A 55,615-nucleotide genomic window follows, 5' to 3' on the forward strand; every position below is an offset into this window, starting at 1 on the left:
CGACCACCCCGCACACCGACTTCGACGCCAACGTCTACGTGCTGACCAAGGAGGAGGGTGGCCGTCACAAGCCGTTCTTCTCCAACTACAGCCCGCAGTTCTACTTCCGCACCACCGACGTGACCGGTGTGGTCGAGCTGCCCGAGGGCACCGACATGGTGATGCCCGGTGACAACACCGACATGACCGTGCACCTGAACAAGCCGATCGCCATGGAGGACGGACTGAAGTTCGCCATCCGCGAGGGCGGCCGCACCGTCGGCGCCGGCCGCGTCACCAAGATCCTCAAGTGATCTGACGCTGTAACGCTGTCGCAGGCCCCCCGCCCCTCCGGGCGGGGGGTTTGCGCATGTTCGGACCTCGTGTGCGGGGCGCGGGGGAAGTTCTTCCTGTGTTGAGGTGACGGCTGCGGAAATAGCTACTACACTATGTCGTAGATGATCAGTCAATGATCGTGGTGGTGGCGAAGACCTCGCTGACCACAGCTCGCAGGGCAAGACCTCAGAACAGGAGAACCCACATGACCAAAGCGTCCGGCCCAGCCCGTCTGGTGGCCGTTCTGTGCATCATCTTCGGCCTCGTCGCCATCGGCGGCGGCGTCACAACTTGGGCGATGGTGACCACTCAGCTCTCCGCTGAGAACATCACCGTGCCCAAGGATTCCCCGCTGGTTCCGGGCGCCAAGGTACAGGATCCGATCAGCGCCTACGCGCAGGCCGAGATCATCAATCACCACGCGCTGACTGCGAGCGGTGGCAAGACCTACGCCGAGCTCGGCACCATGATCACCGAGGCCAAGAACGCCGGCGACACCGCGAAGGTCGACGAACTGACCGCGGCCCGCAACACGATGATGAACGCGTCCTTCCTGCGAGCCTCGCTGTTCACCTCGGTACTCGCCTACGGCGTCTCGCTGCTGGTGATCGGGTTGGGCGTGATGTTCCTGTTCCTGGGATGGGCGTTCGGCTCGCTGGCGAAGCCGAAGGTCGTATCGGCGGCATAAGCTGCGGTCGGGCCTGAGCTGGACCGTCGCTCAGTACCGCACCGCTCCTAAGGTGACCGGGGAATTCTCCCCGGTCACCTTTGGGTTTCTCCGCCGTCCGACGGCCAGGCTGGCGGACGCGAAGAGGACGGCGGAGGCAGCCGAGATGAGCCCGGTGCCAGGAGGGGTGTCCCAGTCCGCGCCGGTAAGCCCGCCCATCACGGCGGAGTCGAGCAGATAGCTGAAGGTTCCGGCGCTGTTGATGGCGAGCGCCAACAGGGCGACGCGCCACAGGTAGCGCCGGTAGGTCGTCGTCGGCGCGAGGTGGGTCGGCGAGAAGCGGCCGGCGCGTAGCCCGGGGAGTGGGTCCTCGATCGCGTAGCCGAAGGCCAGCGGACAGGCGAGGCTGAGCAGCACCATGGGCAGGTCGGCCCAATCACCGACCAACGGCTCGCCGATGGCCAGCAACTCCGCCGTGGCCAGGGCCAGAGTGAGTGCGGTTGGTACGAGGGCGATGATCCGGGTGGAGATCCGCCACGGCTGGGAAAGCGCGAAGATCGCCCAGCCGAGCCCGAGCAGCGACTGACCGATCAGGGCAGCGAGGTGCACCGCGAGGAGTCGGATCTGATCCTGCGGTATCGCCGGCAGGGCGACGCCGGCGTCCATCAGTGGATAGCAGCGCAGGCCGTCCTGGCCGGCGAGGAACTCCCCGCAGGGCAGCCAGAAGAGGTAGGCGGAGGTGGCCAGGGCCAGACCGCCGACGATGAGCATGATCTCGGCCACAAGGAAAGGCCAGCCGGCCAGCACGATCGGGTCGCCGGAACGCCACCTGCCGCGTTGGGTGCGGACGGCGCGTCCGACCTGGGCGGGAGTGCCGAGCCGCATGACGGCGGCTTCGCTGGCCGCGACCGGGTCGAGGCCGCGACGGGCCTCCTCCGCGGCGGCCTGGCCCAGATGATCGTCGATCTCGGCGACGATGTCGTCGGCGTCCGGAATGGTGCCGAGTTCGCGGCGCAGCGACTTCAGGTAGTCGTCGATCGGGTCGCTCATCGCTGGGCTCCGGTGATCGCGGCGACCGCGGTGGTGAAGCTGGACCAGGCCCGGCGCTCGTCGGCCAGCTGGCCGGTGCCGTCCGGGGTGAGCCGGTAGGACTTGCGCCGGCGTCCGTTGACCTCGCTCCAGGTGGCGGTGATCAGGCCGGCCTTCTCCAGCCGGTGCAGCGCCGGGTACAGGGTGCCCTCGGGGACGTCGATGACCTCGTCGCTGCGTCGGCGCAGCTCCTCGATGATCGCGTAGCCGTGCAGCGGGTTGTCGGCGAGGATTGACAGGATCAGGAGATCAAGGTGCCCTTTGAGTGCGTCGCCTCTCATGCCTAGGAAATCTAGGCATAGAGAGCCTAGGTGTCAACGGGCGAGTGACAGAGGGCGCGGCGAAGCCAGAATCAGTCGCGGGGGAAGCGGACGCCGACCAGCTCCTCGGTGGCCTCCCAGAGGGCGGTGAGGGCCTTGGCGGAGCGGGCCTGGCGGGGGAGGTGGGCCTTGCCGACCGGTCCGGAGGTGCCGAACATTCCGATCGGGCCGTAGTAGGCGCCGGCGGCGGCCTGCCGGCTGGCGGCGCAGAAGACCACCGGCTGGGCACCATCGGCGGCCGACTGCATCAGCCCGCTGATGCCGCCGAAGAAGGCGCCGACGCGATGCAGCGGATTGCCCGGGAGCAGCCGGGTGGCGGCCCAGCCGGGGTGTGCGGCGTGGGCGTTGAGCCCCCACTCGCCGGTGGTGCTGTGTCGCTGCAGCTCGCGGGCGAACATCACCATGGCCAGTTTGCTGTCGGTGTAGGCACGGCGCGATGACCAGTGCCGTTCCAGGTCGAGATCGTCGGGCCTGATCCGGCCGTTCTTCGCCACCAGCGAGCCGAGGGTGACCACCCGCGCGCGGCTTGCCCGGCGCAAGGACTCCAGCAGCCTGGCGGTGAGCGCGAAGTGGCCGAAGTAGTTGGTCGCCATCGTGAGTTCGTGCCCGTCCACGCTCAGCTCGCGCTTGCGGGTGCCGCCGATGCCGGCGTTGAGCACCAGGATGTCGACCCGACGGTCGGCGTACTCGGACGCGAAACGCTCCACCGAAGCGAGATCGGAGGTGTCCAGCTCGGCGACGGTGTGGCTGCCTTCGGGGTGTTCGGCGTGCAGTTCCTCGGCCACGGCCGTGCCCTTGGCGAGATCGCGGACGGCCAGCACCACGTCCGCACCGGCCAGGCCGAGCGCCCGCGCCGTCGCCTTGCCGATGCCGCTGTTGGCGCCGGTAACGATGGCCAGCCGCCCCTTCCGGGACGGAATGGTGAGTGGCGTCAACCGGTCTCTCATCGTGTCCCCTGACGCTTCTGGATCGCCGCCCACTCGTCACGCAGCCCGACGGCGCGATGGAACAGCAACGGCTGCCGGTCGTCGTGGGCGAAATAGCCGAGCCGCTCGAACTGCACCACGGCGCCCGGCTCGGTCTCGGCCAGGGCGGCTTCCAGTCGGCAGTCGGTGAGCAGTTCCCGAGAGTGGGGGTTCAGGTCGTCCAGCGGCTCGCCGGTCCGCTCGCCGGGTGCGGACGCCGTGAACAGCCGGTCGTAGAGGGCCACGGTGCCGTTCACCGCGTGCGCGGCCGAGACCCAGTGCATGGTCGACTTCACCTTGCGGCCGTCCGGCGCATTGCCGCCGCGGGAGGCCGGGTCGTAGGTGGCGTTCACCTGCACCACAGTGCCGTCGGCGTCCTTCACCACATCGGTGGCGGTGATCAGGTAGGCACCGCGCAGCCGCACCTCGCGTCCGGGGGAGAGCCGGAAGAACTTCGGTGGCGGCACCTCGGCGAAGTCGTCGGCTTCGATCCACAGTTCGCCGCTGAACGCGACCTCACGGACGCCGTCTGCGGGGTTCTCGGGGTTGTTGGCCACCTCGAAGTGATCCACCTGGCCCTCGGGCCAGTTGGTCAGCACCAGCTTGAGCGGCTTTAGTACCGCCATCCGGCGCTGCGCCGTGGCGTTCAGGTCGCGCCGCACGTACGACTCCAGCGCCTCGATGGACTGCCGGCTGTTGGTCCGGGTGGTGCCGATCTCGCGGCAGAACGCCCGGATAGCCGCCGCCGGGTAACCGCGCCGCCGCAGGGCGCGCAGCGTGGGCATCCGCGGGTCGTCCCAGCCGTCGACGACGCCGTCGTCGACCAGCTTCTTCAGCCGCCGCTTGCTGGTCACCGTGTGGGTGAACTCGAGCCGCGCGAACTCGATCTGCTTCGGCTGGTCGGACGGCAGCGGCAGCTGCTCCAGGTACCAGTCGTAGAGCGCCCGGTGGGTGTCGAACTCCAGGGTGCAGATGGAGTGCGTGACGCCCTCGATCGCGTCGGACTGGCCGTGCGCCCAGTCGTAGGTGGGGTAGATGTCCCAGGTATCGCCGGTGCGGTGATGGTCGGCGTGCCGGATCCGGTACATCACCGGGTCGCGCAGCTGCATGTTCTCGTGCTGCATGTCGATCTTGGCGCGCAGCACGCGGGAGCCGTCCGGGAACTCGCCGGCCCGCATCCGGCGCAGCAGATCGAGGTTCTCCTCGACGCTGCGGTTGCGGTACTCGCTCTCGATACCGGGCTTGCCGAAGCCGCCGCGCTGCGCCGAGATGGTCTCGATGTCGGAGTCGTCGACATAGGCCTTGCCCTGTTCGACCAGGTACTCGGCCCAGGCGTAGAGCTGGTCGAAGTAGTCCGAGGCATGCAGCACGTTCGCCGGCGTGTAGCCGAGCCATTCGATGTCGTCGATGATCGAGTCGACGTACTCGGTCTCTTCGGTGTCGGGGTTGGTGTCGTCGAGCCGCAGGTTGCAGATGCCGTCGAAGTCCTCGGCGAGGCCGAAGTCGACCACGATCGCCTTGGCGTGACCGATGTGCAGGTAGCCGTTCGGCTCGGGCGGGAAGCGGGTCTGGACGCGTCCGCCGAACCTGCCCTGCTCGTTGTCGCGCCGGACGATGTCGTGGATGAAGTCGTTGGCGGCGGGGTCGGCGGTCATGGGCGTAAACCTATCAACGCCGTCGGAGGTCCACTCGCCGGTGTCACCACCGATTTGAGTTTAATAGTAGAGATGACTAATATGGGTCATGCCCCGTTACGAGGGGCGCACATCTACACAGGAAGAAGAAACAGACCCCAATGTCTGCCCAGCAGATCATCACCCGCCCGTCCGATGCCGCCAACGAGTCGCGTAACTACACCTTCGCTGACCTGCGCGCCGCCGTGCTTGCCGATCGTGGCACCACCGTGGCCGTCCGTGCGGCCCTGGGCATCCTGGTCGCGGTCGCCGCGGTCATCGTGGCCGCCGGTGTCGCCACCCAGTCCGTGTTCGCGATGGTCGGGGGCGGCGTCAGCGTGGTCCTTCTCGCCGGCGTGCTGGTGTGGCTCGCGGCGGCTCCCGCGGAGCCGGCCAGCCGGTGACGGCCGCGGAGTTGGGGTAGCGATCCCCGCCACCACTGACTCCGCAACCTCCTTCGTCAGAAGGGGCGACACTTCCGAGTGTCGCCCCTTTCTGCGTCTCTTCTTCCGTACGTTCCTGAGCGCTGCTCGATGGCGCTCGGCGCGGACGACTTCACAGCGGGCGCCGACCGTCAGGCACAACTCACGCACAGGACGAGCCGGTTACCTGGTCACATGACCAGCTACCAGAACTACCCGGCGACCGACAGCGACGCCGTCCAGCGCTACCGCTATCTGTTGCGGACGGCGTCCCCGGACCAGATCGAGCAGGCACATGCCGAGGCGTTCGCGAATCTCTCGGCCGAGGAGCGCCGCGAAGTGCTGCGTGCCCTGGCGACCACCGACGAGGCGCCGTCCGACGATTCACCGGCGGCGCTGGCCCGGTCGGCGACCCGATTGGAGGTGCGGCAGCCAGGGGCGTTGGACCGGCTGCTCGGCGGCCAGGGCGCCGGGCGCACCGTGCTGACCTCCCTGGCCGCCGGCTTCGCCGGCTCGGCGGTGTTCAACCTGCTGTTCGGCCGTCCGGGCGGTCTGTTCGGCCTCGGGCACGGCTTGTTCGGCGGCGGTTGGGGTATGGGCGGTCCGCACGGCCTTGGCGGGCACGGGTTCGGTGGGCCCGGCTTCGGTGGTGGACCGGGTTTCGGCGGCGGACCCGGCGGCCCCGGCGGGCCGTGACGAGGCCCTTCCTAGACTGGACGCCGTGACCAGCCCAACGCCTTGGCCGACATGACCCTGCTGGAGCGGTTCTGGGAGGGGCTCACCGGCGTCCAGCAGTCACCGTCGGCGGCAGCGATCTGGTGGACGGCGCTGGCCGCGATCGCCGTAGTGGTGTTCCGGCCGGCGTGGCGGATCGCCCGGCACCTGGTCACCATCGTCCACGAGGGCGGTCACGCGATCGGAGCGGTGCTGACCGGACGCCGACTGCGCGGCATCCGACTGCATTCGGATTCCTCCGGCGTCACGTTGAGCCACGGACGGCCGCGCGGCTTCGGCATGTTCCTCACCCTGATCGCCGGCTATCTGGCGCCCGGGCTGTTCGGTCTGCTCGCCGCCGTCCTGCTGTGGCAACAGCATGCCCTGGCGGTGCTGTGGGTGGCGCTGCTGCTGCTCTGCCTGATGCTGGTCCAGATCCGCAACTTCCACGGCCTGTACTCGATGCTGGTGGCCGGACTGGCGGTGTTCGCGGTGTCCTGGTGGGGCAGTGAGCAGGTCCAGTCGCTGGTCGCCTACGGGTTCACCTGGTTCCTGCTGCTCGCCGGCCCGAGGAGTGTGATCGACCTGCAGCGGGCGCGGCGCAGCGGACAGGGGCGGGGCAGCGACGCCGACCAGCTCGCCGGGTTGACCCGGGTGCCGGCCGTGGTGTGGGTCGGAGTGCTGTTCCTGCTCGACTTGGCCGCGCTGCTGGTCGGGAGCTGGCTGATCTGGCCCGGTTCGCCCGGCTGAGCCGTCGCGGGAGAGCCGGGCATTTGGCAGCATGGCGCGGGTGAACCAACTCGCCCGCGTGCTCGGCTTCGGGTTACTCAGTGCGCTCGCCGAACGGCTGCCGGCGCGAGCCGCGATGGCCGTCCAGATCGTGTTGATCCTGGTGGGCTCACTGCTGCCGCTGTGGCCGCTGTCGCGCGGCACGATCGGGCTGCAGGACCTGCTGGCCTACAGCGCCTTGTGGCTGGCGATGTCGGTGGGCACCACGCTGATCCGGCTGTTGACCATGACGAGAGCCGGCAGCGCGGCTCAGTTCTGGGCGTTGCACTACGCGATCATGATCGGCGTGCTGAGCCTGGTCACCGGCATCTGGGCGGTGATCCTGATCAGCCTGACCGGCGGCGGGAGTTGGTCGACGCTGCTGCTCACCGGTCTGGCGATGCTGCTGGCCAACGCCTGGGCGCTGGCCGACGGCTGGTTCTCTCGTGGCGGCCGCACGGTGGCGAAGCTGTGGCAGGTGTTGCTGCCCGGTTATCTGCGGTTCGTTCCGGTGCTGCTGGCCACCGTTCTCGGCGCGGTGGTCATTCTCGGCGAGTATGACGACTACCGGTTCCTGGTCGGTGCCTGCCTGGTCGTTGCGCTGACCGTGATCGATCTGACGCTGGCGGTGCTCTCGTACCGGCGGGTGCTCCAGCCCAGCTGATCCCGGCGCGTCCGTGCGGTCGCGATAGGCTGAAGCGGCCATGACCCAGACTCCTGCACGCCTGCGTGTCGCGCCCTCGCCCACCGGGGACCCACACGTCGGCACCGCTTACATGTCCCTGTTCAACAAGGCCTACGCGCAGGCCACCGGCGGCCAGTTCGTGCTGCGGATCGAAGACACCGACCGCGCCCGCTACGTCGCAGATTCCGAGCAGCAGATCTTCGACACGCTGCGCTGGCTCGGCCTGCCCTGGGACGAGGGCCCGGACGTCGGCGGGCCGTACGCCCCCTACCGGCAGTCGGAGCGGCTCGACACCTACCGGCCGTTCGTCGAGCAGCTGATCGAGTCCGGCCACGCCTACTACTGCTGGTGCTCGACCGAGCGGCTGGCCCAGTTGCGCGCCGAGCAGCAGGCCGCCAAGGCGTCGGTGACCGGGTACGACCGGCTCTGCCTGGGTAAGACCCGCGACGAGCGGGCCGCGCTGCCCGGCTTCACCGAGACCCCGGTGGTGCGGATGCTGATCCCCGACGACGCGCCATTGTCGTTCACCGATGTGATCCGCGGAGAGGTGAACGCGCCGCGTCCGGACGATCAGGTGATCCTCAAGGCCGACGGCTTCCCGACCTACCACCTGGCGGTGGTGGTCGACGACCATCTGATGGGCATCACCCATGTGGTGCGCGGCGAGGAGTGGATCAGCTCCACGCCGAAGCACATTCTGCTGTACCAGTTCCTCGGGCTGACCCCGCCGGCGTTCGCGCACATGCCGCTGCTGCGCAACACCGACAAGTCGAAGATCTCCAAGCGGAAGAACCCGGCCGCCCGGCTGGTCTGGTTCCGTGAGCAGGGCTACCTGCCCGAGGCGCTGCGCAACTTCCTGCAGCTGCTCGCCTACCCGCCGGTCGGCGAGTCCGAGGTGGCCACCTTCGACGAGTTCGTGGCCGGCTTCGACTGGGCCAAGGTAAGCACCGTCGGGCCGATCTTCGACCTGACCAAGCTGAACTGGCTGAACGGCGAGTACATCCGTGCCCTGGCGCCGGACGAGTTGGCCGCCCGGATCGTCGAGCACCTGGAGTTCACCGGTGAGTGGGCGGACGTCGACCCGGCGAAGGCGGAGCTGCTGCGGCGCGCGACGCCGCTGATCCAGGAGCGGCTCGGGGTGCTCTCCGAGGCGTTGCCGAAGCTGGAGTTCCTGTTCACCGCGGACGCCGACCTGGTGGTCGCCGACGATGCCCGGGCGCAGCTCGGTGAGAATGCAGGCGAGGTGCTGGACGCCTCTCTCGCGGCACTGGAGGCTTTGGAGCCTTTTGCCGCGGACGGGATCCAGGCGGCGTTGCGGGCGGCGCTGGTGGACGGGCTCGGGCTGAAGCCGCGGTTCGCGTTCGGCCCGGTGCGGGTCGGGATCACCGGGTCGCGGGTGTCGCCGCCGCTGTTCGAGTCGATGGAGCTGCTCGGCCGTGAGTCGAGCCTGGCCCGCCTGCGGGCGCTGCGGGCGACGCTATGAGCGTCGTCGCGATCTTCGGTGGGCGCTCCGAGATCGGTTTGGAGATCGCCAACCGGCTGGCTGCCGGGAATCTGGTGGTGCTGGCGTCGCGCCCCGGTGGTGAGCGGCCGGAGGTGCCCGGTGCCGAGCGGGTGCTGCATGTCGATTTCGACGCCGACGACGTCGCCAGCCATGCCGCGGTGGTCGAACGGATTGAGGCCGAGGTGGGCACGATCGACATCGCGGTGCTCACCTTCGGCGTCCTCGGCAACCAGAAGCTGGCCGAGGCCGACGCCGCCGAGGTGGTCCGGATCGTCCACACCGATTTCACGGCGCAGGCGTCTCTGCTGACGGTGCTCGCCGACCGGATGCGGGCCCGGGCCTCAGGCACCCTGGTGGCCTTCTCGTCGGTCGCCGGGCAGCGGGTCCGGCGTCCCAACTACGTCTACGGCTCGGCCAAGGCCGGGCTGGACGGTTTCGCGTCCGGCATGGCGGACGCCCTGCACGGTTCCGGCGTCGACCTGGTGATCGCCCGGCCCGGCTTCGTGATCGGCCGGATGACCGAAGGCATGTCGCCGGCACCGTTCTCGTCCACGCCCGATCAGGTCGCCGAGGCGGTTGTGAAGCGGATCCGCGAGGGTGGTCCGGTCGAGGTCTGGATTCCCTGGCAGCTGCGGGTGTTGTGTTTCGTGGCCCGTTTCGTGCCCCGGGCCATCTGGCGCCGGATGCCGCGATGACCTGTTCGGTCACCTGGGACGAAGCCGGCCTGCCGGCGTGGGGAACCGCGCCGCGGGCGGCGTTCTGGGTGACCGTCGAGCAGAACGGACCCTGGGGTGCGCGGGCGTTCACCCAGTCCCGGCTCGACCCGGCCGTCGGCGCGGCGATCGAGGCCGAGGTGCTGGCCACTGGCGGACGGCCGCTGCTGATCCGGCGTCCGGCCAGTCACGTCGACCGGGGCGATCATCGCCGGCGCCAGGTCTATGTCGCGGGCGGGCTGGCCGGCACACCCTGGCTGCTGGGCGGCACGGTGACCGAACCCGACGAGGTCATGACGTTGCCGTTCGACCGGCTCGCCGACATCGACCCGGACGAGTTGGCCGCCGAGGTCGACTGGCTGGAACGACTGGACGGCGGCGTGCTGCTGGTCTGTGCCAACGCCAAACGTGACCTGTGCTGCGCCTTGCGCGGCCGTCCGATCGCGCTCGACCTGGAGCGACAGAACTCCGGCCGGGTGTGGGAGTGCACCCACACCGGTGGCCACCGCTTCGCACCCACCGGACTGGTGCTGCCGTCCGGCCAGTCGCTGGCCCGGCTGACCCCCGAGGTCGCGCACGCCGCACTGCAGGCCGCCGACGCCGGACGGCTGGCGTCCGAAACCTTCGGGCCCTGGCACGACCGCGGCCGCGGCCACCTCGAACCGGTGCGTGCAGTGGCCGAGGCGTACATTCGCGAACTGACCGGGGAGTGCTCACCCGAGGCCCTGACGACCGCCCCGGCATCGGCCTCGTCCGATGGAGAAGCGGCTCATCGAGAGCCCGCCTCTGCTGGCAGAGACTGCGACCTCGGCGAACTCATCGAGGTCGCCCATCGTGACGGACGCCGTTGGCTGCTGCGGCTGAGCCAGGAGGCGTACGGCGATCTGCCCGAGTCATGCGGCAAGGCGGCGGTTGCGGCCAGGTCGTGGCTGGTCGTGGAGACCCAGGCTCCCTGAGTGCAGGGCCCGGACGGCCGTGGCCACGGTCCTGGAACGGGTGGCAACACCCGACCCCCGGCCTGGAACTGCGGGATCTCGCTACTGCTGGTAGCTCTTGTCGTTGACGCTGAGCACCGTCCATTTGCCGTTCGTGTACTGCAACTTGCTCACCCCGACATTCGAGATACCGGTGGTCGGGGTGTTCAGCGAGTCGGTGAGGTAGCACGAGATCGACAGGCCGCTGGAGACCACCAGAACCCGCTTGTGGTGGTTCCGGGAGGCATCGCGGGCGATCCGGTTCAAGGACGCCGACAGTCGGGCGTTGGCGTCGGAGCAGTCCTCGGCGGGGAGGGCGATCCCGCTCTCGGTCGGCCGCCCGGCGACCGTCTTCAGCGCCGCCATCGTGCCATCCACGCCGTGCTGCGCCATGGCGATGCCCTCCATGGTCTGCCAGCCGCCATTCTGGCCGTCAGCGTCGGCCGGTGCGTTCGGTGCGGCGTCCTCGTCGACGGAGTAGCCCAACTGGTGCAGGATGGCTAGCCACGAGGCGCGTGCCGGACCCCCCTCAAACGTGCCGAAGGCGAGTTCGCGCAAGCCCGCGTCCTGGTGCACCGTCTTTCCCCGGCTGCCCATGCCCTTGAGGATCAATTGGGCGGTCTCCAGGTGCCGTTTCATGTCCGCCGCATAGGCGCTGTCGAGCTTTCCTTCACGCGCGGCGATGTTCTTGCCAACGGTCCTCGGGACGGCCCTGGCGGCATCGTTCACCAGCGGGGAATCGGTCCAGCCCTGGGCCCGCTCCAGCACGTTCAGGATCGTCTGGCCGTGGCGGGTGAGATAGATCGTCACACCGCGGCTGTGGCTCCGGCCGCCATGGGCCAGCGCGGGGAGCGACGCCGGTGCTGGGGCGGCGACGGGAGCAGCGCTCGAAGCCGAGGCCACCGGGCTGCCGGGGATGGTCGCCGCCCCAGTGATGACGACAGCGGCCGCGGCCGAGACGCGGGAAAGGACACTCTTCATGACTTCCTCCTTGCCGTGGGCCGGCGCCGGTGCCGGCCGAACCCGAGACATCCTGCCGAGCCGCTTTTTGTCCTTCAAGGCGCAAAAATCGGCGATGTCGCCGCCCGGCAAGAGGGCTGGCGCGACTGCCGCCGGACTGGCGACGGCAGGTGATCGGGGCAGTGGTTCAACGAGCTCGTCGGCGACGACGGCGGTCAGCCTTGGCTCATCCCCGCCCAGCGACGAGCGAGCAGCTGATCGAAACCGGATGCCATCACCAGACCAGTCGCTCCCAGTGCTGAAGCGAAGCGACCCAAGACCGCCGTCCGGAGCGGGATCCCGTTGTGCATGGGCAGAGCCGAGGCGCGCAGCCCGGTCGTGATCGCGGAGAACAGCGGTTCGCCAGCCTGGGTGAGAGCGCCACCCACGATGATCGCCCGTGGATCGAGCACGTTGCACAGGGTGCCCAGCGCCCTGCCCGCCTCGTAGCCCGCCGTACGGATCAGATCGCCGCAGGCGCGATCGCCGTCTCGCAACAGCTCGAGCGCCTCCGGGAACGAGATCGCCCGGCCATGCGCCTCGGACAGGTGCTCTAGCAGCCGTGGAATACCGATCGATGCTTCGAGGCAACCGCGTCGACCGCAGCGACAGCGCTCCCCGCGGGGGTTGCGGCTGATATGGCCGAACTCGCCGGCGGCGCCGCGCTGGCCGCGCACCACCTGACCGTGCATCACTATGGCGCCGCCGACTCCGGAGTGCAGTTTGAGGAAGATGATCGTGTCCAGATCGGTGGCGGCCCCCCAGAGCTTCTCGGCGTGGGCGGCTAGGTTCGACTCGTTGTCGGCCACCACGGGATAGGGCAGATGGCCCCTAATCAGGTCGAGAAACTGCACTCCCGCCCAGTGCGGCAGGATGCTGGAGTAGGTCAAGGTCATCTCCGTGCGATCCATCGGCCCGGGCAGCGCCAGCCCGACGCCTACGATCGGCCCGGTCTGTTGTTGCTCCAGCTCGGCGATCAACCGAAGCGACGTCTGAATCGCGTCCTCCACCGTGTAGTCCAGCCCGAGGAATGCCTCAGCGGTCCCGAGGATTCGGTGGGCGGGGTCGACGATGGCTGCCAGAACGTGCCGCAGCCCGTAGTAGAGGCCGATCGCGGAGGCGACCTGCGGATTCACCGCGAGTAGTGTCTGTGGGCGTCCGCGCCCGCGGGGCGGGGTGTCCAGTTCGATGGCGATCCGGGCATCCAAGAGCTGACCGATGGCGCGCGAGACGGTCGACCTGCCGACGCCGATCTCCTCGGTCAGCCGTCGTCGATCGATCGGGCCGAGGCGAGCGAGCAGGTCGACGATGTTCTTTGTCATTCGCGAGTCGACGCTGACCAGCTCCAGATCGCGTGGCCCGAGATACACCGGATGATCCATTGGCCCTCGCATTCTGTCGTTGTTCGGACAATATTGCGGACGCCTTCGGCCGCGCAAGGGTGGCTCGTCGGAGGCCTGGCCCGCGCCGCCGCTGACAGACGAACAGGTCGCCGGGTGCCTCGAAAGCCCTGCATTTATGTTGCTTGACGGACAATATTTGCCTTGGGATGTTGCTCTGGATGCGCCAGTCGGCGGTCCGTCCAGCGAGGCGGACCCCGGGCATCGATCAACAGACATTCACCCAATGGAGGGAGACGGCTCATGGCGGATGAGCACGGAAAACTGTCCGGGAAGATTCTCGGCATCTCGGCGGCGGCCGCAGTCGGAGGCTTCCTGTTCGGCTTCGACACCGCTGTCATCAACGGCGCGGTCGACGCGCTGAGCGGCACCAAGGCGGGCTTCGACCTCACCCCGACACTGACCGGCATCGCGGTCTCGTCCGCATTGCTCGGCTGCACCCTTGGTGCCATGTTCGCCGGGCGGGCGGCGGACAAGTTCGGCCGGATCAAGGTCATGGTGGTCGCCGCCATTCTGTTCGCGCTGTCCTCGGTCCTCTCGGGGTTCGCTTTTGGTGTCTGGGACCTGATCCTGTGGCGTGTGGTCGCGGGTCTCGGTGTGGGCATCGCCTCAGTGGTCGTCCCGGCCTACATCGCGGAGGTGTCGCCGTCCTCGGCGCGCGGTCGCCTTGGATCGCTGCAGCAGCTGGCGATCGCTTTCGGCATCTTCGGCGCCTTCCTGTCCAATCTCGCCCTGGCCTCGGCTGCCGGGACGCCGGAGGATCCGCTCTGGTTCGGAGCGGCGGCCTGGCGGTGGATGCTGGTGGCCGGCGTGGTGCCCTCCATCGCCTACGGCGTGATGGCGCTCCGACTGCCTGAATCGCCGCGCTATCTGGTGACCGTCGGACGAGTGGATGAGGCCCAGCGGATCCTGGCCGAGAATGTGGGCGACCCGGAACCGGCGGAAACGGTGCGCGAGATCCGGGCGTCGCTCAATCACGACCATCAGCCGCGATTCGCCGACCTGCGCAGTGCGACCGGAGGACTGAAGCCGGTGGTGTGGGTGGGCATCCTCATCGCGCTGTTCCAGCAGACGACGGGCATCAACATCATCCTGTACTACGGCTCGACGCTGTGGAGCCTGGTCGGTTTCAGCGGCGGTCTGTCGTTGGCGATTCCGGTCGGCACGTCGATTCTCGGCATCGTCATGACGCTGGTCGCCATCGCGGTCGTCGACAAGGCGGGGCGCCGTCCGCTGCTGCTGATCGGTTCCGCCGGCATGGCCATCAGCCTGGCCCTGGTGGCGGTCGCTTTCGCCAACGGCACGCCGGCCGCGGACGGCAGCAGTCATCTGCCGTTCGGTTGGGCGATGACCGGCCTGATCGCGGCACACACGTTCTACATCTTCTTCTGCGCCACCTGGGGACCGGTGATGTGGGTGATGCTGGGCGAGATCTTCCCGAACCAGATCCGGGGCGCCGGCATGGCGCTGGCGACCGGGGTCAATTGGATCGCGAACTTCCTGGTCGCCTTCACGTTTCCGATCTTCATCGCCGGGATCGGCCTGAGCACCACCTACGCGCTGTACGCGATTCTGACCGCGCTGTCGTTCTTCTTCGTCCTCAGGCGGGTACCCGAGACCAAGGGCCGCAAGCTCGAGGACATGACCGAAGATGCCAGCCCGCGGTGAAGGTGGCACCACGATGAACGAGCGTCAGACGGCCGTTCGGACGACGCACGGTGACGTGCGGGGTCTCGCCAGGGAGGGCTCCATCGCCTTCTACGGGATCCCGTACGCCACGGCGCCAGTCGGGGGTCGTGCCTTCTCGCAGCCTGAGCCGCCCCAGAATTGGACTGGGGTTCGCGATGCCACCGCACCTGGGCCGACCGCCCAGGTCACTGGTTTCGATGGGGGGACCATTCCCGAGCCGTCGGTCCCCGGGGACGACATCCTCACCGTGAACGTGTTCACCCCGGAGCCGTCCCGGGCCGCCGCTCTGCCGGTGCTGGTGTGGTTCCACGGCGGCGCCTTCATAGCGGGCTCTCCGGTCAGCCCCTGGTACGACGGGGCGGCGTTCAACCGCGAGGGAATCGTGGTGGTCTCGGTCGGATACCGTCTGGGGATCACCGGCTTCGCGGCTGTCGAGGGTGCGTCGCCCAACCGTGGCGTCTCGGACTGGCTGGCGGCACTGCGCTGGGTGCACGACAACATCGCCGATTTCGGTGGAGATCCGGGACGGGTCACGATCGCGGGACAGTCCGCCGGCGGCAGCGCCGTCCTGACCATGCTCGCGATCGAGGACGCCCGATCCCTGGTGAGCCAGGCGATCGCCTGCTCACCGGTGTTCACCCAGATGACTCCGGCGGGCGCCGATCGGGCGATGGTCGAGATCGGCCGGTTGCTCGACCTGCCCGGTACCGCGAGCTCCCTGTCCGAGGTGCCCCGGACGCGCCTGGACGAGGTGGTCTGGGAGATGCACAACACCTTCGGAAAGGCGCCGGAGGCGGCCAGGCCGCACACCGACCCGCTGTCCTTGGTGCTTCAGATTCTGACGTCGCTGGAGTTGTCACCGACGTTGGACGGCTCCCTGGTGCAGCGGTCGGTAGCAGAAGGGGTGCTGCAGGGCGCGGCCGGCGATGTGCCCTTGCTGATCGGCTCCACCGCCGCGGAGTTCAACGCGCTGGTCCCGGAAGGAGTGGGCTTTCCAGTCGGCCGCGAAGTGCTCGCGCTCGAGACGTTCGGCATCGGCTGGGGCACGGCCACTCGCTACCTCAAGGAGCGATCAGACCTGACCGGATCGGAGTTGGTCGGCCAGTTGCTGACCGATCTGATGATCCGAGGTCCGGTCGCCTTCCTGGCGGAGCGGCGTGAGGCCACCTGGGTCTACGACTTCCAGTGGAAGGGGCGAGGTGAGCTCGACCCCGGCCGGGCATTCCACTGCCTCGACTTGCCGTTCGCCTGGAACACGATCGCGACCGCGGGTGCCGTCCGGGCGGCCGGGGATGCCCCGGAGGCGCTGGCCTCCGAGGTCCATGGCGCTTGGGTGCGGTTCATCAAGACCGGTGACCCGGGATGGGCCGCACATAGCGAGAGACGGGTGGTCCGCTGCTTTGACGAGCCGAGTCGGGATGTGGCGAACGGCTACGCCGCCGAGCGACTGGTGGGCCGTGCCGCCGTCGATCTGGGGCTGGTGGGGGAGCGAGGCGACGACCTCGCACCCGCGTGACTCGACGGATCCCCGCACGACCGGTGGCGGTGGAGGAAGCCTGCCGGCTCCTCCGCCGCCACCGGCGCTTCCGGATCAGGTGGGTGCCAAGAAGGCGCGGACCGCAGCCATGAAGGCGGCCGGTGTGTCCTTACGGATGTTGTGTCCTGCGGACGGGTGGTGGCTATGAGTGAGGCGGTCGGCTAGTGCCCTCCGCGCCTGGTGCACCATCGCGATGGTGACGATCGCGTCGGCGTCCGGGTTGCCGGTGAGTAGGAGCACCGGGCCGCTGTACCTGTCCCAGGCCGCCGGGCCGGTGTCCGCCACCCAGTCCTGGTTCATGCGCAGGATCGTGGTGTCGACGTCGATCTTGGCCTCGAGCCAGCCGCACAGATCGCGTTCATCCCAGGCCGGGTGCTGTGCCCGACCCTCGCTGAGGATCTTCCGGGCCGGCCATGCTTCGAGTTGGGCGGCACGGTCGCACAGGAATCCGGGAGGCGCGTCCGGTTGATCGTCGCTCACCCCCCAGGCGGGATCCTCCAGAGTGAGGGAGTGCACCAGTTCGGGGCGGGATTGCGCGATCTGGTGGGCGACCAGCCCGCCCAGGGAATGCCCGATCAGGTCGAAGGTTCGCACGCCGAGGCGGCCGAGGGTCTCGACGACCGCGCTCGCGAGTCTGGTGAGACCGAAGTCCCTATCGATTAGCGGCGATGTGCCGTGCCCGGGAAGATCGACGGCGATCACCTGGCGGTCGTCCTCGGTGAGTTCTTCCATCACCCGGATCCAGCAGGCCGCCGAGTCGAAGATGCCGTGGATGAGCACCACCGGACGGCGTTCGCTGCGTCCGGCCCGGAGTGCGGCCAGCGGGCCGGCCGGGAGGCGGGTGATGTCGATCATCGAGCGACTCCTTGCGATGTCAGCGCTGCCCTGCGGCAGCTGAATCCTGAACTTACATCATATGAATCGACGGCTCCTAGTGCACGCGACAGCGCGTGCATGGTCACGCACGCCCACCGAGGGCCTTTTTAAGCCGTCCGTGGTTGACAAACATCGTATGTAAAATCATCATAAACCCTACGAATGCGAGTTCATCTAAGGAGCCCTCGGCATGCACGCACTGCAACTCCTTCCCCTGGCTGGCGAGGTCGGGTCGACCCAACTGGTCATCGCGGCGCTGGTCGGCGTCGCGTCGATCATCCTGCTGATCACCGTGGCCAAGCTGAACCCGTTCCTGTCGCTGATGGCGGGGTCGGCCATCGTGGCCGCGATCGCGGGCGTGGGCGTGAATGAGCTCTTCAAGAGCTTCGTCACGGGCTTCGGCTCGACTCTGGGCGGGGTGGGCATCCTGATCGGTCTCGGCGCACTGGTCGGCAAGCTGTTGGTGGACAGCGAGGGTGCGAACGCTGTGGTCGACAAGATCCTCGGCTCCGCCCCGCTCGCGCTGGTGCCCTGGGCCGTCACGCTGATCGCCTTCATCGTCGGCATCCCGATGTTCTTCGAGATCGGGCTGGTGCTGCTGATGCCGATCATCGTGTTGACGGCACGAAGGGGAAAGCTTCCGATCATGCTGATCGGCATCCCGGTCCTGGCCGCGCTCGGGCAGATGCACGCCCTGATGCCGCCGCACCCCGGACCGCTGGCGGTGATCGACGCCCTGCACGCCGACCTGGGTTTGACCATGCTGATCGGCTTCGCCCTCGCGATTCCGGTGATCATCGTGGCCGGACCGCTCTTCGCGCCGATCGCGGCCCGATGGGTGCCGGCGATGGCGCCCGAGCAGGGTGCGGTGGCGACGACGCAGAACACTACCTATCGGCGTCCGTCGTTCGGCGTGACCCTGGCCACCATCCTCCTGCCGGTCGTACTGATGCTGGCCCGGACGGTTAGCGAACTGACGCTGCCCGCGGGGTCTCCCGTGCGGACCGCGTTGGAGTTCGTGGGCACGCCGGTCGTCGCCCTCTTCATCACCGCGCTGATGTCGCTGATCACCCTGGGTGTGCGGACCGGGCGGAGCATGTCCGAGGTGGGCGTGAGCGTGTCGGCGTCGTTCGGTCCGGTGGCCGGCATCCTGCTCATCGTCGGTGCCGGAGGCGGCTTCAAGCAGACCCTGGTCGATCTGGGCGTGGGGAAGGTCGTCGCCGAAGCGACCTCTGCACTGTCGCTCAGCCCGCTGCTGGTGGCCTTCGTTCTGGCGGCGCTGGTGCGGATCGCCACCGGCTCAGCGACGGTGGCCGCGCTCACGGCCGCAGGGCTCGCACTGCCACTCGCCGAGGGATTGTCGCCGGTCCAGGTGGCGATGCTCGTCCTGGCCGTCGGTCTCGGATCCGGAGTGCTGTCGCATGTCAACGATGCGGGCTTCTGGTTGATCAAGGAGTTCTTCGGTCTGACCGTCGTCGAGACGTTCAAGACCTGGACCGTGTTGACGATCATCGCGCCGCTGGTGGGCATGGTGCTGCTGTTCGGCGTGTGGTCGTTCGTCTCTTGACGAGGCGCTGACCAAGATTGGGATGGGCCGCCGAGCCCGCGTACGGCTGGCTAGCCGCTCACCGGGCCGGTGCCGTACCGGCGCGGATTCTGCCTGGCGATCTCGCCGACCACATCGGTCAGAATCTCGCGCATCACCGACTGGGCGCACACCGGGTCGCGACGCATGATCGACTCGGCAACGGCTTGATGGAGCTCGAAGGAATGCACGACCGGGTGGGGAAGCACGCCGTGTTTGGCGCGTCCGCGCAGTGCGGCCGACACCGAGTCGGCGTGGGCGGAGAAGAGTTCGTTGTCGGCGGCGTGAAGGATCAACGTGTGGAACTCGACGTCGATCGAGACGAACCGGTCCATGTCGTCGCGCACGCCGGCCTCATAGAGCTCGTTGGCCAGATCGACGAGTTTCTCCGCCTGGGTGGCGCTTCGTCGCTGCGCAGCCAGCGCCGCGGCAACGGGTTCCAGGGCGAGCCGTAGCTCGGTCAGCGCTGTCAGCTGGCCGCGCATGGAGCCGGAGTCGATGCGCCAGCCGATCACCTTGGGATGGAAGACCGACCAGCGGGCCAAAGGCAACACCTCGCTGCCGACCCGGCGCCGGCTGTCGACCATGCCGAGTGACTGCAACTCGCGGACAGCCTCGCGGATCACCGTTCGCGACACCCCGTACTGGGTGGCCAACTCATCAAGCGTCATCGTTGAACCTGTGGCCAAGTCGCCGCGCGCGATACGGGCGCCGAGATCGTCCACGACGGACGCGTGGAGGGACGTCTTCGGCGCCGAATCGGCGTCACCCATTGGTCCCTCCTCATGGCCGGCTCTGACAAGGGCCATCATTCCACGTCGCCCGAGGCGGACCGTTGCCGACGCAGGTTGATCGATTCCGGCTCTTCGGAACCCGGATCTACGGCGGCTGACGCTTAGGGATGCGCTGACTCATTGTTGGTGGAGCTTGTCGAGACCTTGTGTGCAACGGGTTTCGGCTAGCTCAACCGGCGAACCGCCGCATTGATCAGCGTTTTCCTCAACGGTCGATGCCGAGATCCCGCGCTTCGCGGGCTACGTCGGCGCGGAAGTCGGCCAGTTGACGGTCCGTCTCGGCGGTGCTCAGCCCCAGCTCGGCGACCAGTAGCTCGCCGGCCTGGGGGGCGGCTGCCGCGGCGTGCAGGAAGCGGACGGGGATGCGCCGGGTGAGGATGTCGGAGACGGTGCGGGCCATCTCGTGCCTGATCGCGAACACCACTTCGGCCCAAAGGTAGGGCAGTTCGGGGGCGATCGGTTCGGCTCCTGAGCGTTGGCTGAGCCACACCGAAGCCAATAAATATCGGTCGCGGAATCACTGGAACAGGCAGATTCCGGCGAGTATGCTCGCCACGGCGCCGAGAGGTGCCCGCCGGCACCGGACAGGTGTGTATTCCGCGCGAGGGAGGTGATGGTCGTGAGTTGCGATTCCGCCAGTACCCACTTATCGAACCATCTGATCCCTGGCCGCGCCGCTGGCTGATTCTCGCTCTGCGCGGCCTCCTTTCGCGACCTGAAGGAGACCGCGATGGCGATGCTGCGCTCCTCCACCTTCACCGGCCAAGAGGCTGCGCTGCGCACCCGCAGCCAGTTCGCTGCGGATGCCCTGGTGCTGGCCGCGGTGGCCGTCCTGTTCTGGCTGCTGATCCGGCTGTCCCACGGGTTCACGGCCCCGTTCAACCCGGCGTCAGCGCCGTCCAGTGTCTCGACGGATCCGGCGAACCTGCCCTACTATGCGGCCCGCTCGCTGCTGCGGATGTTCGTCGCGCTGATCGTCTCAACCATTTTCACCTTCATCTACGCCACCGCCGCGGCCCGGCTGCGTCGCACCGAGAAGATCCTGGTGCCGCTCCTCGACATCTTGCAGTCGGTTCCGGTGCTCGGTTTCCTTTCGGTCACGTTGTCGGTGTGGCTGATGCTGTTCCCGCACTCCGAACTCGGCGTGGAATGCGCCTCGGTGTTCGCGATCTTCACCAGCCAGGTGTGGAATATGACGTTCGCGTTCTATCAATCGCTGGTCACCCAGCCGCGTGATCTGGACGAGGCGGCGCGGCTATTGCGGCTGACGAAATGGCAGCGGTTCTGGCGCGTGGATGTGCCTTACGGAATGCTGCCGCTGGTCTGGAACGGAATGATGAGCTTCGGCGGCGGCTGGTTCTTCCTGATCGCGTCCGAGGTGATCAGCGTCAACAACCAGGTGTATGCGCTGCCGGGCATCGGGTCCTATGTGGCGGCCGCCTCCCAGCAGGAGCAGATCGGGCGCATGCTGCTGGCGATCGCGGTGATGATCGTGATGGTCATCGGGGTGAACTTCCTGTTCTGGCGGCCGCTCACCGCTTGGGCGGAGCGGTTCCGCACCGGTGACACCGCCAACGCCGAGCAGCAGCGCAGCTTGGTGCTGAATCTGCTCCGTCGCTCGACGCTGCCCCGGATGGCCGGACGGCTGCTGCGTCCGGTCGGTGCCGGCCTCGATCGCACGATGCGGGTCTTCGGTCTGGCCGACCGCCCGCTGCGCTGGAACCAGGGTCGCCGGCGCCTCGGTGACATCGTCTTCGTCGTGGTGGTGACCCTGCTGATCGGGTGGGGGCTGCTGCAGATGCTCGGCTACGTCAACGAGCAGACCGGGCTGGGACAGTTCGGGGTCGCGGCGGGTCTCGGGCTGATCACCTTCGCCCGGGTCGTGGTGCTGCTGATCGTCGGCACCCTGGTGTGGGTACCGATCGGGGTCTGGATCGGCCTCAACCCGCGGGTGACCCGCTTCGCGCAGCCCATCGTCCAGGTGCTGGCCAGCTTTCCGGCGAACTTCCTGTTCCCGTTCATGACGCTGGCCCTGATCCGGACCGGGATCAGTCTCGACATCGGCGGGGTGCTGCTGATGGCGCTGGGCGCCCAGTGGTACATCCTGTTCAACGTGATCGCGGGCGCCTCGGCGATTCCCAACGACCTGCGCGAGGCCGCCGCGATCCTGCGGCTGAGCCGGCTGCAGACCTGGCGGACGCTGTACGCCCCGGCCGTTTTCGCCTCGTGGGTGACCGGCGGCATCACTGCGGCCGGCGGCGCCTGGAACGCGTCCATCGTCGCCGAGATCGTGTCCTACGGGAACACCACGCTGGTGGCGCACGGGCTCGGTTCCTACATCGCCGAGGCGACCGCCGACGGCGACTTCGCCCGCACCCTGGTCGGAGTGACCGTGATGAGTGTCTTCGTCGTCGGGCTGAACCGGCTGTTCTGGCGACGCCTGTACGACTTCGCCGAACGCCGGCTGTCCCTCACCTGACCGATATTCCCCACCTGACCGCCGAGAGGACGTGACTCCGATGACCCTCACCAGCCACAACGACACCCAAGCCCGCACCGCCCTGATCGAGGCCGAGCACATCTCGAAGTCCTTCTCGTCGGCGGACGGTTCCACGCTGCACGTTCTGGACGACGTGTCGATCGACCTGCACGCCGGTGAAGTGGTCGCGCTGCTCGGCCGCTCGGGATCGGGGAAATCGACGCTGCTGCGCACGCTCGCCGGGTTGATCGCCCCGACCAGCGGTGAGGTGCGGTACCGGGGAAGACCGCTCAACGGCGCCAACCCGGGGGCGGCGATGGTGTTCCAGTCGTTCGCCCTGATGCCGTGGCTGACCGTGCAGGACAACGTCGAACTCGGGCTGCGCGCGGCCGGCGTCCCCCGGCAGGAGCGCCGCGAGCGGGCACTGGCCGCCATCGACGGCATCGGCCTGGACGGCTTCGAAACCGCCTACCCGCGGGAACTCTCCGGCGGCATGCGCCAGCGGGTCGGGTTCGCTCGGGCGCTGGTGCTGCGTCCGGACGTGCTGATGATGGACGAGCCGTTCTCGGCCCTCGATGTGCTGACCAGCGAGAACCTGCGCGCCGAGTTGATCGGCCTGTGGGCGCAGCCGGCGTTTCCCACCCGGTGCATCTGCATCGTCACCCACAACATCGAAGAGGCCGTGCTGCTGGCAGACCGGGTGTTGCTGCTCGGCGCCAACCCCGGTCACCTCCGCGCCGAGGTGCCCGTCGACCTGCCGCGGCCGCGCGATCGTCGCAGTCCCGCCTTCGAGGCGATCGTCGACCGGCTCTACGCCGCTCTGACCGGACGCGACGAGCAGTCCGCGGCGGAGCGCGCTCCGGTGCCCGGACCGCTGACCCATCCGCTGCCCGCAGCCACCGTCGGGGGACTGGCCGGCTTGGTGCAGATCGTGCACACCCACGGTGGGCGCGCCGATCTGCCCGACCTGGCCGATGAACTGTCGTTCGAAGTGGACGATCTGCTCCCGTTGGTGGATGCCGCCCGGATGCTCGGACTCCTTGAAGTAGACGGCGCTTGGGCCTTGCTGACTGAGGCCGGCCGGGCCTGGCACGCCGCCGACATCCTGCGCTCCAAGGAGTTGTTCGCGGGAATGGTGGTCGCCCACGCGCCGCTGGTTCGGACCATCGTCCGGGCGCTGCAGAACAGTGAGGACGGCACGCTGCGTGACGACTTCTTCCGCGATCTGCTGCGGCGCGGGTACGGACCCGACGACATCGAGAAGCAACTCGACATCGCCATCGATTGGGGTCGTTACGGCGAGCTTTTCGACTACGACGCCGACAGCGGCGAGTTGATGCTCGCCGAGGTCAGTCAGGAACAGTCTGGCTAGCCGCTGCGAGTTCGGCGGTCTCGCGGGCGACGTCGGCACGGAAGGCTGCGACCTGGCGGTCGATCTCGGCGGGGGACAGGCCGAGTTCGGCGACCAGTAGCTCACCGACCCGGGGGGCGGCTTGGGCGGCTGCGGCGGCGTGCAGGAAGCGGGCGGGGATGCGCCGGGTGAGGATGTCGGAGACGGTGCGGGCCATCTCGTGCCTGATCGCGAACACCACCTCGGCCCACAGGTAGGGCAGTTCGGGGGCGATCGGTTCGGCCAGAGCCGGGTCGGCCAGCGCGATGTCCTCGACGAACCGAGCCTCGGTGCCGTACCGGCCGGAGAGGTGCGCGAACCGCCCGCCGGTGGCCTCCACCGCCTCGGCGTCGAAACCGGCGCCGCCGACGATCGGGGCGTGCGTCGTCCGGCAGCGCTGCTTCACCTCGAGCAGGTCGCAGACCTTGTCAACCGCCTGTTCGGCCATCGACCGGGACACCGTCAGCTTGCCGCCGGCGACGGTGACCATGCCGTCGGCGACGGTGATCTCATGCTCGCGGCTGAGTTCGGCGGTGTCGCCCTTGCCGGTGTCGATCAGCGGACGCAGCCCGGCCCAGGTGCCGGTCACGTCGTCCATGGTGAGGTTGGTGGTGAGGGTCTCGTTCAGCGATTCGAGTAGCAGTTCCGCCTCTTGCCGGTTGCAGCGGACGTCGTCCGGGTCGCCGTCGTAGGGGGTGTCGGTGGTGCCGATGTAGCAGTAGTCGCCCCAGCGGACGACGAACGCCCGGCCGCCCTTGCCGCGCAGCCCGCCCAGCATCGGGAAGACCAGGGTGGACTGGCTGCGCACCTTCTCCCACGGCACCACGACATGGACGCCCTTGGCCGGCCGGATCCGGCTGTGATGAGTGGGTTCGCTCAGGGTGCTGACACCGTCGCTCCAGACGCCGGCCGCGTTGACCACGACCCGGGTCTGGACGGTTCGCTCGGCCGTCCTGCCGTCGGGATCGGTGACGATCAGGTGGGCGGTGCGCGGTCGTCCGGGCCGGAACGGGTCCAGCTCGGCCAGCCGGCAGTAGTTGGCCAGCATCGCGCCGTGCAGGGCGGCGGTGCGGGCCACCGAAACCGTGAGCCGGGCGTCGTCGGTGCGGGTGTCGAAGTAGAGCAGCCCGCCGGTCAACCCCTCCGGTCGCAGGGTGGGGCAGTGGGTCAGGGTCTCGGCGGCGCCCATCCGGCGGTGCAGCTTGCCGATCCGCCAGCCGCCGACCGCGTCGTAGGCGACCAGCAGTGCGCGGAACGCCTGCGCCATCCGCGGCCCGAACACCGCCGATTCGCGATAGATGGGAAACAGGAACGGCAGCCGGCTGACCAGATGCGGTGCGCGCTCGTACAGCCGCTGCCGCTCCAGCAAGGAGTGGTAGACGATCCGGAACTCGCGCTGCTCGATGTAACGCAGGCCGCCGTGGATCATCTTCGACGAAGCGGACGAGGTGCCGCAGGCGAAATCGCCGCGCTCCACCAGGCCCACCCGCAGGCCACGCAGCGCGGCGTCCAGGGCGACGCTGACCCCGGTGATGCCGCCACCGACGACCAACACGTCCAGCGGTGCCGCGGTCATCGCCTCCAAAGCGGTGTCTCGGTCGAACGCCACCGGGGCGGTCTGGTTGGCGACGACGTCACGTGCCCGCATCTGCTCCTCCTGCATCTCCGCGCACGGACCAGCGGGTCCGCGCCGACCGGACCATGATGCGCCGCCGCCGGTGACGGGGGCAGCTGAGTGACACGGCATGTCATCGGGGGTTGTCCGTCCCGGGACGGCTGCAAAGAATGGCCTCATGGCGCCGGAGGAACGCATACCGACCGTGCTCCGGCATGCCTTCACGATCCTGACCGCGGTGGGCGAGGCCGGGCCGTCCGGTGCGGACGCCACCGAGTTGCACATCCAGACCGGGCTGAACATTCGCACCGTCTATCGCCATCTCGCCTCGCTGCGCACCCTCGGCATGATCGCCGGCGCCGGGGACGGCACCCGCTACCGGCTCGGACCGACCATCGCCGGGTTGGCGCAGAACGCGTCCGATCAGCGTGAATTCCTGCGCAAGGCGCGATTGTTCGCCGAAGAACTGGGGGAGCGCACCCAGGAGCCGGTGCATGTCACCGTCTACGACCAGGGCACCGCCGTCACGGTTGCCACCGCCACCCGGGAGGCGATCATCCGGCAGAAGTCGCCGCCGATCGTGGTCGGTTCGCGACGTCCGGCGCATGCCAGTGCCAGCGGCAAGATCTTCCTGGCCGCGAACCCGTCGGCGTTCCAGGCCTATGCGGTGCGTCCGTTGGAGCGGTTCACCCAGTACACGATCACTGACCTGCACGCGCTGGAGGCCGAATGCCTGGCCGTCCGCGCCCAGGGCTGGTCGGAGGATCGGCAGGAGTTCATGCTCGGCGTCACCTGTATTGCCGTGCCCGTGTACGGCATGAAGGGACGCGCGGTCGGCGCCCTGGTGGTGTCGACCAAGTACCCCCGGCTGACCACCACGCAGCGCAACGGGTTGCTGCAAGCGCTGCAGCCGGCCGCGCAGGAATTCACCACGGCGATCGGTGGCTCGGCTCCCTGAGCTGGTTGAACTCGGCGAACAGGCGGTCCACCAGGCCGTCGGTCCACAGGCCGAGGAAGCCGAGGAAGTCGGCGACCGACAACCGGCGGCGCATCAGCCGAGCGTGGGCGAAGGCCCAGCGGACCTCGTCCGGGGTCAGCCCGGGCGGGACGTCGGCGAAGTCGAGCGGATGCCCCGTCGCGGCCAGCGCCCGCAGGTAGCGTTCCGGGTCGGCGGCGAGCTCGGCCAGCTCGGGCTTGCGGCGCTCCCAGTCGCGCAGCAGCGCCAAGACCTCGGTGCTGTGTTCGGTCCAGGACTGGCATTTCGCGGCGTAGTCGGCCCAGCATTCGGCGGCCATCGCGCCGCTCGGATCGAGCTCGTTGAAGACCCGCTCGACCTGCTCGCGGGCCTGCTGCTGATCCACCGCGGGCAGCCCGTCGACGAACGGACGCGGGTCGAACTCGGTCAGCAGGTACCGGTAGGCGAGCAGTACCAGCGCGGTGGCCAGCCCGCACTGTTCGCCGTGGTTGCCGATCGGACGTCCGTTGTGGTCGGCGGCCATGTCGAGCATGTGGCTGGTGACATGCTCCAGCCCGGACGCCGGCGCAGACTCCCCGGCGAAGCTCATCGCGAAGCCTGCGGCGGCCAGGTTGGTCGCCATCGCACCGGCGGTCGCAGTCCCACCCGCGGTGAACGACGGCTCACTGTCCAGGAAGCCGGTCAGGCCGGGCAGGAATACCGCCCGGGACAGTGGCTCCCAGTTGCCCATGCCGCACCAGTTCGCCAGCCGGTAGTCGGCCAGCGAGCAGCAGCCCACCGCCGCGTCACCGATGCCGCCGAGCGCGTAGTCAGCCGGGGTATCGGCCAGCGTGCGGGTGTCCAGCACCAGCCGATCGGGCAGCCGCGACGGCACCGTGCGCTTCACGCCGTTGGTGGTCACCACGGCCAGTTGCGAGGTGTACGCACCCACCGAGTTGGCGGTCGCCACCGCGACATGGAACATCTGCAATCCGGGCTGCTGCTGCTCGATGCCGAACACCGCATGCTTGGCCAGATCGGTGATCGTGCCCGACCCGACCGACACCACGGTGTCGGCGGGCCTGAGCTGAGCGCGCAGCTCCTCGACATGCTCGGTAGTGGTGTGCAGATCATGCGGATCGGACAGCACGATCGTGCGCACCTCCAACCCGGCCTCGGTCAGCAGGTCGACGACCAGGCTCTTCAGATCGGCACCGGCGCGCCGCATCGGCTGATCGTCGACCACCACGGCGACCGAGACGGGACGACCCCGCAACGACGCGATCGCCGGCAGCTCGAGCAGCACGTTCGGGCCGAGGTGGAGAGCCTCCATGGACAGGTTGCGGTCCCGTCCGGAGACCCGGCTGGCCTGTAGATAGAAGCCAGCCAGGTCGTCCGGGTCGAGATCGATCAGCTCGGGTGCGCGGAGGGGTTCGGGCATCGCCGTCACCGCACCCCCGCCAGATCGGCCCGCCGCCAACCCAGGGCCCGCTGGACGGCGTCCGCCCAGGCGGTGCGGCGCAGCTTCTGCTCGGCCTCGCTCATCTGCGGATGGAAGACCTGACCCAGTTCCTTGGTGGCGTCCGCCTCTTCCGGGCTGGCCCAGACGCCGGTCGCCACGCCCGCCAGCCAGGCTGCGCCGCGGGCGGTGATGAACTCGGCCTGCGCGGCCCGCATCACCGGCACTTGCATCAGGTCGGCCTGCGCCTGCAGCAGGGCGTCCGAGCGGCCCAGACCGCCGTCCACCGCGATGATCGTCGGCGACACCCCGGACGCCTCGCTCATCGCGCCGAGCAGGTCTGCGATGGTGTGCGCGATGCCGTCCAGGGTGGCCCTCACGACGTCGGCCTTGGTGGTGCCACGGTTCAGGCCGACCAGCATGCCGCGGGCGTTGCCGTCCCAGTAGGGCGCGGCGAAACCGGCCAGGGCGGGCACGCAGACCACACCCGAGTTCGGGTCGGCGGCGGCGTAGGTGGCGTCGATGACGCTGGCCTTGTCGAGCACGCCGATGCCGTCGACCAGCCAGTCCACGCCGCTGCCGGTGACGAACGAGCCGCCCTCGAACAGGTAGGTGGTGGTGTCACCGATCCGCCAGGCCACCCGGCAGTCCAGGCCGCCGCCGGGCACCCGGGCCTCGGTGCCGATGTTGAAGTCGAGGAAGCTGCCGGTGCCGTGGGTGCACTTCACCGCACCCTCACTGAAGCCGCCCTGCCCGTACAGCGCGGACTGCTGGTCGCCGACGATGCCGGTGATCGGCAGTTCGGCACCGATCAGGTCGGCCCGGGTGACGCCGAAGTCGCCGTCCTCGGAGATGATTTCGGGCAGCAGCCCGACCGGGACGCCGAGTTCGTCCAGGAACTCCTGCCACCACACGTGTGCGGTCAGTTCCATGCCGCCCGACGAGCCGGCACAGGACGCCGAGGTGACGAAACGGCCGCCGTCCGGACCGCCGGTGAGCTTCCAGATCAGCCACGAGTCGGGGGTGCCGCCGTACAGCTCGCCCGCCTCGGCCCGGCGGCGCAGCTCCGGGTCGTTGCGCAGGATCCAGCTCAGATGCAGTGGCACGTTGGCGGCGCCGAAGGACAGACCGGTGGTCTGGGTGAACCTCTCACCCCAGGCCGGGCGCAGCTCGTCCACCATGTCGGCGCAGCAGGTGTCCTGCCAGCTGAAGATCGGCGCCACCGGTTCGCCGGTCGTCCGGTCCCACAGCACGGTGGTGGTGCGCTGGGCGGCCATGCCGAGCGCGGCGATCCGGCGTCCGTCGCGCTGGGCCTCGGCGATCACGTCGCGCAGCGCCGCCTGCGACTTCTGCCAGATCTCGTTGGCGTCCTGCTCGACGGCACCGGACGGCTTGGTCTGGATGTCGAGCGGCTCGCCCTTGCTGGCCAGCACCTTGCTCGCCGCATCGAACAGCACCGCACGGGTGCTCGTGGTGCCCTCGTCGAGAACCAGCACCGTCGGATCGTTGTCGCTCACCATTAGTTCCTCCCGCTCCTTTGCGTGTCGCCGGACGCCGTGGCCGGCGTGATCGGGCCGGCCCGTTCCTGCGCTGACGCGACGGACGCCGACCCCTCGGCTTGTTCCTGCATGCTCGCCAGCGGTCGATTCCAGGGTCAAGGAGTGTGACGTCCGGCGTCACTGGTCTTGAGCGCCGACGCCGGGCGGCGGCAGGGTCGATCCCGGAACCTCACCGGCACCCTTCCCAACCCGGAACCAGGAGCAACGATGGAACACCTCACCCAGATCCCCTCGGACGCGCTCGCACAGCTGCGCGATGCGGTCGGCGAGCAGGCGGTCAGCACCGACGCCGGGCAGATCCGCGAACTCTCCAAGGACAGCTCGGTGCGCAGCAAGAAGGCCGAAGCGGCGGACCGGCCGCTCGCCGCGGCGCAGGTCGTGTTCACGCCGCGCTCCACCGAGCAGGTGTCGGCGGTGCTGTCCTGGGCGAGTACCCATGGCGTCCCGGTGGTGGCGCGCGGCCTGGGCAGCGGTGTGGTGGGCAGCGGGCTACCGGTGCGCGGGGGGGTGCTGCTCGACCTGGCCGAGCTGACCGAGGTGGGCGAGGTGGACGTGGTGAACCGCACCGTCACCGTCGGCGCCGGGATCAACCTCGGTGACCTGGACACCCAACTGCGCGAGCAGGGGCTGTCGGTCGGTCACTACCCGCAGTCGCTGTACCTGGCGTCGGTCGGCGGTTGTGTGGCGATGCGCGGCTCGGGCACCTTCTCGTCCCTCTACGGCAACATCGAGGACCGGGTGGGTGAGCTCGAGATCGTGCTGCCGACCGGTGTGGTGGTGCAGACCCGTTCGCTGCCCCGGGCGTCCACCGGGCCTGATCTGCGGCAGCTCGGCATCGGCTCCGAAGGCATGTTCGGGGTGATCACCAAGGTCACCCTCAAGCTGGTGCCGGTGCCGGCCGCGCAACGGTTCGCCGCCGTCCGATACGCCGGTTTCGAAGGGGCGCTGGAGACGGTGCGCCGCGCGCTGATCGCCGGCGTCCGGCCCGCCGTGGTGCGGATCTACGACCCGACCGAGGCATCCGCGAAGCACGCCCGGTTCGCCCAGGACGCCGGCTGGCTGCTGGTGCTGGTCTTCGACGGTGACGAACGGCTGATCGCCACCCAGGAGGAGATCATGCTCGACCTGGCGACTTCGCTCGGTGGCGAATCGCTCGGCCCGGAGCCGGCGGTGCACTGGGAGCAGCGGCGGTTCAACTGGTCCTGGTTCACCGACGCCGTCGACCACGAAGGTGGCATCGCCGAAGCGATCGAGGTGACCGCGACCTGGTCGGAGCTGCCCGGCCTGTACGAGCGGCTGAAGAAGGCCGTCTCGCCGCACATGCAGGAGTTCATGGCCCACGTGTCGCACGTCTACGACCAGGGCGCGGCGCTTTACACGATCGTCCGCGGCGAATACGCCGACGACGCCGCCGCATTGGCGGCGTATGACGCGACCTGGGAAGCGGTGATGGCCGAAACCCTGGCCTGTGGCGCCCGGATCTCGCATCATCACGGCATCGGTCTGGAGCGTGCCCGCTGGATGACCGAAGAGCTCGGCAGCGGTCTCGACCTGTTGCGCGACCTGCAGAAGACCGTCGATCCGGCCGGGATCATGAACCCAGGCAAGCTGGGGCTGTAACTAACCTTGCTGAGTGCGGCGAGTCAAAGCGGTCTGGTGGGGTTCGACCGCGGCCGTGCTCGGTTCGGTGACGCTGGGTTGGTTCGCGCAGCTGATGTGGCGGACCTGGCGGTGGGATCCGCGGGAGGATTGCGCGGTCGAGCTGGCGCTGCCGTGGGAAGAGATCGGTGTCGCCGCGGACGTATTTCCGCCGCAGTTGACCTGTGTGGGCGGTCATCGGGTCACGTTCGCCAACCCGTTGTGGACCGGCCAGTTGTTGGTCGTCGGCGTGACGGTCGTGATCATCTGCGCACTGGTGTCGCGCTGGTATCGCCAGGAGCGGGCGGCCAAGCGGCCGGTCGCGGTGATTGTGACTTGTGCTGTGGTCGCTGCCCTGGGTGTTGCGGGTGTGATCGGGGCCGGGGACCCTCGGCCGAGGGTGGAGAGCGCTCGCCAGGACATCCAGCCGCCTGTGCAGAAGCCTTGGCTGTCCGGGCCTGCGCCGACGGCGTCCAGCACCCCGGCCGCGCCGGTTTCCGCGGCAAAGGCCCGGGCGGCGTTGACTGAGCTTGGCCGCAGTGCCAGGCGTGCCGGCGGCGAAGGACTGCTGTGGCCGAAGCGGCCGGTGATCAGCAGCGAACAGTGTGAGGACGGAACTCAGCCCGGCACGATGTTCCTCCTGAGGGCCCGGTTCACTACCCGCGACATGGACGACGTGCACGGGCCGTCCGAGGTGTTGCAGGTCTCCCAGGCGAACGAGCGGGTCGCGGCGCGGATCGTCGATGCCTGGTTGGCGGGTGAACTGCTGGCCGGCATCGAACCGCTGCACGGCGAGTGGTATTTCACCATGCCCGCGGGGAGTCCGCTGTACACGGCTCATGTGGGCTTCACCGATGCGATCGGTGAGCTCCGTGTGCTCAGCCAGTGCGCCGTTCTGCCCTAGCTTGCGGCTGAGTTGCGAGTGGGCCGCCCCGGTCTCGACAAGCTCGACCAACGGTGAGTCAATGAAGTCATGAAGTCCCCGCCGGTGCGGATCGTCACCGCAGCAGCCCTTTTCGATGGACACGACGCCGCGATCACCGTGATCCGGCGGGTGCTGCAGGCGCGTGGCGCCGAGGTCGTCCATCTGGGCCACGACCGGTCCGTTGAGGACGTGGTGAAGGCGGTGGTCGACGAGGACGCGCACGGCGTCGGGGTGTCGTCCTATCAGGGCGGACACCTGGAGTACTTCGGCTATCTGGTCGACCGGCTCGCCGAGCTGGGCTCGGACGCCAAGGTGTTCGGCGGCGGAGGGGGAGTGATCGTCGCCGACGAGATCGAGGCACTGGCCGCCAAGGGCGTCACCATCTACAGTCCGGGGGCCGGGCAGCGGCTCGGCTTGATGGGCATGGCGGACGAGGTGATCGCCGCCTGTCGCGAGGTGCAGAGATCTCGACACGTTCGACCGGTGGTGGGCGAGGAGTCCCTCGGTACCGGTCTGCCGCGGGCGATCAGCGTTCTGGCTGAGGGTGGACAGCTCGACCTGCCGGACGGCCGTCCACCGGTGCTGGGTATCACCGGCACCGGCGGCTCGGGCAAGTCGTCACTGACCGACGAGTTGCTGTTGCGGTTCCGGCGGCACGCGCCGGAGGTGCGGATCGCGGTGCTGGCGATCGATCCGACCGCGCGGCGCGGCGGTGCGCTGCTCGGCGACCGGATCCGGATGAACGCCCTGGACGGCGTGTACTTCCGTTCGCTGGCTACCCGGGGCGCGGCCGGCGGCATTCCCAAGGGCCTGGACGACATGATCCGGGCCTGCGGGGCCGATCACGATCTGGTGATCGTGGAGACACCGGGCATGGGGCAGGGGGACGCCTCGATCGCCGACCATGCCGACGTCGTGCTGTATGTGATGACGCCCGAGTACGGTGCCTCGACCCAGCTCGAGAAGATCGCCGCACTCGAGGTGGCCGACCTGGTCGCGATCAACAAGTACGACCGGCGCGGCGCCGAGGATGCCCGCCGCGATGTCGGACGCCAGCTGATCCGCAACCGGGGTGCGTTCGGGGAATCCTGGAGGGACCAGCCGGTGATCGGCACCATCGCGTCACGGGTCAACGACGACGGGGTGAACCGGTTGTTCGAGCGGCTGTGCGTGCTGCTGTCCTCGGCTGGGGTCTCGACAAGCTCGACCAACGAGGGAGGCTCGACCGGCGAGGGAGAGGTCTCGACGAGCTCGACCAGGAGTGGCGCGATCATTCTGCGTGGCAAGGAGCGATACCTGGCCGATGTGGCAGAGGCGATCCGCGACTACCACGCCGCCACCGCCACCCTGGTGGATGCCGTGCGCCGCCACGAGCAGGTGGAGGCCGTCGCCGCGCTGCTCGACGACCCCACCCCGCTGAGTGCTCTGCGCACCGAGTTGCCGACCGAGGCGTCCGGACTGTTGGAGGCCTGGCGCGCCCACTCCGAGACCGAGCAGCCGACCGCCGAGACGCTGTCGGGTTTGACCCTGCCGCGGGTGGCGCTGCCGCCGTCCGAAACAGAAGCCGGGGAGCTCGTCCGTTACCTGCGCAAGGAGAACCGTCCGGGCAGCTTCCCGTTCACCGCCGGCGTCTTCCCGCTGAAGCGGTCGGGGGAGCGTCCGACCCGGATGTTCGCCGGCGAGGGGGACGCCGCGCGCACCAACCGGCGCTTCCATCTGCTGGCTGCGGGGCAGCCGTCCACCCGGTTGTCGACCGCTTTCGACTCGGTCACCCTGTACGGACGCGACCCTGCCCGGCAGCCCGACATCTACGGCAAGGTCGGCACCTCGGGGGTGTCCATCGCCACCCTGGACGACATGCGCGACCTGTTCGCCGGCTTCGACCTGGCCGACGATTCGACCTCGGTGTCGATGACCATCAACGGTCCGGCGCCGACCATTCTGGCGATGTTTCTGAACGCTGCGATCGACCAGGCCGGCGACCCTGAGGTGGTGCGCAAGGTGCGTGGCACCGTCCAGGCCGACATTCTCAAGGAGGACCAGGGCCAGAACACCTGCCTGTTCTCGATCGACTTCTCACTACGGGCGATGGCCGATGTGCAGGAGTGGTTCATCGAGCACGGGGTGAAGCGCTTCTACTCGGCCTCGATCAGCGGCTACCACATCGCCGAGGCCGGGGCGAACCCGATCACCCAGCTGGCGCTGACCCTGGCCAACGGGTTCACCTACGTCGAGGCCTACCTGGCCCGCGGCATGGCGATCGATGATTTCGCGCCCAACCTGTCGTTCTTCTTCTCCAACGGCATGGACGCCGAGTACTCGGTGATCGGACGGGTCGCCCGCCGGATCTGGGCGGTCGCGCTGCGCGACCGGTACGGCGCCGGGGAGCGGGCGCAGAAGCTGAAGTACCACATCCAGACCTCGGGCCGGTCGCTGCATGCCGCCGAGATGGAGTTCAACGACATCCGGACGACGCTGCAGGCGCTGTGCGCGTTCTACGACAGCGCCAACAGCTTGCACACCAACGCCTACGACGAGGCGGTCACCACCCCGTCCCCGGCGTCGGTGCGGCGGGCGCTGGCGATCCAGCTGATCATCGACAGCGAATGGGGTCTGGCTTCGGTGGACAACCCGTTGCAGGGGTCGTATCTGATCGAGCAGCTCACCGACCTGGTCGAAGAGGCGGTGCTGGCCGAGTTCGACCGGATCGCCGACCGCGGCGGCGTCTTGGGTGCGATGGAGACCGGCTACCAGCGCGGACTGATCCAGGACGAATCGATGCTCTACGAAGCGCGCAAGCACGATGGCACGCTGCCGATCATCGGCGTCAACACCTTCATTGACGCCGACGCCGAGGCATCTGTTCCGACCGTGCTGGCCCGCGGCACCACCGAGGAGAAGGAATCCCAGCTGGCCCGGCTGGCGGCCTTCCACGCCCGGCACGCCGACGAGGCCCCCGCCGCACTCGCCCGGTTGAAAGAGGTGGCCCTGACCGGCGGCAACGTCTTCGACGAACTGATGCGCACCGTCCGCGTCGCCTCCCTCGGCCAGATCACCGACGCCTTCTTCGAGGTCGGCGGACGCTACCGCCGCACCATGTGACCGGGAGAACCGTCCCCGGCGGCCCGACGGTTCGGATCCGGGTGCGTGTGTCACCCTGGGAGCATGAATCCCGACGACCTGGTGCGCTTGCGCCGGGCCCGCGACCGGATGGACCGCGACTTCGCCGAGCCGTTGGACGTCCCGCAGTTGGCCCGAGAGTCGCTGATGTCGGTCGGGCACTTCCAGCGGTCGTTCAAGGAGGCCTTCGGCGAAACCCCGTACGCATGGCTGATGACCCGCCGGATCGAGCGCGCCATGGCGCTGTTTCGCAACACCGACAAGTCGGTCACCGACGTGTGCATGGAGGTCGGCTGTACCTCGCTCGGCTCGTTCAGCAGCCGGTTCACCGAACTGGTGGGGGAGACCCCCAGCGCCTACCGCAGCCGTTCCCACGACGACCTGCGCGGCATCCCGAGCTGCATCGTGAAGCAAGTCACCCGGCCGACCCGGAACTGATCAGTTTTCGAGAAGCAGCGGCTGAGGCCTCCGCCTAGCGTCGAGGACATGACAGCACTGCAGAGTTTGACGCTCGCGAATACCTTCGTCCACACCATCGATCCCGACCGCTCGCTCACCTTCTACCGCGACGTGCTCGGCTTCACGGTTTCCACGGACGTGACCAACGGCGATTTCCGCTGGGTCACCCTGACGACGCCCACGCAGCCCGAGTTGGAGATCACCCTCGACCAGATCGGGCCGGGCGCGATGCCGATGACCGACGGTGACCGGCAGGCGCTGACCGAACTGCTCGCCAAGGGCCTGCTGACCGCGCTGATCTTCGACTGCGACGACGTGGACGCCGTGTACGAGGCGGTTCGTGCCTCCGGTGCCGACGTGTTGCAGGAGCCTGCCGACCAGTTCTACGGCGTCCGGGACTGCGCGTTCCGCGACCCCGACGGCAACATGGTCCGGTTCAAGACCGACCTGGCGAAGGAGTGATCCATGTGCCTGCCGCCCTGGGTGGCCAGGGCATTCGCCGAACAGGCCCGCTCACGTCGCGAGCCGTCCGATCTTGGACCGAGGGAACCATCCCCGCGTCCCTGCGTTGACCAGCCGCTGGCCGGAACGCTCACCCTTTCCACACCGATCCGAATCAAGGAGACGATCCACCGATGACTCGCAACACCGACAGCAACGACGGCTTCACCGCCGAGGAACGGGCCGCGATGAAGGAGCACGCCGCCGAACTGCGTGCCGCCAAGCGTCGCTCGGGGAAGAAGGAACTTGAGGCGCAAGCCTGCCTGGACAAGATCGCCGAGATGCCGGACGCCGACCGTGTCATCGCCGAGCGGATCCATGCGTTGGTCAGCGCCAACGCTCCCGAACTGGACGCCAAGACCTGGTACGGCATGCCCGCCTACGCCCGCGATGGGCAGGTGATCTGCTTCTTCCAGCCGGCCAGCAAGTTCAAGGCCCGCTACGGCACCTTCGGGTTCAACGACGGCGCGCTGCTCGACGACGGCAGTGTGTGGGCGACCAGCTTCGCCGTGGCCGGACTCACCGAGGCCGACGAGGCGTTTCTCGGTGAGCTGATCCGTAGGGCGGTGTCGGAAGCCTGACGCATGGACGGGGTCGAGCGTGGCAAGGTGCTGCTGTGATCGAGGAGTATCTGAGCATCGCCGGGCCGGTCGAGGCCGAGATCGAGGATCGACGCTCCCGCTTCCTGGCCCATCTGGAGCCGGTGTCCGACGAGGCGGCGGCTCGGGCGGTGATCGAGTCGATCCGCAAACAGCACCACACCGCCGGCCATCACTGCTCGGCGTTCATCCTCGGCCCGGACGGCGCCGTCGAGCGCAGCAGCGACGACGGCGAACCGGCGGGAACCGCGGGTGCGCCGATGCTCGAGGTGCTCCGCGGACGCGAACTGCGTGATGTGGTGGCCGTCGTCACCCGCTGGTTCGGCGGCACCCTGCTGGGCGCGGGTGGCCTGGTCCGGGCCTACTCGGACGCCGTCGCCGCGGCGTCCGATGCGGCCGAACTGGTCCGCTACCGGCTGGCCGACATGCTGGAGCTCGGCGTGGACTATGCGATCGCCGGCCGGGTCGAGGCGGCCCTGCGTGACCGCGGCGTCCAGGTGGCTGACGTCCGGCACGGTGCACAGGCGACCCTGGTGCTGGCTGTTCCGCCTGCGGAGCGCGCGGCGGTGACGTCCGCGATCGCCGAGCTGACCGGCGGCCAGGGCCGTCCGGTCGAGGCCGGCACCCGCTGGCTCGCCTGACCTTCGAACGCCCGGGGACGGTTCTTTCACGTTCGAAATTCGCACGCCGGGGGACGGTTCTCTCGCGTTCGAGATTCGCACGTCGAAGAACCGTCCCCGGATGTTCGAGAATCCGTCCGCACTCAGGCGCGGTCGGTGTGGCCGAGTGAGCGCTCCGGCGCCACCAGGTCACGGACGCGGCGCTTCAACTCGGCGATCTCGGGGAAACCGCCCTCGGTCTTGCGGTTCCACACCGTCACCTCGTCGACGGCGACCCGGAACATGCCGCCGAGGGACGGGATCAGCATCACCCCGTCCAGATCGTCGGCGAAGGTCTGCAACAGCTCGCCCTGATACCACTGAGCGCGCAGCAGCCATCGGCAGTCGATGCAATAGCGAATGGTGACGATGGGCTTGGGCACCCGGCCATTGTCCTCTGCCCGCCCGACCGGTGGAGGACGGTGCTCAGCAGTGGATACCGACCAGGGCGGTGCCGAGCAGTAGCCTTACGGTCCTAGTCAACGCGAAGGAACCCGCATGCCTGGTAAGAAGTTGGCCGCCGAGCGCCGTCAGCTTCTGGCCAGGCGTCTCGCCGAGCAGGGCGCGGTTGCCGTGGGCGAGATGGCGCGCACCTATGGAGTGTCGACCGAGACCATCCGCAAGGATCTGATCTTCCTCGAGGCGCAGGGCCTTGCCTTGAAGAGCCATGGGGGAGCGATTCCTGCCGGCGAACTGCTCGAACGCCCCACCGCCGTCAAGGGCACCGAGAACCCGGAGGCGAAGAAAGAGATCGCGCGTGCCGCGTACGAACTGATTCCCGATGAGGCGATCGTGCTGATCGATGCGGGCAGCACCAACTACGCGTTGGCGCAGCTCGTTGCCGAGCGGGAGGGCCTCACCGTTTTCACCAATTCGGTGCCGATCATGAGCCTGCTGGGTCCGACGGACAACAAGGTGTTCTGTTTGGGCGGCGCGCTGCGCCCCTCGAGCATGGCCGCCGCAGGTGCATGGGCCGTTGATGCGGTTCGCAGCATCCGGGTCGATCTCGCCTTCCTGGGGACCGATGGTTTCGAGGGTCTGGCCGGGCCGTCGACGGCTTCCTACGAGGAGATCCAGTTCAAGTCCGCGGTGGTGCAGTCCAGCACCTCGACGGTGGTTCTCGGCGATCACAGCAAGTTCGGATACCGGGGTCTGTTCCAGTTCTGCAGCTGGCCCGATGTCTACGCACTGGTGACGGACTCCCGTATGCCCTCGGACGAGGTGACGACGATCGGTCAGCAGACCCGCGTCATCGTCGCTGAATCCGCGGCCAGCTAGATCCCAACCGCGTCCGGGACGCGACGCAAGGATCGCAATCGTTCGCACTTCTATCGGGACTGAACTGCAAGCATCGTGGTGTCAATCGTGCTACGGTCTCTATATCGCTGGTAATCGCAATCAGAATTTGGCGAATCGCAGGTTATCCCACTGTTGTAGTGGGTGCTACGCCGAGCTGTCCAGCCTGTCCGCCGGCGAACGATGGAAGGGAACGAGTCATTGAAGATCCAGCTCGCGATCGATGACCTGGGGCTGGCGGACGCCGTCAGCTTGTGCGAACGGGTGGCGGACTACGTCGACATCATCGAGATCGGCACACCGGTGGTCATCGCCGAGGGCATGCACGCGGTGCGGGCCATCCGTGAAGTGCTGCCGAATCACACGATCCTCGCCGACACCAAGATCATGGACGCCGGCGCGTACGAGGCAGCCCTGGCTTTCGACGCCGGCGCCGACTACTGCACCGTGCTGGGCGTGACCGACGACATCACTATCAAGGCCTGCCTTGAAGCGGCGGCGGCCAAGGGAGGCGGGGTCTTCGTGGACCTGATCTGCGTACCGGACGTGGCCGAACGCACCCGCGTACTCGAAGACCTCGGCGTCGATTTGATCGCCGTCCACACCGGCGTCGATCGGCAGGCACAAGGGGTGACACCGTTCGCCGAGTTCCTCCGGGTCAAGGCCGCCAGCACGCGATCGGTGATCTCGGTGGCCGGCGGCATCAACGAGAGCACGGTGGGGCAGTACTTGGCGCAGGGCTGCGACATCGCGGTGGTCGGCGCGGGAATCGCCGGCGCACCGGATCCGGTGGCAGCCGCGCGCACCCTCTCAGAACTCGCCGGACGGGGCACCATGCCTGAGGTCACCGGCTCAACGTCGTTCGACAGCATCAGTGGGAACGTCCGATGAGCGTCACTGAGAATCTAGCGATCATCCTGGCCGAGCTTTCCTCGAACCAGCGCCACATCGAAGAGGACGACCTTCAGGCGCTCGTCGATGAGATCGTCCGGGCCCGCCACATCTTCCTCGCCGGCGCCGGTCGTTCCGGGGTGGCCGTCCGCGGCTTCGCCAACCGGCTGATGCATCTGGGCAAGTCCGTCTCGCTCGTCGGGGACATCGCCAGCCCGCACAGCCATCCCGGTGACCTGCTGATCATCGGGTCAGGCTCCGGCGAGACCGAGAGCCTGGTCGCGCTGGCCCGCAAGGCGCAGCGCAACAGTGTCACCATCGGTCTGATCACCATGGACGCCAACTCGACGCTCGGCCAACTCGCCGACGCCGTGGTCGTGCTTCCCGGCGTCTCACCCAAGCTGCAGGGTGCGGCGCAGGTCACGTCCGTTCAGCCGATGGGTTCCGCCTTCGAGCAGATCTCGTTCCTCTGCTACGACGCGATCATCCTTGAACTGATGCAGCGGCTGGCCGAGACCACCGACACGATGTTTCCTCGGCACGCCGACCTGGAGTAAAGGACTTACCGATCGACCCGGACGCCGGCGGCGCGCAGCTCGGTCACCACGTCCGGGACGTTGCCGGGGGCGACCGCGGCGGTCAGGTCGAGCAGCACCCGGGTCGGGAAGCCGGCCCGCGCCGAATCCAGTGCGGTGGCGCGGACGCAGTAGTCGGTGGCGATGCCGCAGACGTCCACCTCGGACGCGTCGTGCGCGGTCAACCAGTCGCCCAGCCCGTCACCGGAAGAGTCCTTGCCCTCGAAGCCCGAATAGGCGGCGGCGTATTCACCCTTGTCGAACACCGCATCGAAGCCGTGCCAGGTCAGGTTCGGGTGGAACTCGGCACCGGGGGTTCCGGCCACGCAATGCGGCGGCCACGAGTCGACATAGTCGGGGTGGTCGGAGAAATGCGGGCCCGGGTCGATGTGGTGATCGCGGGTCGCCACCACCAGGTCATACCCGGCGTCACCGGTCAGCAGCTCCGAGATCGCGGACGCCGTAGCGGCACCACCGGCCACCGCCAAAGAGCCGCCCTCGCAGAAGTCGTTCTGGACGTCGACGACGATCAGCACCCGGCTCATGCCTCGCTCCTCGCGTACGGGTTGTCGGTGACATGCCCGTCGGCGTCCAGCATCAGGGTCGGGATGGCCGCCTCACCCTTGGACATCTTCAAAGCCGCCAACGGCAGCTCGGCGCGCGAGCGCACATGCCGTTCCTGTCCCACCGACAGCGGCTCGTCGCCGACGATCTCGCCGTCGCGGATCAGCTGGACCAGCAGCGGCCGGTCGTTGCCGTCGCTCTCGGGCGCCGAACCGATGCCGATCACCTCGGCCTCCGCCTTGCCGCGGGCGTCCAGCCGGCGCAGCGCGAATTTGCGGCCGCCGATGCTGGTCTTGTTCACGCTCTTCTTCGCCACCGGCAGCAGCGGGGCGTCCGGCTCGTCGGTGTCGGCCCGGGCGACCAGCTTGTAGACGAATCCGCAGGTGGGCGCGCCGGAGCCGGTGACCAGTGAGGTGCCGACCCCGAAGCCGTCCACCGGGGCGCCGCGCAGCGCGGCGATCTGCCACTCGTCGAGGTCGGAGGTGACCAGGATCCGGGTGTGGGTGGCGCCCAGCGAGTCGAGCAGTTGCCGCACCTGGGTGGCGAGCTCAGCCAGATCGCCGGAGTCGAGCCGGATCGCGCCGAGCCGTCCGTTGGTCAGCTCGATGCCGGTGCGCACCGCCGCTTCGATGTCGTAGGTGTCGACCAGCAGGGTGGTGTCCTCGCCGAGGGACTCGATCTGGGCGGCGAACGCCTCCCGCTCCGAGCCGTGCAGCAGGGTGAAGCTGTGCGCCGCCGTCCCCCTGGTCGGGACGCCGTAGCGGCGTCCGGCTTCCAGGTTGGAGGTGGCCGAGAATCCGGCCACGTAGGCGGCGCGGGCCGCCGCGACGGCGGCGATCTCGTTGGTCCGCCGGGAACCCATCTCGATGCACGGCCGGTCGCCGGCCATCGCGGTCATCCGCGACGCCGCGGACGCGACCGCCGAGTCGTAGTTGTAGATGCTGAGCAGCACCGTTTCGAGAATCACCGCTTCGGCGAAAGAGCCCTCGACGATCATCAGCGGCGAGCCGGGGAAGTAGATCTCACCCTCGGGGTAGCCCCAGATGGAGCCGGTGAACCGGTAGCTGGAGAGCCATTCGGCCAGTGGCTGGTCGACGATCTTCTGGTCGAGCAGGAACGAGACGGTGGCGTCGTCGAAGGTGAACGCCTCGACCGATTCGAGCGCGCGGCCCACGCCGGCGACGACACCGTAGCGCCGGCCGGTCGGCAGCCGACGCGGAAAGAGTTCGAAGACCGAGCGCCGGAAAGCGGCGCCCGAGCGCATCGCCGCACGGACCATCGTCAGCTCGTAGTGGTCGGTGAGCAGCGCCGTGGAATTCAGCATGGGCGTCAGAGTAACTGCTGCCGGTGAGCCTGAAACGGGTGGCTCAGTTGGCGCGGACTCGTCGGTTCGGGTGCCGGGCGGAGATCCCGGGTCGGAGCCCGGGATGACGAGGTGGGGGGAGGGTCTCGACAGGCTCGGCCAGCGGTGGCGGGCGGTGGCCGACCCGGGGGCGTCTGACAGAATGCCGACATGGTGTTCGCGACCACTCAGCCTGCTGTGCCCGAGGGCGGCACAGTGCTGGCCGAGCGTCCGCAGGAGACCCCGATCGAGCTGACTTCGTGGGTCACGATCGTCTGGGACGACCCGGTCAACCTGATGAGTTACGTGACGCACGTCTTCATGACCTATTTCGGCTATTCGAAGTCGAAGGCAACCAAGCTGATGCTGCAGGTGCACAACGAGGGCAAGACGGTGGTGTCGTCGGGGTCGCGTGAGGCGATGGAGGCCGACGTCAACGCGATGCACGCCTACGGGCTGTGGGCCACGCTGGAGCGTGCCGAATGAGCCGGTTCAAACACTCCGGACGGCAGGTGCTGCTGGTCGATCTCGCCGACTACGAGGAGGCCGTCCTCGAATCGATGGTCGAGCAGCTGATCGGGCTGCTCGAGGGCGACGACGACCACGACACCGGTGACGATCCGTTCGCGCAGTGGGAGGCCGACATGGCCGCCTCGGACGATCTGGACCACTCCGACCCGGTCATCGCGCGCCTCTTCCCGCCCGCCTATCGTGACGATGACAAGGCCGAACAGGAGTTCCGGCGGTTCACCCAGAACGCTCAGCGGCGGACCAAGATCGAGCAGGCCCAGCTCGTGCTGGATGCGCTCCTGGAGAGCAACGGCGGACGCGAGGCGGTGGTCGTCCGGGCGATCGACGCGGACGCCTGGCTGAAGACGATCACCGCGATCCGGCTCGCGCTGTCGGTGCGGCTGGGTATCCGGACCGCCGAGGACATCGACGAACTCGAACGCCTCGATCCGGACGAGCCGCGTGGCGTTCTCTACGGCATGTACGAGTGGCTGGCCGGCTTCCTGGACGGCCTGGTCGACGCCCTCCACTAGGGGCCCTCGAAGCCTGTCCACGATGTGAAACCGGTGAGACCGGACGGCGGGAGTGCTCCCGGTTCTCCCACCGGATCAGCAGCCTTTTCTTAGGGTAGGCATAGCTGACCTGGACGATGTCGAGGCCCGGACCAGCACCGGTGACCAGCTCACCGGACCGATCACTCGACCCATCGAATGGACGAGTTCGCATGGACGTCATCTCGCTGGCGGAGGCACCGCTGGCCACCCCTCTCACCCTCGCCGTGGTTCCCACTGAGCACGCCTGGCGGCTCGGACGGCTCGGGCTCCGCCCGGGTGCCGCATTCTCGGTGATCAGGTCCAGCACCGGCGGCGGCCGGATCGTCGCCGTCGCCGGCTCCCGGGTGGCGCTCGGCGCAGCACTGTTGCGCGGCGTCCGGGCGGAGGTGGCCCGATGACCGCCGTCCGGCCGGCCGTGACCACCTGTCATTGCGCCGTCGCCAACACCTCAGCCGGCCCGGACGCCGCCGTCGTCGCCCTGATCGGTGCGCCGAACTCGGGCAAGTCGACGCTGTTCAACGCGCTCACCGGTGCCCGCACCACGGTCGGCAACTGGCCCGGCACCACGGTCGAGGTGGCCCGCGGCGCCTGGCACGGCCACACCCTGATCGACCTGCCCGGTGCCTACTCGCTCGCTCCGCTGTCACCGGACGAGCAACTCACCCGCGATCTGCTGATCTCCGATCCGAACGACCGGCCGGATCTGGTGATCGTGGTCGCCGACGCCGCCCATCTGGCCCGCAGCCTGTACCTGGTCAGCGAGGTCCGCGAGCAGCCGCAGCGGGTGATCGTCGCACTCACCATGCTGGATGTCGCGAAGCGCCAGGGCATCGCGATCGACACCGACGCGCTCTCCGGCGCGCTGGGCTGCCCGGTCGTCGGGCTCGATCCGCGCCGCCGCGAGGGGCTGGGCGGACTTCGGGAAGCAGTCACCGAAGCCCTGAACGCACCCGGACCGAAGGCCCGTCGCCACCCGTGCTGTGGTGACGACCTGGAGAAGGCGGACGAGCGCTTCGACTGGGTCTCCACAGCCGTGGAGACCAGCGTGCTCGAACCAGGCCAGGAGCGGGTCTCGCTGTCCGATCGGATCGACCGTGTCGCGACCGCGCCGGTGCTCGGCCCGTTGCTGTTCCTGGGCGTGATGTGGCTGGTGTTCCAGGTCACCACGACGGTGGCCGCACCGCTGCAGGACTTCTTCGACACCCTGTTCTCGGGCCCGGTCACCGACGCCGCGCTCGCCGGTTTCGCCGCGGTAGGGCTGACCGGCAGCTGGGTCGAGGGCCTGGTCGTCGACGGCCTGATCGCCGGCGTCGGCATGGTGCTCACCTTCGTGCCGCTGATGGCGCTGATGTTCGTGCTGCTGGCGCTGCTGGAGGACTCCGGCTACCTGGCCCGGGCCGCGGTGGTCACCGACCGGCTGATGCGGGCCATCGGCCTGCCCGGCAAGGCGTTCCTGCCGCTGGTGGTCGGCTTCGGCTGCAACGTGCCGGCGATCAGCGCCACCCGGATTCTCGGCGACAGCCGGCAGCGGCTGCTGACCGTGCTGCTGGTGCCGTTCACCTCGTGCACCGCCCGGCTGACCGTGTTCGTGCTGCTCGGCACAGTGTTCTTCGGGCAATGGGCCGGAACCGTGGTGTTCGCCATGTACGTGGCGTCGATCCTGCTGGTGATCGGCGTCGGACTGGTGCTGCGCCGCACCCTGTGGCGCACCATGGGCGCCGAACCGCTGGTCATCGACCTGCCGCCCTATCAGCTGCCGACGTTGCGGCTCACCGCCACGGTCGCCTGGACGCGGCTGGCCGGCTTCCTGCGCACCGCGTCCGGGATCATCGTGATCACCGTCTGCGCGGTGTGGCTGCTGCAGTCGGTGCCGGCCCACGGCAACGCGGCGTTCGGCGAGGTCGAGGTGGAGGACTCGGTGTACGGGGTGGCCGCCCAGGCGATCACACCGGCGTTCGCGCCGGCCGGGTTCGCGCAATGGCAGACCACCTCGGCGCTGGTGGTCGGCTTCGTCGCCAAGGAGGCGGTGATCTCGTCCTGGGCGCAGACCTACGCGCTCGACGAGCCCGAAGAGGGCAGCGATCCGGGCTCGCTGGGGCAGCGGATCATGGCCGACTTCACCGAGTCGTCCCACGGTCATCCGATTCCGGCGGCGCTGGCCTTCATGGTCTTCCTGATGGCCTACACGCCCTGTGTCGCCACCCTGGCCGCGCAGTGGCGCGAGATCGGCGGCCGCTGGACGCTGTTCGGCATCGCGCTGCAGCTGGCCGTGGCGTGGAGCCTGGCCGTGCTGGTCTTCCAGGTGGGGAGTCTGTGGTGGTGACCGCCGTCCTGGACGCCCTGACCGACGGCGCCGAGTCGCTGGTCGAGGTCCGCCGGCGCACCGGCTTGCGGGCCGACGTGGTGCGGGCTGCGGCCGATCACCTGGTGCGTGCCGGGCTGGTCCAGGAGTGCCCGCTGGTCACCGGCTGCCCGGCGTCCGGCTGCGGTGGCTGCGCCGTGCAGGGCTGCGCCCGCCGACGATAGGGGAGCGCCTACCAGACACCCAGCACGTCGGTGACGAAGCCGCCCATCAGGCGGCTGCCGATGCCCTGGAACTTCTCCGGGTTGCCGGTGGTCAGGAACCGCCGGCTGGCCTCGCGGGGAACGTGGTTGAGCAGGCCGAGTTCGTTCAGCGTCGTCCAGGTCGCCTTGGCGCATTCCTCGGCGGAGGAGACCAGGGTGACGGTGTCGCCGAGCACATAGTTGATCACGCCGGTCAGCAGCGGATAGTGCGTGCAGCCCAGGATCAGGGTGTCGATCTCGGCCAGCCGCAACGGCTCCAGATAGTCGTGGGCGATGGCTTCCAGGTCGGGTCCGCCGGTGACCCCGGCCTCGACGAAGTCCACGAACAGCGGGCACGGCGAGGTGAACAACTCCACGTCGGGCACCGCGGCCAGGGCGTCGTCGTACGAGCGGGAATAGGCGGTCGCGGAGGTGCAGATGACACCGATCCGTCCGTTCCGGCTGACCCGGACGGCGCGGCGCGCGGCCGGCAGCACGACGTCCACCACCGGCACGCTGTACCGCTCGCGGGCGTCCCGCAGCACCGCCGAAGAGGCCGAATTGCAGGCGATGACCAGGGCTTTCACGTCGTGGTCGACCAGCCGGTCGAGGCATTCCAGGGCGTACTCGCGCACCTCGGGCAGGCTCTTGGTGCCGTAGGGGGCACGCGCGGTGTCACCGAGGTAGATGACATCCTCGTTCGGCATCTGGTCGACCACCGAGCGGGCGACGGTGAGACCGCCGAACCCGGAGTCGAAGATGCCGATGGCGCCGTCACTGCTCACGGCGTCCGACTCTAGTGGGCGGATACCGCGCCTCGTGCCAGGCTGGGTGTCATGACCAGCGAGCATCGCTACCGGCTGACAACCACCTGGACCGGCAACCTCGGTGGGGGGACGACCGGGTACCGCGACTACGACCGTGCGGTCACCGTCGAGGTCGACGGCAAACCGGTGCTGCTGGGTTCGGCCGACCGGCCGTTCCGGGGCGACCCGACGCGGTGGAATCCGGAGGACCTGCTGCTCGCCGCGCTGTCGCAATGCCATCTGCTGTCCTACCTGCACGCCTGCGTCACCAGGGGAGTGGTGGTCACCGACTATGTCGACGAGGCGTCCGCGGTGATGGAGGTGCAGGGCAACGGCGGCGCCTTTCGAGAGGCCGTGCTGCGCCCGCAGGTCACGGTGCGGGAGGTGTCCATGGTGGACGAGGCGATCGCCGCCCACCACGATGCGCACGAATGGTGCTTTATCGCCAACTCGGTGAACTTCGAAGTCCGCGTCGAACCGGTGGTGACTGCCGCCGGTTGAGCTTGTCTAAACCAGGACGAGCTCGATCAGCGAGGCGGCAGCTCCATCAGGACCGCCGTCCACCCCTTCCCGGCCGACGTCGCATGCAGAATCGTCGGGTGCAGGTCGGCGAGAGCAGCCGGCACCTGCCGGGCGGCCCCGGCGGCGCTCACGTCACCCCTACGGATCCACAGCAGATACCGGTCACCCGCCAGCGACGCCCGGACGGCCTGGGCCGACGGCACGGTGCTGTACACGATGTGCGCCGACGGATCGATCCGGCTCAGCGGGTTGTTCGCCATCACCGCAGGGTCAGCGGCGCCGATCATGCCGTTCGCATTGCCCTTGGTGATCACCACCCGCACACCGGGATGCTCGGCTCGGGCGTCTGCGATCGCGGTGAACACGCCGGACAGATTCTCCGAATGCCCGCTCGCCGAGCGGACGAAGCGCTGTGCCGGCAACACCGTGGCGACCTGGACGGCGAGCAGCACCAGGGCGGCGACGCCCACCGTGACCCGCGCACCCCCCGACCAGGAAGCTGCATCGGCAGCGCGGGCCCGCCACACCAGCCGGACGACCAGACCCGCGACAGCGACGATGCCGAGCGCGGCCAGAGCGGCCAGCGGCGGTAGGAAGGCGACCCAGTAGCGCAGCCGGAACAGGTTCGTCCGCACCGCGCCCACCGCGAGTGCGAGAGCCAGCGGCACCACCAGCCAGATCGCCAGGCTGACCGGCAGCTCACGGCGTCCGCCCGGACGGCTGCACAGCCCCACCAGCGCCAGGATCACCACGACCGTCGACACCGGCAGCGCGTAGGTCATCGAGATCGCGCGCAGCAGTTGTTCGGCGATCGTCACCGGTGTCACCAGCCGATGCGCACCCAGTCCGGGCGAACCAGTCCCGTGGGTCACCGACATGGCCAGCTGTGCGCCGGCCAGCACCGTCGCCGCCACCAGCGTCAGCACGATCGAGACGGTCCGACGCAGCCGCAACCGCAGCTCACCCGGCGCGACCAGCCAGGCGAGCAGCTGCGCCGGCCACTGAAACACCCCGAAGGTATGGATCGCCCCGACGGCCACCAGGCTCAGCGCATGCCCCGTGGCTGCGCCGCCACCTGTCGATCCTGACGCGGGAACCAGGCTGCGGAAGCCGAGCGCCACCCGTCCCGGACGTAGCCGCAGGTCGCTCGCCAGCCAGCTGACGGTCGCAGCCAGGGCGAGCAGGGCGTACGGCCGGGCCTCCTGGGCGTATCGGACGGAGCCCGGCAGGCTGAGCAGCACCAACCCGGCCAGCACCCCCGCGAACCGGCCGGTGTTGCGTGCCACCAGCGCGTACAGCACCACGACGGTGGCCACCCCGGCCGCCGCGGACAGCAACCGCACCGCGACCACCGTCGACAGCGTCGGCCAGAACGACCCCAGCACCACCGCCCACGCCTTCGCCAGGTAGTAGTAGGGCACCATCGGGGCATCCGGGCCCTGCCATAGCACTGCCAGGTCCGTCCATCCGCGCTGCAGCGCCAGATAGGTGGCACCCTCGTCGCTCCACGGCCACGGCGTCGCGATTCCCCAGGTGGTCACGACAGCGGCCACCGCGCCCAGCCCCAGAGCGATCCAGCGGCCGGCCGCGGACCGGTCCAGCCAGGTTGAAGCGGACGCCCGGGACGCCGTCCGAACCGACGCCGCCGGCCGCGCTGCCACCACACGCGCCATCGGCCCGGAGGTCAGGGCGCCGGAGTTCGTATCGACGGTCACACTCCCCAGTCTCGACAGCCGGCTCACAGAACCCAGCCCGCTTCATCTGGCTTTCATGTGCCGCGACTACCCTCGACGCGAACAGGAGGAATCGACATTCGCGTCTTGATCGTCGAGGACGAACGCAGGATCGCCGCCTACGTGAAACGTGGCCTCGAAGAACACGGCTATGCGGTCGACGTCGTCCACAGCGGGCAGGACGCGCTCTACTGGGCCGGCTCGACCCCTTACGACATGATCCTGCTCGACATCCTGTTACCGCCTCCCAACGGCCTGGTGGTGTGCCGGGAGCTGCGGCGCCAAGGGTCCCGGGTGCCGATCCTGATGCTGACCGCTCGGGGCGCGGTCGATGAGCGGGTCGCGGGTTTGGACGCCGGTGCTGACGACTATCTGGTCAAACCGTTCTCGCTGAAGGAACTGCTGGCCAGGATGCGCGCCCTCACCCGCCGTTCCGACGGCGGCGACGGCTCACCGCTGCTGACGCTCGCCGATCTGACCATGGACACCACCACCCGCCGGGTCACCCGGGCCGGTGACGAGATCACCCTCACCTCGAAGGAGTACGCCGTCCTGGAGTGCTTCCTGCGGGAACCGGAGCGGGTGCTCACCCGCGAGGCGATCGCCGAGCACGTCTGGAACTACGACGTTCACCACGAGTCGAACGTGGTCGACGTCTACATTCGCAACCTGCGCCGCAAGGTCGACGACCCCCACCCGCGCAAGCTGCTGCAGACCGTTCGCGGCGCCGGCTACCGGCTGACCGAGCGGGGAGCGGGCCCGTGACGCTGCGGGCCCGGTTCGCGTTGTGGATCTGCCTGATGATGCTGGCCACCCTCGGCGCCTTCGGGGCGTTCGTCTACTTCTCGGTCTCGCACTGGCTGTCGTCCAACCTGGACGACTCACTGCGGCTCGGTGCCACCCAACTGATCGCCACCGCCGACATCGACGACGGCAAATTCCAGGTCAACGATGATCCGGTGACGCTGGACACCGGGCTGACCGACCAGCTGCGCTCCCAGGGGCTGAGCATCCAGATCTTCAGCACCTCCGGGGCGGTGCTGCAGTCGCTGGGCCCCTACGCGAGCCTGACCCTGGAGCCCGCCGATCTTCACGCGGCGCTGGCCGGCCGCTCCGACCTGCAGACCCGACCTGATCCCGAGGGCACCGGCTCGGTGCGGGTGCTGACCCAGCCGATGCTGATCAACGGCAAGGTGGAGGCCGTCGTCCAGATCGCCCAGAGCGTGCGCAGCATCGACGCGCTGCGCGAACGGTTGCTGCTCAGCCTGCTGCTCGGCTCGCCGATCATCGTCGCGGCGGCCGGCGTCGGCGGCTACTACCTGGCCGGACGGGCGCTGCGGCCGATCGACCACATCGTCGCCACCGCCCGCCGGATCTCGGCGCACGACCTCACCGATCGGCTCGGCCTGCCGCCCTCGCGCGATGAGGTGGGCCGGCTGGCGGGCACCTTCGACGAGATGCTCGGACGCCTCGACGAGGCCTTCCAGCGGGAACGCCGGTTCAGCAACGACGCCGCGCATGAGCTGCGCACCCCGCTGGCCGCGATGCAGTCGATCCTCAGCGTGATCGCCGAGCAGCGCCGCACCCCCGCCGAGTACGAGGCGGCGCTGACCGACCTGTCCGAGGAGACCGACAAGCTGCGCGCACTCACCGACGACCTGCTGCGACTGGCCCGCGCCGAGGCGTCCGAGCCGTTGTGGGAGCCGGTCGACCTGGCCGAACTGGTCCCCGACGTGGTGGACAGCCTGCGGCCGCTCACCGACCCGGATCGGGTGCGGCTGAGCTGCCTCACCGACGGGGACACCAGCGTGGTCGGCGACACCGACGCGCTGATCCGGCTGCTGGTGAACCTGCTCGACAACGCCATCAAACACACCCCGACCGGCAGCATCGCGGTCACCGTGCAGGGACTGCCCGACGAGGTGACGGTCGCCGTCACCGACACCGGCGACGGCATCGCCGCCGAACACCTGCCGCATGTCTTCGACCGCTTCTACCGGGCCGAGGAGTCCCGCACCACCTCAGGCACCGGCCTCGGCCTGGCCATCTGCCGAGAGATCGCCCGCAGCCATGGCGGCGATATCGAGGTGGAGAGCGAACCCGGTGCCGGCTCGACGTTCACCGTCCGGCTCAGCCGCGACCCGCGGGCGTAGCGGTTCGTTCTCGTCGGTCGAGCTTGTCGAGACCCATGGCGACCGGGTTTCGACAAGCTCAACCAGCGGCTCTGCTGAAGCGGTCCTGATTCCTTCATCTGGGTTTCATCGCCGCCTCTTAGCGTCCTAGCGCACAGTCCCCGACGAAAGGCGATTCCCATGGCTGCGAGCACGACGGCGCTACCGTCCGTAGGGAGCACTGAGCGCTTCCTGAACAAGGTTCCGGTGGTCACCGCCACCTTCTGGCTGATCAAGATCCTCTCCACCACCATCGGTGAGACCTTCGCCGACTTTCTCGCCGTCCAGGTCGGACTCGGCACCGCAGTCACCGACCTGGCGATGCTGCTGGTGCTGGCCGTCACGCTGATCGCTCAACTGCGCGCCCGGCAGTACGTGCCCTGGCTGTACTGGCTGACCGTCGTCGAGGTCAGCATCGTCGGCACCCAGATCACCGACCTCTTCACCGACCAGCTGGGCGTCAGCCTGTACCTGAGCACCGCCGTGTTCGCGGTGCTGCTGGCGTTGGTCTTCGTGGTCTGGTGGCAGCAGGAGCACACCCTGGCGATCACCGCGATCGACACCCCGAAGCGGGAGCGCTTCTACTGGGCGGCGATCCTGGTGACGTTCGCGCTGGGTACCGCCGGTGGTGACCTCGCTAACGAAGCACTGTCGCTGGGCTTCCGTACCGGGTCGCTGGTGTTCGCGGGCCTGATCCTGCTGGTCTGGGTGCTGAACCGGTTCGGAATGAACGGGGTGACCGCCTTCTGGATCGCCTACGTGCTGACCCGTCCGCTGGGCGCCTCGCTGGGAGATCTGCTCACCCAGGACCCGAGCTATGGCGGGGTGGGGCTGGGCGCCGGCCTGACCAGCCTGCTCTTCCTGGCGGTGATCGTGGTGCTGGTCGCCCGCGAACAGGTGAACGTGAATCGGCACGGCGTGCTCGCCAAGGGTGAGGCGTCGGCCGTCCATCCGCGCCGTGACTACGCCTGGGCCGCCGGCGGCGCGCTCGGAGTGGTGCTCGCCTCGGTGGTGCTCACCTCGTTCACCGCGGACAGTTCGAGGGCGACTCCGGTGCCGGGCGTGGTGGTGACCTCGTCGTCCGGTGCGGCCACGATCGAGACCGACGCCACCTCACCGCTGGGTGACCTGCGCCCGTTCGTGGCGATCGTCAACGACATGCACGCCAAGCTCAAAGCCGGCGACTTCGCGACCGTCACCTCCCGCGCCAAGGACCTCGAGGTGGCCTGGGACAGCAAGGAAGCGGCGATCAAGCCGGCCTCACCCGGTGACTGGCACGACCTGGACGGCGCGATCGACGAACTGCTGACCGCCGTCCGTGCCACCTCGCCCTCGGTCGCCGGGATCGATACTGCGATCACCGGATTCCGCGACACTGTGACCGCCATCGACCACAAGTCGTAGGGCTCTTTTGACACCGGTCCGGCGTGCGGATGGGATGGTGCCATGACTTACACCCGCACCGACGGACGCGCGGCCGACCAGCTGCGTCCGGTCACCATCACCCGCAACTGGCTCGATCACGCCGAGGGGTCGGTGCTGGTCGAGTTCGGCCGGACGCGGGTGCTGGTGGCGGCGTCCGTCACCCAGGGCGTGCCGCGCTGGCGCAAGGGCTCCGGCCTGGGCTGGGTGACCAGCGAATACGCGATGCTGCCGCGGGCCACCAACACCCGCAGCGACCGAGAATCGGTGAAGGGCCGGATCGGTGGCCGCACCCATGAGATCTCCCGGCTGATCGGACGCTCGCTGCGGGCGGTGATCGACTACAAGGCGCTCGGCGAGAACACCATCGTGCTCGACTGCGACGTGCTGCAGGCCGACGGCGGCACCCGTACCGCCGCGATCACCGGCGCCTACGTGGCGCTCGCCGACGCTGTCGCGTGGCTGCGGGAGCGGAATGCGCTGGCCGGCGAGCCGCTGACCGGATCGGTGGCCGCGGTGTCGGTGGGCGTGGTCGGCGACACCGCCCTGCTCGACCTGGCCTACGTCGAGGATTCGGCCGCCGAGGTCGACCTGAACGTGGTGACCACCGGCGACGGCGCCTTCATCGAGGTGCAGGGCACCGCCGAGGGCATGCCCTTCGATCGCGCCATGCTGGACACCCTGCTCGACCTGGGTGTCGCCGGCACCGCCGAGCTCACCCGGCTGCAGCAGGCGGCACTGACCGCATGAAGATCGTTCTGGCTACGCACAACGCCAAGAAGCTCACCGAACTGCGCCGGGTGGTCGCCGAGCAGGGCCTGGCCCTCGACGTGCTCGGTCTGGACGAGGTGGCGAGCTACCCCGAGCCGGCTGAGACGGAGCGCACCTTCGAGGGCAACGCGCTGCTCAAGGCGCGGGCCTGCGTGGCCGCCACCGGTTTGCCGGCGCTGGCCGACGACTCCGGTATCGCGGTCGACCTGCTCAACGGCATGCCCGGCGTCCGGTCGGCCCGCTGGGCGGGCAAGGGTGCCACCGATCAGGCCAACCTCGACCTGCTGATCGCCCAACTCGCCGACACCGATCCGGCGGAACGCACCGCTCGGTTCGTCTGCGCGGTGGCCTTCGTGGACGCCGCCGGCACCGAGCACGTCGTCCGGGCCGCGATGGAGGGCACCCTGGTGTCGCAGCCCCGCGGCGGCAACGGCTTCGGTTACGATCCGATCTTCGTAGCCGAGGGACACACCCGCACCAATGCGGAGTTGTCGCCGGCCGAGAAGGACGCGATCAGCCATCGCGGCCAGGCCGTCCGGGCCATGCTGCAATGGTTGGTCGGCGAGGGGCTGGTCGACGCGGGACGGGTCGGCGAAGGGCCGGCTGAGCGGGAAGAGGGTTAGCGGTGCAGCAGTATCTGGATCTGCTTCGGCTGGTGCGCGACACCGGAGTGACCAAGGGCGACCGCACCGGTACCGGAACCCGCAGCATGTTCGGCCACCAGCTGCGCTTCGATCTGCGTGAGGGTTTTCCGCTGCTGACCACGAAACGGGTGCACACCCGGTCGGTGTTCGGTGAGCTGCTGTGGTTCCTGCGCGGCGACACCAACCTGGCCTGGCTGCACGCCAACGGCATCACCATCTGGGACGAATGGGCCGACGCCAACGGTGACCTGGGCCCGGTCTACGGCCACCAGTGGCGCTCCTGGCCCACCCCGGACGGCCGGCACATTGACCAGCTCGCCCAGGTGATCGAGGCGATCAAGACCAACCCGGATTCCCGCCGGCACATCGTCTCGGCCTGGAACGTCGCCGACATCGACACCATGGCGCTGCCGCCGTGCCACGCGCTGTTCCAGTTCTACGTCGCCGACGGACGGCTCTCCTGCCAGCTCTACCAGCGCTCGGCCGACCTCTTCCTCGGGGTGCCGTTCAACATCGCCTCGTATGCGCTGCTCACCCACATGGTCGCCCAGGTCACCGGGCTCGAGGTCGGCGATTTCGTGCACACCTTCGGCGATGCCCACCTGTACCTGAACCACCTCGAACAGGCCGATCTGCAGCTGAGCCGCGAACCGCGTCCGTTGCCGACGCTGCGGCTCAACCCGGAGGTGACCGCGATCGACGCGTTCACCCTGGACGACATCGAGGTGCTCGACTATCACCCGCATCCGGGCATCAAGGCTCCGATCGCGGTCTAGGAAGCACGATGGCGCGGCGACGGTTCCTGCTGGGCCGGAGGAAGTCCGACCTGGATCGCCTCACCGTGCACGAGTTCCAGTACGGTGACGCCCGCGTCCGGGTCTACGAGGAATGGACGATGCGGCCCGAGCTGGCCGAGGCGTCCGACGTTCCCACCTTCGCATTGGTGCATGGACTAGGGGTTTCGTCGCGGTTCTTCCTGCCGCTGGCGCACCAGCTGTCGCCCTACGGACGGGTGCTGCTGTTCGATCTGCCGGGCTTCCACGATCTGCCGAAACCGCGGCACCGGATGTCGATCGTCGACTTCGCCGATGTGGTGAAGCGGGCGCTGGACGACCTCGACGTCGACGATCCGCTGCTGGTCGGGCATTCGATGGGTGCCCAGGTGGTGGCCGAGATCCTGGCCCAGTACCCGTCCTACAGCAGCGCCTCGATGCTGGTCGGCCCGGTAGTGGTGAGCGCCGAGCGGAACCTGCTGCAGGTGATCCGGCGCTTCCTGCAGGCGTCGATGTACGAACCGCCGGGCAACACGATCACAGCAGCCGCCGCCTATGCCCGGGCCGGACTGCGCTGGATCGGCGACACCGTGCCGAAAGTGATCTCGTACCCGATCGACAAGCGGCTGCCGCTGGCGAAGGCGAGGCTGCTGCTGGCCAGCGGCGAGCATGACCTGATCAGCCCGCCGGCCTGGCGTGAGCTGCTGGCGTCCGCGGTGCCGGGCAGCCGGGTTGTCACCATTCCGGGCGCAGCGCACGGCGTCGTCCACGACAGCTATCGGGAGGTGGCCGACGAACTGCTCGACCTCGCCGGCGTCGGCACCGCATGATCCGGCGCCGGCTCGGCGGTCTGCTGGACTGGGCCTACGGGGTCGGTTGGTGGCTGCGGGCGTTCAGCCGCTCCGGCAGCCCGGACGCCTTCCGTGAGCCCGGTCCCGACCCCGATCACCACACCCCGATCGTGCTGTTGCCGGGCATCTGGGAGCGTTGGCCCTACCTGGTGCCGCTGGCCCGGTCGCTGAACGCCGCCGGCCATCCGGTGCATCTGATCGCGGCGCTGGGCGCCAACGGTTCGCCGCTGCCGGCCGCCGAGCGGATCGTCGCCGACTATCTGGAAGCCCACCAGTTGTCGAAGGTGATCCTGGTCGCCCACTCCAAGGGTGGTCTGATCGGCAAGCTGGCCATGCTGGACCCGTCCTGCGCCGAACGGATCCTCGGCATGGTGGCGCTCAGCACACCCTTCGGCGGCTCGTCGCTGTCCTGGCCGATCTTCGGCCGGACGCCGCTGGGCGTGTTCGCACCACGCGGCGCGGCGATCACCGAACTGTCGGCCCAGCTCGAGGTGAACGCCCGGATCATCTCGCTGCAACCCACCCATGATCAGGTGATTCCCGAGGGCAGCCGGCTCGAAGGAGCCCGCAACGTGACCCTGGAGGCGGCCGGTCATTTC

55 protein-coding genes and 1 pseudogene (1 of these 56 cut by a window edge) are annotated in these 55,615 nt (G+C 68.8%); 39 read left to right on the forward strand and 17 right to left on the reverse strand.

Going from position 1 to position 55,615, the window contains the following annotated elements; all coding sequences use genetic code 11:
- Both QM624_RS12040 and QM624_RS12045 read left to right on the forward strand, forming a co-directional pair.
- Positions 1–293: pseudogene (locus QM624_RS12040) on the forward strand (elongation factor Tu); the annotation flags it as partial.
- Positions 294–520: 227 nt separating this feature from the next.
- Entirely contained in the window at positions 521–1,003 is a 483-nt protein-coding gene (locus QM624_RS12045; protein WP_415092093.1) for an aromatic ring-opening dioxygenase LigA, read from the forward strand.
- Positions 1,004–1,033: 30 nt separating this feature from the next.
- On the opposite strand, the gene QM624_RS12050 is transcribed toward QM624_RS12045, so the two are convergent.
- From QM624_RS12050 to QM624_RS12065, 4 genes are all read right to left on the reverse strand, one after another.
- Complete coding sequence (locus QM624_RS12050) at positions 1,034–2,032, reverse strand: permease prefix domain 1-containing protein (RefSeq protein ID WP_415092095.1); 999 nt, start codon at positions 2,030–2,032, stop codon at positions 1,034–1,036.
- On the reverse strand, positions 2,029–2,352 hold the full coding sequence (locus tag QM624_RS12055; protein WP_415092097.1) for a PadR family transcriptional regulator: 324 nt from the start codon (positions 2,350–2,352) through the stop codon (positions 2,029–2,031). The genes QM624_RS12050 and QM624_RS12055 overlap by 4 nt, the downstream gene beginning before the upstream one ends.
- 71 nt (positions 2,353–2,423) lie before the next feature.
- Complete coding sequence (locus QM624_RS12060) at positions 2,424–3,338, reverse strand: SDR family NAD(P)-dependent oxidoreductase (RefSeq protein WP_415092099.1); 915 nt, start codon at positions 3,336–3,338, stop codon at positions 2,424–2,426.
- Positions 3,335–5,011: a glutamine--tRNA ligase/YqeY domain fusion protein gene (locus QM624_RS12065; protein WP_415092101.1), complete on the reverse strand. Its 1,677-nt coding sequence runs from the start codon at positions 5,009–5,011 to the stop codon at positions 3,335–3,337. The genes QM624_RS12060 and QM624_RS12065 overlap by 4 nt, the downstream gene beginning before the upstream one ends.
- Positions 5,012–5,151: 140 nt before the next feature.
- Here QM624_RS12065 and QM624_RS12070 point away from each other — a divergent pair, with 140 nt between their 5' ends.
- From QM624_RS12070 to QM624_RS12100, 7 genes are all read left to right on the forward strand, one after another.
- Positions 5,152–5,433, forward strand: a complete 282-nt coding sequence (locus QM624_RS12070) for a hypothetical protein (protein WP_415092103.1) — start codon at positions 5,152–5,154, stop codon at positions 5,431–5,433.
- Between the two features lie 213 nt (positions 5,434–5,646).
- Positions 5,647–6,147, forward strand: coding sequence for a hypothetical protein (locus QM624_RS12075; RefSeq protein WP_415092105.1), 501 nt, complete (start codon positions 5,647–5,649; stop codon positions 6,145–6,147).
- Positions 6,148–6,198: 51 nt separating this feature from the next.
- Positions 6,199–6,915 carry a M50 family metallopeptidase gene (locus QM624_RS12080; RefSeq protein WP_415092332.1) on the forward strand — a complete coding sequence of 239 codons (717 nt, stop codon included), beginning with the start codon at positions 6,199–6,201 and terminating at the stop codon, positions 6,913–6,915.
- Between the two features lie 40 nt (positions 6,916–6,955).
- Positions 6,956–7,597: a DUF6498-containing protein gene (locus QM624_RS12085; protein WP_415092107.1), complete on the forward strand. Its 642-nt coding sequence runs from the start codon at positions 6,956–6,958 to the stop codon at positions 7,595–7,597.
- A gap of 112 nt (positions 7,598–7,709) precedes the next feature.
- A complete protein-coding gene (gltX, locus tag QM624_RS12090; protein WP_415092334.1) occupies positions 7,710–9,101 on the forward strand; it encodes a glutamate--tRNA ligase in 1,392 nt (463 codons plus the stop codon).
- Positions 9,098–9,817 carry an SDR family NAD(P)-dependent oxidoreductase gene (locus tag QM624_RS12095; RefSeq protein WP_415092109.1) on the forward strand — a complete coding sequence of 240 codons (720 nt, stop codon included), beginning with the start codon at positions 9,098–9,100 and terminating at the stop codon, positions 9,815–9,817. Before gltX ends, QM624_RS12095 begins: the two co-directional genes overlap by 4 nt.
- Positions 9,814–10,791 carry a sucrase ferredoxin gene (locus tag QM624_RS12100; RefSeq protein ID WP_415092111.1) on the forward strand — a complete coding sequence of 326 codons (978 nt, stop codon included), beginning with the start codon at positions 9,814–9,816 and terminating at the stop codon, positions 10,789–10,791. Before QM624_RS12095 ends, QM624_RS12100 begins: the two co-directional genes overlap by 4 nt.
- A gap of 81 nt (positions 10,792–10,872) precedes the next feature.
- On the opposite strand, the gene QM624_RS12105 is transcribed toward QM624_RS12100, so the two are convergent.
- Together QM624_RS12105 and QM624_RS12110 are read right to left on the reverse strand one after the other, a co-directional pair.
- Positions 10,873–11,901: a histidine phosphatase family protein gene (locus QM624_RS12105; protein ID WP_415092113.1), complete on the reverse strand. Its 1,029-nt coding sequence runs from the start codon at positions 11,899–11,901 to the stop codon at positions 10,873–10,875.
- Positions 11,902–11,984: 83 nt separating this feature from the next.
- Entirely contained in the window at positions 11,985–13,247 is a 1,263-nt protein-coding gene (locus tag QM624_RS12110) for an ROK family protein (RefSeq protein WP_415092115.1), read from the reverse strand.
- A 204-nt stretch (positions 13,248–13,451) separates the two neighbouring features.
- Here QM624_RS12110 and QM624_RS12115 point away from each other — a divergent pair, with 204 nt between their 5' ends.
- Together QM624_RS12115 and QM624_RS12120 are read left to right on the forward strand one after the other, a co-directional pair.
- Positions 13,452–14,876 (forward strand): sugar porter family MFS transporter, encoded by a 1,425-nt coding sequence (locus tag QM624_RS12115; RefSeq protein WP_415092117.1) that lies wholly within the window; start codon positions 13,452–13,454, stop codon positions 14,874–14,876.
- Between the two features lie 13 nt (positions 14,877–14,889).
- Entirely contained in the window at positions 14,890–16,413 is a 1,524-nt protein-coding gene (locus QM624_RS12120) for a carboxylesterase/lipase family protein (protein ID WP_415092119.1), read from the forward strand.
- Between the two features lie 75 nt (positions 16,414–16,488).
- Here the strand turns inward: QM624_RS12120 and QM624_RS12125 are convergent, their stop codons facing one another.
- A complete protein-coding gene (locus QM624_RS12125) occupies positions 16,489–17,289 on the reverse strand; it encodes an alpha/beta fold hydrolase (RefSeq protein WP_415092121.1) in 801 nt (266 codons plus the stop codon).
- A 211-nt stretch (positions 17,290–17,500) separates the two neighbouring features.
- Here QM624_RS12125 and QM624_RS12130 point away from each other — a divergent pair, with 211 nt between their 5' ends.
- Positions 17,501–18,877, forward strand: a complete 1,377-nt coding sequence (locus QM624_RS12130) for a gluconate:H+ symporter (RefSeq protein WP_415092123.1) — start codon at positions 17,501–17,503, stop codon at positions 18,875–18,877.
- 50 nt (positions 18,878–18,927) lie between these two features.
- On the opposite strand, the gene QM624_RS12135 is transcribed toward QM624_RS12130, so the two are convergent.
- Positions 18,928–19,707 carry a FadR/GntR family transcriptional regulator gene (locus QM624_RS12135; protein ID WP_415092125.1) on the reverse strand — a complete coding sequence of 260 codons (780 nt, stop codon included), beginning with the start codon at positions 19,705–19,707 and terminating at the stop codon, positions 18,928–18,930.
- Between the two features lie 187 nt (positions 19,708–19,894).
- Positions 19,895–20,179, reverse strand: a complete 285-nt coding sequence (locus tag QM624_RS12140) for a glycerol-3-phosphate dehydrogenase C-terminal domain-containing protein (protein ID WP_341727848.1) — start codon at positions 20,177–20,179, stop codon at positions 19,895–19,897.
- A gap of 240 nt (positions 20,180–20,419) precedes the next feature.
- Between QM624_RS12140 and QM624_RS12145 the strand changes: the two genes are divergently transcribed.
- Positions 20,420–22,168: an ABC transporter permease gene (locus QM624_RS12145; protein ID WP_415092127.1), complete on the forward strand. Its 1,749-nt coding sequence runs from the start codon at positions 20,420–20,422 to the stop codon at positions 22,166–22,168.
- A gap of 40 nt (positions 22,169–22,208) precedes the next feature.
- Positions 22,209–23,540 (forward strand): nitrate/sulfonate/bicarbonate ABC transporter ATP-binding protein, encoded by a 1,332-nt coding sequence (locus QM624_RS12150; protein WP_415092129.1) that lies wholly within the window; start codon positions 22,209–22,211, stop codon positions 23,538–23,540.
- On the opposite strand, the gene QM624_RS12155 is transcribed toward QM624_RS12150, so the two are convergent.
- Complete coding sequence (locus QM624_RS12155; protein WP_415092131.1) at positions 23,518–25,206, reverse strand: FAD-dependent oxidoreductase; 1,689 nt, start codon at positions 25,204–25,206, stop codon at positions 23,518–23,520. The genes QM624_RS12150 and QM624_RS12155 overlap by 23 nt on opposite strands.
- 145 nt (positions 25,207–25,351) lie before the next feature.
- On the opposite strand from QM624_RS12155, the gene QM624_RS12160 reads away from it, so the two are divergent.
- Complete coding sequence (locus QM624_RS12160; protein ID WP_415092133.1) at positions 25,352–26,131, forward strand: IclR family transcriptional regulator; 780 nt, start codon at positions 25,352–25,354, stop codon at positions 26,129–26,131.
- On the opposite strand, the gene QM624_RS12165 is transcribed toward QM624_RS12160, so the two are convergent.
- The gene (locus QM624_RS12165) at positions 26,100–27,569 is read right to left on the reverse strand and encodes an iron-containing alcohol dehydrogenase (protein ID WP_415092135.1); all 1,470 of its coding nucleotides are present in this window, start codon (positions 27,567–27,569) and stop codon (positions 26,100–26,102) included. The genes QM624_RS12160 and QM624_RS12165 overlap by 32 nt on opposite strands.
- A gap of 5 nt (positions 27,570–27,574) precedes the next feature.
- Positions 27,575–29,104 carry an FGGY family carbohydrate kinase gene (locus QM624_RS12170; protein WP_415092137.1) on the reverse strand — a complete coding sequence of 510 codons (1,530 nt, stop codon included), beginning with the start codon at positions 29,102–29,104 and terminating at the stop codon, positions 27,575–27,577.
- A gap of 249 nt (positions 29,105–29,353) precedes the next feature.
- Here QM624_RS12170 and QM624_RS12175 point away from each other — a divergent pair, with 249 nt between their 5' ends.
- The 7 genes from QM624_RS12175 (at position 29,354) to QM624_RS12205 (ending at position 37,029) form a co-directional block, all read left to right on the forward strand.
- Positions 29,354–30,766 carry an FAD-binding oxidoreductase gene (locus QM624_RS12175; RefSeq protein ID WP_415092139.1) on the forward strand — a complete coding sequence of 471 codons (1,413 nt, stop codon included), beginning with the start codon at positions 29,354–29,356 and terminating at the stop codon, positions 30,764–30,766.
- A 13-nt stretch (positions 30,767–30,779) separates the two neighbouring features.
- Positions 30,780–31,688, forward strand: coding sequence for a hypothetical protein (locus QM624_RS12180; protein WP_415092141.1), 909 nt, complete (start codon positions 30,780–30,782; stop codon positions 31,686–31,688).
- A gap of 69 nt (positions 31,689–31,757) precedes the next feature.
- Positions 31,758–34,811, forward strand: coding sequence for a fused isobutyryl-CoA mutase/GTPase IcmF (gene icmF, locus QM624_RS12185; protein WP_415092143.1), 3,054 nt, complete (start codon positions 31,758–31,760; stop codon positions 34,809–34,811).
- A gap of 63 nt (positions 34,812–34,874) precedes the next feature.
- Positions 34,875–35,267, forward strand: coding sequence for a helix-turn-helix transcriptional regulator (locus QM624_RS12190; protein WP_415092145.1), 393 nt, complete (start codon positions 34,875–34,877; stop codon positions 35,265–35,267).
- A gap of 48 nt (positions 35,268–35,315) precedes the next feature.
- Complete coding sequence (locus tag QM624_RS12195) at positions 35,316–35,750, forward strand: VOC family protein (protein WP_415092147.1); 435 nt, start codon at positions 35,316–35,318, stop codon at positions 35,748–35,750.
- Positions 35,751–35,923: 173 nt separating this feature from the next.
- Entirely contained in the window at positions 35,924–36,370 is a 447-nt protein-coding gene (locus QM624_RS12200; RefSeq protein ID WP_415092149.1) for an iron chaperone, read from the forward strand.
- A 35-nt stretch (positions 36,371–36,405) separates the two neighbouring features.
- Positions 36,406–37,029, forward strand: a complete 624-nt coding sequence (locus QM624_RS12205; RefSeq protein WP_415092151.1) for a YigZ family protein — start codon at positions 36,406–36,408, stop codon at positions 37,027–37,029.
- Between the two features lie 122 nt (positions 37,030–37,151).
- Here QM624_RS12205 and QM624_RS12210 read toward each other — a convergent pair whose 3' ends face one another.
- The gene (locus QM624_RS12210; RefSeq protein WP_415092153.1) at positions 37,152–37,430 is read right to left on the reverse strand and encodes a SelT/SelW/SelH family protein; all 279 of its coding nucleotides are present in this window, start codon (positions 37,428–37,430) and stop codon (positions 37,152–37,154) included.
- A 115-nt stretch (positions 37,431–37,545) separates the two neighbouring features.
- Between QM624_RS12210 and QM624_RS12215 the strand changes: the two genes are divergently transcribed.
- The 3 genes from QM624_RS12215 (at position 37,546) to hxlB (ending at position 39,791) form a co-directional block, all read left to right on the forward strand.
- A complete protein-coding gene (locus QM624_RS12215) occupies positions 37,546–38,325 on the forward strand; it encodes a DeoR/GlpR family DNA-binding transcription regulator (protein WP_415092155.1) in 780 nt (259 codons plus the stop codon).
- A 219-nt stretch (positions 38,326–38,544) separates the two neighbouring features.
- Positions 38,545–39,234, forward strand: a complete 690-nt coding sequence (hxlA, locus tag QM624_RS12220) for a 3-hexulose-6-phosphate synthase (protein WP_415092157.1) — start codon at positions 38,545–38,547, stop codon at positions 39,232–39,234.
- Complete coding sequence (hxlB, locus tag QM624_RS12225; RefSeq protein WP_415092159.1) at positions 39,231–39,791, forward strand: 6-phospho-3-hexuloisomerase; 561 nt, start codon at positions 39,231–39,233, stop codon at positions 39,789–39,791. The genes hxlA and hxlB overlap by 4 nt, the downstream gene beginning before the upstream one ends.
- Before the next feature lie 5 nt (positions 39,792–39,796).
- On the opposite strand, the gene QM624_RS12230 is transcribed toward hxlB, so the two are convergent.
- Together QM624_RS12230 and QM624_RS12235 are read right to left on the reverse strand one after the other, a co-directional pair.
- The gene (locus tag QM624_RS12230) at positions 39,797–40,354 is read right to left on the reverse strand and encodes an isochorismatase family protein (protein ID WP_415092161.1); all 558 of its coding nucleotides are present in this window, start codon (positions 40,352–40,354) and stop codon (positions 39,797–39,799) included.
- On the reverse strand, positions 40,351–41,697 hold the full coding sequence (locus QM624_RS12235; RefSeq protein WP_415092163.1) for a nicotinate phosphoribosyltransferase: 1,347 nt from the start codon (positions 41,695–41,697) through the stop codon (positions 40,351–40,353). The genes QM624_RS12230 and QM624_RS12235 overlap by 4 nt, the downstream gene beginning before the upstream one ends.
- A 189-nt stretch (positions 41,698–41,886) precedes the next feature.
- Between QM624_RS12235 and clpS the strand changes: the two genes are divergently transcribed.
- From clpS to QM624_RS12260, 5 genes are all read left to right on the forward strand, one after another.
- Complete coding sequence (clpS, locus tag QM624_RS12240; protein WP_415092165.1) at positions 41,887–42,201, forward strand: ATP-dependent Clp protease adapter ClpS; 315 nt, start codon at positions 41,887–41,889, stop codon at positions 42,199–42,201.
- A complete protein-coding gene (locus tag QM624_RS12245) occupies positions 42,198–42,758 on the forward strand; it encodes a DUF2017 family protein (protein WP_415092167.1) in 561 nt (186 codons plus the stop codon). Before clpS ends, QM624_RS12245 begins: the two co-directional genes overlap by 4 nt.
- A gap of 191 nt (positions 42,759–42,949) precedes the next feature.
- Positions 42,950–43,177 (forward strand): FeoA domain-containing protein, encoded by a 228-nt coding sequence (locus QM624_RS12250; RefSeq protein ID WP_415092169.1) that lies wholly within the window; start codon positions 42,950–42,952, stop codon positions 43,175–43,177.
- Positions 43,174–45,102: a ferrous iron transport protein B gene (gene feoB, locus QM624_RS12255; RefSeq protein WP_415092171.1), complete on the forward strand. Its 1,929-nt coding sequence runs from the start codon at positions 43,174–43,176 to the stop codon at positions 45,100–45,102. Before QM624_RS12250 ends, feoB begins: the two co-directional genes overlap by 4 nt.
- Positions 45,099–45,305, forward strand: a complete 207-nt coding sequence (locus tag QM624_RS12260; protein ID WP_415092173.1) for a hypothetical protein — start codon at positions 45,099–45,101, stop codon at positions 45,303–45,305. Before feoB ends, QM624_RS12260 begins: the two co-directional genes overlap by 4 nt.
- A gap of 8 nt (positions 45,306–45,313) precedes the next feature.
- Here QM624_RS12260 and murI read toward each other — a convergent pair whose 3' ends face one another.
- Complete coding sequence (murI, locus tag QM624_RS12265; RefSeq protein ID WP_415092175.1) at positions 45,314–46,108, reverse strand: glutamate racemase; 795 nt, start codon at positions 46,106–46,108, stop codon at positions 45,314–45,316.
- A gap of 51 nt (positions 46,109–46,159) precedes the next feature.
- Between murI and QM624_RS12270 the strand changes: the two genes are divergently transcribed.
- Positions 46,160–46,630, forward strand: coding sequence for an OsmC family protein (locus QM624_RS12270; RefSeq protein WP_415092177.1), 471 nt, complete (start codon positions 46,160–46,162; stop codon positions 46,628–46,630).
- A 26-nt stretch (positions 46,631–46,656) separates the two neighbouring features.
- Here QM624_RS12270 and QM624_RS12275 read toward each other — a convergent pair whose 3' ends face one another.
- Positions 46,657–48,366 (reverse strand): hypothetical protein, encoded by a 1,710-nt coding sequence (locus QM624_RS12275; protein ID WP_415092179.1) that lies wholly within the window; start codon positions 48,364–48,366, stop codon positions 46,657–46,659.
- 105 nt (positions 48,367–48,471) lie between these two features.
- Here QM624_RS12275 and QM624_RS12280 point away from each other — a divergent pair, with 105 nt between their 5' ends.
- The 8 genes from QM624_RS12280 to QM624_RS12315 all read left to right on the forward strand — a co-directional run.
- On the forward strand, positions 48,472–49,149 hold the full coding sequence (locus QM624_RS12280) for a response regulator transcription factor (protein WP_415092181.1): 678 nt from the start codon (positions 48,472–48,474) through the stop codon (positions 49,147–49,149).
- The gene (locus QM624_RS12285) at positions 49,146–50,537 is read left to right on the forward strand and encodes a sensor histidine kinase (RefSeq protein ID WP_415092183.1); all 1,392 of its coding nucleotides are present in this window, start codon (positions 49,146–49,148) and stop codon (positions 50,535–50,537) included. Before QM624_RS12280 ends, QM624_RS12285 begins: the two co-directional genes overlap by 4 nt.
- A gap of 159 nt (positions 50,538–50,696) precedes the next feature.
- On the forward strand, positions 50,697–51,959 hold the full coding sequence (locus QM624_RS12290) for a hypothetical protein (RefSeq protein WP_415092185.1): 1,263 nt from the start codon (positions 50,697–50,699) through the stop codon (positions 51,957–51,959).
- A 42-nt stretch (positions 51,960–52,001) separates the two neighbouring features.
- Positions 52,002–52,727, forward strand: a complete 726-nt coding sequence (gene rph, locus QM624_RS12295) for a ribonuclease PH (protein WP_415092187.1) — start codon at positions 52,002–52,004, stop codon at positions 52,725–52,727.
- Positions 52,724–53,371, forward strand: a complete 648-nt coding sequence (gene rdgB, locus QM624_RS12300) for an RdgB/HAM1 family non-canonical purine NTP pyrophosphatase (protein WP_415092189.1) — start codon at positions 52,724–52,726, stop codon at positions 53,369–53,371. The genes rph and rdgB overlap by 4 nt, the downstream gene beginning before the upstream one ends.
- A 2-nt stretch (positions 53,372–53,373) precedes the next feature.
- Positions 53,374–54,168 (forward strand): thymidylate synthase, encoded by a 795-nt coding sequence (locus QM624_RS12305; RefSeq protein WP_415092191.1) that lies wholly within the window; start codon positions 53,374–53,376, stop codon positions 54,166–54,168.
- Positions 54,169–54,176: 8 nt separating this feature from the next.
- Positions 54,177–54,995, forward strand: coding sequence for an alpha/beta fold hydrolase (locus QM624_RS12310; protein ID WP_415092193.1), 819 nt, complete (start codon positions 54,177–54,179; stop codon positions 54,993–54,995).
- A protein-coding gene (locus QM624_RS12315; protein WP_415092195.1) for an esterase/lipase family protein crosses the window boundary here: on the forward strand, positions 54,992–55,615 show its 5' portion. Its footprint extends 66 nt past the window's final position; the window shows 624 of its 690 coding nt (coding positions 1–624); the start codon lies at positions 54,992–54,994; its stop codon lies off the right edge, out of view. Before QM624_RS12310 ends, QM624_RS12315 begins: the two co-directional genes overlap by 4 nt.

The sequence above is a fragment of the Micropruina sp. genome (assembly GCF_047606365.1).
Lineage (GTDB): Bacteria > Actinomycetota > Actinomycetes > Propionibacteriales > Propionibacteriaceae > Micropruina.

Excerpts from the sequence above, each read along its gene's own strand:
- QM624_RS12165 (WP_415092135.1), bottom strand. The coding sequence starts at position 27,569 with ATGCCCGAACCCCTCCGCGCACCCGAGCTGATCGATCTCGACCCGGAC.
- QM624_RS12095 (WP_415092109.1), top strand. The coding sequence starts at position 9,098 with ATGAGCGTCGTCGCGATCTTCGGTGGGCGCTCCGAGATCGGTTTGGAG.
- QM624_RS12120 (WP_415092119.1), top strand. The coding sequence starts at position 14,890 with ATGAACGAGCGTCAGACGGCCGTTCGGACGACGCACGGTGACGTGCGG.
- QM624_RS12215 (WP_415092155.1), top strand. The coding sequence starts at position 37,546 with ATGCCTGGTAAGAAGTTGGCCGCCGAGCGCCGTCAGCTTCTGGCCAGG.
- rph (WP_415092187.1), top strand. The coding sequence starts at position 52,002 with ATGACTTACACCCGCACCGACGGACGCGCGGCCGACCAGCTGCGTCCG.
- QM624_RS12070 (WP_415092103.1), top strand. The coding sequence starts at position 5,152 with ATGTCTGCCCAGCAGATCATCACCCGCCCGTCCGATGCCGCCAACGAG.
- QM624_RS12235 (WP_415092163.1), bottom strand. The coding sequence starts at position 41,697 with ATGCTGAATTCCACGGCGCTGCTCACCGACCACTACGAGCTGACGATG.
- QM624_RS12155 (WP_415092131.1), bottom strand. The coding sequence starts at position 25,206 with ATGCGGGCACGTGACGTCGTCGCCAACCAGACCGCCCCGGTGGCGTTC.
- QM624_RS12145 (WP_415092127.1), top strand. The coding sequence starts at position 20,420 with ATGGCGATGCTGCGCTCCTCCACCTTCACCGGCCAAGAGGCTGCGCTG.
- QM624_RS12150 (WP_415092129.1), top strand. The coding sequence starts at position 22,209 with ATGACCCTCACCAGCCACAACGACACCCAAGCCCGCACCGCCCTGATC.
- QM624_RS12055 (WP_415092097.1), bottom strand. The coding sequence starts at position 2,352 with ATGAGAGGCGACGCACTCAAAGGGCACCTTGATCTCCTGATCCTGTCA.
- QM624_RS12075 (WP_415092105.1), top strand. The coding sequence starts at position 5,647 with ATGACCAGCTACCAGAACTACCCGGCGACCGACAGCGACGCCGTCCAG.
- clpS (WP_415092165.1), top strand. The coding sequence starts at position 41,887 with ATGGTGTTCGCGACCACTCAGCCTGCTGTGCCCGAGGGCGGCACAGTG.
- QM624_RS12065 (WP_415092101.1), bottom strand. The coding sequence starts at position 5,011 with ATGACCGCCGACCCCGCCGCCAACGACTTCATCCACGACATCGTCCGG.
- QM624_RS12270 (WP_415092177.1), top strand. The coding sequence starts at position 46,160 with ATGACCAGCGAGCATCGCTACCGGCTGACAACCACCTGGACCGGCAAC.
- QM624_RS12100 (WP_415092111.1), top strand. The coding sequence starts at position 9,814 with ATGACCTGTTCGGTCACCTGGGACGAAGCCGGCCTGCCGGCGTGGGGA.
- QM624_RS12045 (WP_415092093.1), top strand. The coding sequence starts at position 521 with ATGACCAAAGCGTCCGGCCCAGCCCGTCTGGTGGCCGTTCTGTGCATC.
- gltX (WP_415092334.1), top strand. The coding sequence starts at position 7,710 with ATGTCCCTGTTCAACAAGGCCTACGCGCAGGCCACCGGCGGCCAGTTC.
- QM624_RS12200 (WP_415092149.1), top strand. The coding sequence starts at position 35,924 with ATGACTCGCAACACCGACAGCAACGACGGCTTCACCGCCGAGGAACGG.
- QM624_RS12230 (WP_415092161.1), bottom strand. The coding sequence starts at position 40,354 with ATGAGCCGGGTGCTGATCGTCGTCGACGTCCAGAACGACTTCTGCGAG.
- QM624_RS12050 (WP_415092095.1), bottom strand. The coding sequence starts at position 2,032 with ATGAGCGACCCGATCGACGACTACCTGAAGTCGCTGCGCCGCGAACTC.
- QM624_RS12060 (WP_415092099.1), bottom strand. The coding sequence starts at position 3,338 with ATGAGAGACCGGTTGACGCCACTCACCATTCCGTCCCGGAAGGGGCGG.
- QM624_RS12195 (WP_415092147.1), top strand. The coding sequence starts at position 35,316 with ATGACAGCACTGCAGAGTTTGACGCTCGCGAATACCTTCGTCCACACC.
- QM624_RS12310 (WP_415092193.1), top strand. The coding sequence starts at position 54,177 with ATGGCGCGGCGACGGTTCCTGCTGGGCCGGAGGAAGTCCGACCTGGAT.
- QM624_RS12115 (WP_415092117.1), top strand. The coding sequence starts at position 13,452 with ATGGCGGATGAGCACGGAAAACTGTCCGGGAAGATTCTCGGCATCTCG.
- icmF (WP_415092143.1), top strand. The coding sequence starts at position 31,758 with ATGAAGTCCCCGCCGGTGCGGATCGTCACCGCAGCAGCCCTTTTCGAT.
- hxlB (WP_415092159.1), top strand. The coding sequence starts at position 39,231 with ATGAGCGTCACTGAGAATCTAGCGATCATCCTGGCCGAGCTTTCCTCG.
- QM624_RS12125 (WP_415092121.1), bottom strand. The coding sequence starts at position 17,289 with ATGATCGACATCACCCGCCTCCCGGCCGGCCCGCTGGCCGCACTCCGG.
- QM624_RS12290 (WP_415092185.1), top strand. The coding sequence starts at position 50,697 with ATGGCTGCGAGCACGACGGCGCTACCGTCCGTAGGGAGCACTGAGCGC.
- QM624_RS12080 (WP_415092332.1), top strand. The coding sequence starts at position 6,199 with ATGACCCTGCTGGAGCGGTTCTGGGAGGGGCTCACCGGCGTCCAGCAG.
- QM624_RS12160 (WP_415092133.1), top strand. The coding sequence starts at position 25,352 with ATGGCGCCGGAGGAACGCATACCGACCGTGCTCCGGCATGCCTTCACG.
- rdgB (WP_415092189.1), top strand. The coding sequence starts at position 52,724 with ATGAAGATCGTTCTGGCTACGCACAACGCCAAGAAGCTCACCGAACTG.
- feoB (WP_415092171.1), top strand. The coding sequence starts at position 43,174 with ATGACCGCCGTCCGGCCGGCCGTGACCACCTGTCATTGCGCCGTCGCC.
- QM624_RS12175 (WP_415092139.1), top strand. The coding sequence starts at position 29,354 with ATGGAACACCTCACCCAGATCCCCTCGGACGCGCTCGCACAGCTGCGC.
- QM624_RS12190 (WP_415092145.1), top strand. The coding sequence starts at position 34,875 with ATGAATCCCGACGACCTGGTGCGCTTGCGCCGGGCCCGCGACCGGATG.
- QM624_RS12135 (WP_415092125.1), bottom strand. The coding sequence starts at position 19,707 with ATGATGGCCCTTGTCAGAGCCGGCCATGAGGAGGGACCAATGGGTGAC.
- QM624_RS12130 (WP_415092123.1), top strand. The coding sequence starts at position 17,501 with ATGCACGCACTGCAACTCCTTCCCCTGGCTGGCGAGGTCGGGTCGACC.
- QM624_RS12250 (WP_415092169.1), top strand. The coding sequence starts at position 42,950 with ATGGACGTCATCTCGCTGGCGGAGGCACCGCTGGCCACCCCTCTCACC.
- QM624_RS12245 (WP_415092167.1), top strand. The coding sequence starts at position 42,198 with ATGAGCCGGTTCAAACACTCCGGACGGCAGGTGCTGCTGGTCGATCTC.